Origin of the sequence: Micromonospora sp. NPDC048999, from assembly GCF_040649295.1 — a bacterium.
Lineage (GTDB): Bacteria > Actinomycetota > Actinomycetes > Mycobacteriales > Micromonosporaceae > Micromonospora.
The window spans coordinates 1-57671 of the sequence record NZ_JBEZFI010000018.1 but is presented as its reverse complement, the minus strand read 5'-3'; the positions used below and the strand labels follow the sequence as shown (position 1 = coordinate 57671).

Annotated in this window: 49 protein-coding genes and 2 pseudogenes (1 of these 51 running past the window's edge); 30 read left to right on the top strand and 21 right to left on the bottom strand. The window is 72.3% G+C overall.

Annotation, left to right across the window (positions count from 1 at the left end):
• Both AB0C02_RS19755 and AB0C02_RS19750 read left to right on the top strand, forming a co-directional pair.
• A protein-coding gene (locus tag AB0C02_RS19755; protein ID WP_357549808.1) for an adenosylcobinamide-GDP ribazoletransferase crosses the window boundary here: on the top strand, positions 1-548 show its 3' portion. 226 nt of this gene lie to the left of the window's left edge; the window shows 548 of its 774 coding nt (coding positions 227-774); its start codon lies beyond the left edge, outside the window; the stop codon is at positions 546-548.
• A gap of 64 nt (positions 549-612) precedes the next feature.
• Positions 613-1896 (top strand): DUF2314 domain-containing protein, encoded by a 1284-nt coding sequence (locus AB0C02_RS19750; RefSeq protein WP_357549866.1) that lies wholly within the window; start codon positions 613-615, stop codon positions 1894-1896.
• Between the two features lie 95 nt (positions 1897-1991).
• Here the strand turns inward: AB0C02_RS19750 and gcvT are convergent, their stop codons facing one another.
• Complete coding sequence (gene gcvT, locus AB0C02_RS19745; RefSeq protein WP_357549807.1) at positions 1992-3122, bottom strand: glycine cleavage system aminomethyltransferase GcvT; 1131 nt, start codon at positions 3120-3122, stop codon at positions 1992-1994.
• Between the two features lie 162 nt (positions 3123-3284).
• Between gcvT and AB0C02_RS19740 the strand changes: the two genes are divergently transcribed.
• Entirely contained in the window at positions 3285-4853 is a 1569-nt protein-coding gene (locus AB0C02_RS19740) for a leucyl aminopeptidase (protein ID WP_357549806.1), read from the top strand.
• Positions 4854-4932: 79 nt separating this feature from the next.
• Here the strand turns inward: AB0C02_RS19740 and AB0C02_RS19735 are convergent, their stop codons facing one another.
• Positions 4933-5262, bottom strand: coding sequence for a hypothetical protein (locus tag AB0C02_RS19735; RefSeq protein WP_357549805.1), 330 nt, complete (start codon positions 5260-5262; stop codon positions 4933-4935).
• A gap of 178 nt (positions 5263-5440) precedes the next feature.
• On the opposite strand from AB0C02_RS19735, the gene lpdA reads away from it, so the two are divergent.
• On the top strand, positions 5441-6832 hold the full coding sequence (gene lpdA / locus AB0C02_RS19730; RefSeq protein ID WP_357549804.1) for a dihydrolipoyl dehydrogenase: 1392 nt from the start codon (positions 5441-5443) through the stop codon (positions 6830-6832).
• A 67-nt stretch (positions 6833-6899) separates the two neighbouring features.
• Complete coding sequence (gene sucB / locus AB0C02_RS19725) at positions 6900-8684, top strand: 2-oxoglutarate dehydrogenase, E2 component, dihydrolipoamide succinyltransferase (protein ID WP_357549803.1); 1785 nt, start codon at positions 6900-6902, stop codon at positions 8682-8684.
• 101 nt (positions 8685-8785) lie between these two features.
• Here sucB and AB0C02_RS19720 read toward each other — a convergent pair whose 3' ends face one another.
• Positions 8786-9730 (bottom strand): SDR family NAD(P)-dependent oxidoreductase, encoded by a 945-nt coding sequence (locus AB0C02_RS19720; RefSeq protein WP_357549802.1) that lies wholly within the window; start codon positions 9728-9730, stop codon positions 8786-8788.
• 147 nt (positions 9731-9877) lie between these two features.
• Between AB0C02_RS19720 and AB0C02_RS19715 the strand changes: the two genes are divergently transcribed.
• From AB0C02_RS19715 to AB0C02_RS19690, 6 genes are all read left to right on the top strand, one after another.
• Positions 9878-10444 carry a TetR family transcriptional regulator gene (locus AB0C02_RS19715; RefSeq protein WP_357549801.1) on the top strand — a complete coding sequence of 189 codons (567 nt, stop codon included), beginning with the start codon at positions 9878-9880 and terminating at the stop codon, positions 10442-10444.
• Positions 10445-10489: 45 nt separating this feature from the next.
• Positions 10490-11818, top strand: coding sequence for a low temperature requirement protein A (locus AB0C02_RS19710; RefSeq protein WP_357549800.1), 1329 nt, complete (start codon positions 10490-10492; stop codon positions 11816-11818).
• A 43-nt stretch (positions 11819-11861) separates the two neighbouring features.
• A complete protein-coding gene (locus AB0C02_RS19705; protein ID WP_357549799.1) occupies positions 11862-12752 on the top strand; it encodes an oxidoreductase in 891 nt (296 codons plus the stop codon).
• A 177-nt stretch (positions 12753-12929) separates the two neighbouring features.
• A complete protein-coding gene (locus tag AB0C02_RS19700) occupies positions 12930-13850 on the top strand; it encodes an LLM class flavin-dependent oxidoreductase (RefSeq protein ID WP_357549798.1) in 921 nt (306 codons plus the stop codon).
• An 81-nt stretch (positions 13851-13931) separates the two neighbouring features.
• Complete coding sequence (locus tag AB0C02_RS19695) at positions 13932-14438, top strand: DinB family protein (RefSeq protein WP_357549797.1); 507 nt, start codon at positions 13932-13934, stop codon at positions 14436-14438.
• A gap of 45 nt (positions 14439-14483) precedes the next feature.
• The gene (locus tag AB0C02_RS19690; RefSeq protein WP_357549796.1) at positions 14484-15383 is read left to right on the top strand and encodes a TIGR01777 family oxidoreductase; all 900 of its coding nucleotides are present in this window, start codon (positions 14484-14486) and stop codon (positions 15381-15383) included.
• A gap of 78 nt (positions 15384-15461) precedes the next feature.
• Here AB0C02_RS19690 and AB0C02_RS19685 read toward each other — a convergent pair whose 3' ends face one another.
• Entirely contained in the window at positions 15462-16673 is a 1212-nt protein-coding gene (locus AB0C02_RS19685) for a PHB depolymerase family esterase (RefSeq protein ID WP_357549795.1), read from the bottom strand.
• Between the two features lie 188 nt (positions 16674-16861).
• On the opposite strand from AB0C02_RS19685, the gene AB0C02_RS19680 reads away from it, so the two are divergent.
• Genes AB0C02_RS19680 through AB0C02_RS19670 form a run of 3 tightly spaced genes read left to right on the top strand, consistent with a single transcriptional unit; the run spans position 16862 to position 19776 of the window.
• Positions 16862-18679 carry a DUF2079 domain-containing protein gene (locus AB0C02_RS19680; RefSeq protein ID WP_357549794.1) on the top strand — a complete coding sequence of 606 codons (1818 nt, stop codon included), beginning with the start codon at positions 16862-16864 and terminating at the stop codon, positions 18677-18679.
• Positions 18680-18731: 52 nt separating this feature from the next.
• Positions 18732-19379 carry a lipoyl(octanoyl) transferase LipB gene (lipB, locus tag AB0C02_RS19675; RefSeq protein WP_357549793.1) on the top strand — a complete coding sequence of 216 codons (648 nt, stop codon included), beginning with the start codon at positions 18732-18734 and terminating at the stop codon, positions 19377-19379.
• 4 nt (positions 19380-19383) lie between these two features.
• A complete protein-coding gene (locus AB0C02_RS19670; RefSeq protein ID WP_357549792.1) occupies positions 19384-19776 on the top strand; it encodes a VOC family protein in 393 nt (130 codons plus the stop codon).
• Between the two features lie 31 nt (positions 19777-19807).
• Here the strand turns inward: AB0C02_RS19670 and AB0C02_RS19665 are convergent, their stop codons facing one another.
• Positions 19808-20854, bottom strand: coding sequence for an FUSC family protein (locus AB0C02_RS19665; RefSeq protein WP_357549791.1), 1047 nt, complete (start codon positions 20852-20854; stop codon positions 19808-19810).
• 81 nt (positions 20855-20935) lie between these two features.
• Positions 20936-22222: an aspartate--tRNA(Asn) ligase gene (aspS, locus tag AB0C02_RS19660; protein ID WP_357549790.1), complete on the bottom strand. Its 1287-nt coding sequence runs from the start codon at positions 22220-22222 to the stop codon at positions 20936-20938.
• A 354-nt stretch (positions 22223-22576) separates the two neighbouring features.
• On the opposite strand from aspS, the gene lipA reads away from it, so the two are divergent.
• From lipA to AB0C02_RS19645, 3 genes are all read left to right on the top strand, one after another.
• Positions 22577-23623, top strand: a complete 1047-nt coding sequence (gene lipA, locus AB0C02_RS19655) for a lipoyl synthase (protein WP_357549789.1) — start codon at positions 22577-22579, stop codon at positions 23621-23623.
• Between the two features lie 127 nt (positions 23624-23750).
• A complete protein-coding gene (locus AB0C02_RS19650) occupies positions 23751-25565 on the top strand; it encodes a hypothetical protein (protein ID WP_357549865.1) in 1815 nt (604 codons plus the stop codon).
• Positions 25566-25820: 255 nt separating this feature from the next.
• Positions 25821-26510, top strand: coding sequence for a DUF4191 domain-containing protein (locus AB0C02_RS19645; protein ID WP_357549788.1), 690 nt, complete (start codon positions 25821-25823; stop codon positions 26508-26510).
• Between the two features lie 50 nt (positions 26511-26560).
• Here AB0C02_RS19645 and AB0C02_RS19640 read toward each other — a convergent pair whose 3' ends face one another.
• Positions 26561-26941 (bottom strand): RDD family protein, encoded by a 381-nt coding sequence (locus AB0C02_RS19640; protein WP_357549864.1) that lies wholly within the window; start codon positions 26939-26941, stop codon positions 26561-26563.
• A gap of 318 nt (positions 26942-27259) precedes the next feature.
• Between AB0C02_RS19640 and glnA (AB0C02_RS19635) the strand changes: the two genes are divergently transcribed.
• Entirely contained in the window at positions 27260-28684 is a 1425-nt protein-coding gene (gene glnA / locus AB0C02_RS19635; RefSeq protein WP_357549787.1) for a type I glutamate--ammonia ligase, read from the top strand.
• A gap of 63 nt (positions 28685-28747) precedes the next feature.
• On the opposite strand, the gene mptB (AB0C02_RS19630) is transcribed toward glnA (AB0C02_RS19635), so the two are convergent.
• Both mptB (AB0C02_RS19630) and mptB (AB0C02_RS19625) read right to left on the bottom strand, forming a co-directional pair.
• Positions 28748-30235 (bottom strand): polyprenol phosphomannose-dependent alpha 1,6 mannosyltransferase MptB, encoded by a 1488-nt coding sequence (gene mptB / locus AB0C02_RS19630; RefSeq protein ID WP_357549786.1) that lies wholly within the window; start codon positions 30233-30235, stop codon positions 28748-28750.
• Between the two features lie 13 nt (positions 30236-30248).
• Positions 30249-31673, bottom strand: a complete 1425-nt coding sequence (mptB, locus tag AB0C02_RS19625) for a polyprenol phosphomannose-dependent alpha 1,6 mannosyltransferase MptB (RefSeq protein ID WP_357549863.1) — start codon at positions 31671-31673, stop codon at positions 30249-30251.
• 45 nt (positions 31674-31718) lie between these two features.
• Here mptB (AB0C02_RS19625) and AB0C02_RS19620 point away from each other — a divergent pair, with 45 nt between their 5' ends.
• Complete coding sequence (locus tag AB0C02_RS19620; protein WP_357549862.1) at positions 31719-33308, top strand: hypothetical protein; 1590 nt, start codon at positions 31719-31721, stop codon at positions 33306-33308.
• Between the two features lie 226 nt (positions 33309-33534).
• On the opposite strand, the gene AB0C02_RS19615 is transcribed toward AB0C02_RS19620, so the two are convergent.
• Both AB0C02_RS19615 and AB0C02_RS19610 read right to left on the bottom strand, forming a co-directional pair.
• On the bottom strand, positions 33535-36525 hold the full coding sequence (locus AB0C02_RS19615; protein ID WP_357549785.1) for a bifunctional [glutamine synthetase] adenylyltransferase/[glutamine synthetase]-adenylyl-L-tyrosine phosphorylase: 2991 nt from the start codon (positions 36523-36525) through the stop codon (positions 33535-33537).
• A gap of 1 nt (position 36526) precedes the next feature.
• Positions 36527-37291 (bottom strand): type 1 glutamine amidotransferase, encoded by a 765-nt coding sequence (locus AB0C02_RS19610; RefSeq protein ID WP_357549784.1) that lies wholly within the window; start codon positions 37289-37291, stop codon positions 36527-36529.
• Between the two features lie 59 nt (positions 37292-37350).
• Between AB0C02_RS19610 and AB0C02_RS19605 the strand changes: the two genes are divergently transcribed.
• Complete coding sequence (locus AB0C02_RS19605) at positions 37351-38280, top strand: LD-carboxypeptidase (protein WP_357549783.1); 930 nt, start codon at positions 37351-37353, stop codon at positions 38278-38280.
• Positions 38281-38448: 168 nt separating this feature from the next.
• On the top strand, positions 38449-38946 hold the full coding sequence (locus AB0C02_RS19600) for a hypothetical protein (protein ID WP_357549782.1): 498 nt from the start codon (positions 38449-38451) through the stop codon (positions 38944-38946).
• A gap of 74 nt (positions 38947-39020) precedes the next feature.
• On the opposite strand, the gene AB0C02_RS19595 is transcribed toward AB0C02_RS19600, so the two are convergent.
• The gene (locus AB0C02_RS19595; RefSeq protein WP_357549781.1) at positions 39021-42002 is read right to left on the bottom strand and encodes a carbohydrate binding domain-containing protein; all 2982 of its coding nucleotides are present in this window, start codon (positions 42000-42002) and stop codon (positions 39021-39023) included.
• Between the two features lie 202 nt (positions 42003-42204).
• Positions 42205-43554, bottom strand: a complete 1350-nt coding sequence (gene glnA, locus AB0C02_RS19590; protein WP_357549780.1) for a type I glutamate--ammonia ligase — start codon at positions 43552-43554, stop codon at positions 42205-42207.
• 166 nt (positions 43555-43720) lie between these two features.
• On the opposite strand from glnA (AB0C02_RS19590), the gene AB0C02_RS19585 reads away from it, so the two are divergent.
• The 3 genes from AB0C02_RS19585 to AB0C02_RS19575 all read left to right on the top strand — a co-directional run bounded on the left by AB0C02_RS19585 (position 43721) and on the right by AB0C02_RS19575 (position 47070).
• The gene (locus AB0C02_RS19585) at positions 43721-45481 is read left to right on the top strand and encodes an NAD+ synthase (protein ID WP_357549779.1); all 1761 of its coding nucleotides are present in this window, start codon (positions 43721-43723) and stop codon (positions 45479-45481) included.
• 126 nt (positions 45482-45607) lie between these two features.
• The gene (gene panB / locus AB0C02_RS19580) at positions 45608-46453 is read left to right on the top strand and encodes a 3-methyl-2-oxobutanoate hydroxymethyltransferase (protein ID WP_357549778.1); all 846 of its coding nucleotides are present in this window, start codon (positions 45608-45610) and stop codon (positions 46451-46453) included.
• Between the two features lie 92 nt (positions 46454-46545).
• Entirely contained in the window at positions 46546-47070 is a 525-nt protein-coding gene (locus tag AB0C02_RS19575) for a hypothetical protein (RefSeq protein ID WP_357549777.1), read from the top strand.
• Positions 47071-47125: 55 nt separating this feature from the next.
• Here the strand turns inward: AB0C02_RS19575 and npdG are convergent, their stop codons facing one another.
• The 4 genes from npdG to AB0C02_RS19555 all read right to left on the bottom strand — a co-directional run bounded on the left by npdG (position 47126) and on the right by AB0C02_RS19555 (position 50654).
• Positions 47126-47824: an NADPH-dependent F420 reductase gene (npdG, locus tag AB0C02_RS19570; RefSeq protein ID WP_357549776.1), complete on the bottom strand. Its 699-nt coding sequence runs from the start codon at positions 47822-47824 to the stop codon at positions 47126-47128.
• Positions 47825-47938: 114 nt separating this feature from the next.
• Positions 47939-49432 carry an RNB domain-containing ribonuclease gene (locus AB0C02_RS19565; RefSeq protein ID WP_357549775.1) on the bottom strand — a complete coding sequence of 498 codons (1494 nt, stop codon included), beginning with the start codon at positions 49430-49432 and terminating at the stop codon, positions 47939-47941.
• Positions 49433-49511: 79 nt separating this feature from the next.
• Positions 49512-50375: a histone gene (locus AB0C02_RS19560; RefSeq protein WP_357549774.1), complete on the bottom strand. Its 864-nt coding sequence runs from the start codon at positions 50373-50375 to the stop codon at positions 49512-49514.
• Between the two features lie 75 nt (positions 50376-50450).
• Positions 50451-50654: a hypothetical protein gene (locus tag AB0C02_RS19555; RefSeq protein WP_357549773.1), complete on the bottom strand. Its 204-nt coding sequence runs from the start codon at positions 50652-50654 to the stop codon at positions 50451-50453.
• Positions 50655-50789: 135 nt separating this feature from the next.
• Here AB0C02_RS19555 and AB0C02_RS19550 point away from each other — a divergent pair, with 135 nt between their 5' ends.
• Positions 50790-51860 (top strand): crosslink repair DNA glycosylase YcaQ family protein, encoded by a 1071-nt coding sequence (locus AB0C02_RS19550; RefSeq protein ID WP_357549772.1) that lies wholly within the window; start codon positions 50790-50792, stop codon positions 51858-51860.
• 29 nt (positions 51861-51889) lie between these two features.
• On the opposite strand, the gene AB0C02_RS19545 is transcribed toward AB0C02_RS19550, so the two are convergent.
• On the bottom strand, positions 51890-52612 hold the full coding sequence (locus tag AB0C02_RS19545) for a hypothetical protein (protein ID WP_357549771.1): 723 nt from the start codon (positions 52610-52612) through the stop codon (positions 51890-51892).
• A 78-nt stretch (positions 52613-52690) separates the two neighbouring features.
• Here AB0C02_RS19545 and AB0C02_RS19540 point away from each other — a divergent pair, with 78 nt between their 5' ends.
• Entirely contained in the window at positions 52691-53497 is an 807-nt protein-coding gene (locus AB0C02_RS19540; RefSeq protein ID WP_357549770.1) for a hypothetical protein, read from the top strand.
• Positions 53498-53578: 81 nt separating this feature from the next.
• Here AB0C02_RS19540 and AB0C02_RS19535 read toward each other — a convergent pair whose 3' ends face one another.
• The gene (locus AB0C02_RS19535; protein WP_357549769.1) at positions 53579-53773 is read right to left on the bottom strand and encodes a DNA-binding protein; all 195 of its coding nucleotides are present in this window, start codon (positions 53771-53773) and stop codon (positions 53579-53581) included.
• Positions 53774-54232: 459 nt separating this feature from the next.
• Here AB0C02_RS19535 and AB0C02_RS19530 point away from each other — a divergent pair, with 459 nt between their 5' ends.
• Positions 54233-54502, top strand: coding sequence for a hypothetical protein (locus tag AB0C02_RS19530; protein ID WP_357549768.1), 270 nt, complete (start codon positions 54233-54235; stop codon positions 54500-54502).
• Positions 54503-54542: 40 nt separating this feature from the next.
• On the opposite strand, the gene AB0C02_RS19525 is transcribed toward AB0C02_RS19530, so the two are convergent.
• Entirely contained in the window at positions 54543-55007 is a 465-nt protein-coding gene (locus AB0C02_RS19525) for a hypothetical protein (protein ID WP_357549767.1), read from the bottom strand.
• A gap of 75 nt (positions 55008-55082) precedes the next feature.
• On the opposite strand from AB0C02_RS19525, the gene AB0C02_RS19520 reads away from it, so the two are divergent.
• Positions 55083-55508: a hypothetical protein gene (locus AB0C02_RS19520; protein ID WP_357549766.1), complete on the top strand. Its 426-nt coding sequence runs from the start codon at positions 55083-55085 to the stop codon at positions 55506-55508.
• A gap of 190 nt (positions 55509-55698) precedes the next feature.
• On the opposite strand, the gene AB0C02_RS19515 is transcribed toward AB0C02_RS19520, so the two are convergent.
• On the bottom strand, positions 55699-56151 hold the full coding sequence (locus tag AB0C02_RS19515; RefSeq protein ID WP_357549765.1) for a hypothetical protein: 453 nt from the start codon (positions 56149-56151) through the stop codon (positions 55699-55701).
• A gap of 274 nt (positions 56152-56425) precedes the next feature.
• On the opposite strand from AB0C02_RS19515, the pseudogene AB0C02_RS19510 reads away from it, so the two are divergent.
• Positions 56426-56713: pseudogene (locus tag AB0C02_RS19510) on the top strand (Scr1 family TA system antitoxin-like transcriptional regulator); the annotation flags it as partial.
• 259 nt (positions 56714-56972) lie between these two features.
• Positions 56973-57362 (top strand): annotated as a pseudogene (locus AB0C02_RS19505) (NUDIX domain-containing protein); the annotation flags it as partial.
• Between the last annotated feature and the right edge of the window lie 309 nt (positions 57363-57671).

The following is a 57671-nucleotide window of genomic DNA, read 5'->3' as shown; positions in this document are numbered from 1 at the left end:
CGCTGCTCACCCGGGGCCTGCACCTGGACGGGCTCGCCGACACCGTGGACGCGCTGGGCTCGTACCGGCGGGGCGCGGCGGCGCTGGAGATCATGAAGAAGCCGGACGTCGGCCCGTTCGGGGTGGTCGCGCTGGTGGTCGTACTCCTGCTCCAGGCCGCGGTGCTCGCCGACCTGGCCGGGCGGTCATGGCCGGCGGCGCTCGCCGGGGTGACCGCCGCCACGGCGGCCGGGCGGCTCGGCGTCGGCCTGGCCTGCCGCCGCGGGGTGCCGGCCGCCCGGCCAGAGGGGCTGGGCGCGCTGGTGGCCGGCACGGTGGGGCCGGTCGCGCTGGTCGTCGGCACGGCCGCCGTCGCGCTGCTGGCGGTGCCGGCGGCGCCGGGCCGCCCCTGGCAGGGGCCGCTCGTCGTCGTCGCCGCGCTCGCCGTCGCGGCGGGGCTGCTGCGGCACGTGGTACGCCGGCTCGGCGGCATCACCGGAGACGTGCTCGGCGCCACCGTGGAGATCGTCACCACGCTCGTATACCTGGGACTGGTGCTGTCCGGCTGAGCGTCACCCGTGCGGGCGGGTAGCGTTCGTGGTCGACGGCAGCGGCGCGGTCGAGGGGGACGGCATGCTCATCACGGATGATTTCCTGCCCGTACCGGTGCCGGAGTCGCTGGACGCGACCTATCTGGTGCCGATCACGGGGCTGCCGAGGGTCAGCCCGAAGACGGCGGTGGAGGCCCTGGCCGGCCGGCTCGCCGAGCCGGTGCACGGGCTGGCGAAGCAGATGCTGGCCAGCCCGCTGATGAGCGTGGACACCCGGCAGATCAACGAGTTTCCCCAGCTGCCGCCGGACCTGCTCACCGCGTTCGGCGCCACCGAGGCCCAGCTGGCCCGGCTGGCCGCCGCGACGCACCTGGTGGTGGTACAGGCGGAGTACCGGCCCGGGTGGCCGCCGGCGCACGAGTGGGCGGCCCGGGCGGTGGCCGCAGCGATCGCCGAGACGGTCGACGGGGACGTGGTGGACGTCTTCGGCCTCCAGTTCCTGGACCCGGCGGCCGCGCTGCGCTCCCTCCCTGACGCCGAGGGCCGGATCCGGCTGGTCGACTGGGTGCTGGTGCCGTACTCGTCGGACACCGACGGGCTCTGGTTCACCACCAAGGGGCTGCGCCGCTTCGGGCTGCTGGAACTCCAGGCCCAGGGCGTGCCGGACCACCTCACCCGGGCCTGGGGCGCGGTGATGACCGGTGCCGCGCGGCGGCTGCTGCGGGACTGGACCGAGGGGCTGGCCGGCGAGGAGGTGCCGGCGTTCGTGCAGCTGCCGGTGCTGGCCACGGTGACCGGGCACGACATCGCGGTGGCGTACGGGAATCCGGAGCAGCACGGCGCGACCGCGCCGGTGCTGCTGCGGCTGGAGCTGGACCCGGCGACCGACCCGGACGCCGACTCGTTCCTCACCCTCGGCCCGCCGCCGGGTCATCCCGGGCCGGCCGGCCGCTACTTCGCCGCGGCCTGCGCCACCCTGTTCAGCGGCATCCAGCCGGACGTCCGGTACACCCGGCCGGGCGACGCGATGAGCAGGGCGATCGCCGCGGCCCGGGCCGGGCTGGGCGACATCCGGGCCCGCTTCGTCGCCGGCCAGCTGCCCGCCGAGTCGCAGCTGGTGGTGAAGTACGGCCTGCCCGGCGACGACGGCCCCGAGTACGTCTGGGCCGGGGTGACCTCGTGGGAGACCCCGGAACGAATCGCCGGCGCCAGCGCCAGCGACGCCAACAGCGACCCCACGGTGCGGATCGGCGCCCGGGTGGTGGTGGAGGCGACGGACGTCGTCGACTGGGCCGTCCTGGACGGCACCGGCGTCATAGAAGGCGGCTGGACCCAAGCCGTCCTGGACGCCGGCACCCCCGACTAACCCCCCACCGCCCCACGCCCCTGTCGATCATGAGGTTGACGGCCGTCTCGATCTCCTTCGACGCCGCCAACCTCATGATCAACACCGAGGATCGGTCAGCGGACGGAGGGTTGGATGAAGGGGGGGCGGTGCAGGCGGAGCTGGGCGCGGCGGCCTCGGATGTCGACCTCTACGGTGTCGCCGTCGGGGTGGTTGTCGGCGGTGTCGATTAGGGCCAGGGCGATGCCCTGCTTCTTCGTCGGGCTGAACGTGCCGCTGGTGACGGTGCCGATCCGGGTGTCCCCGGCGTACACGGCCATGCCGGGGCGTGGGATGGCCCGGTCGACCGCCTCGAGGCCGCGCAGCGTACGCCGGGGGCCGGCGGCCTTCTCGGCGAGCAGCACGTCCCGCCCCCAGAAGGCCGGCTTGTCCCAGCCCACCGCCCAGCCGGAGCGGGCCTGCACCGGAGTGATCTCCGGGGACAGATCCTGCCCGTGCAGCGGGTATCCCATCTCGGTACGCAGGGTGTCCCGTGCGGCCAGCCCGCAGGCCCGCAGCTCGTACGCCGCGCCGGCGGCGAACAGCGCGTCCCACACGGCGACCGCGTGCTCGGCCGGGACGACCAGTTCGTAGCCCAGCTCGCCGGTGTAGCCGGTGCGGCACACGGTCAGCTCGACCCGGTCGAGCGTCGCGCTGGAGAAGCTCATGTAGTCGTGGTCGGTGGGCAGGCCCAGCGCGCCCAGCAGCTCCGCCGAGCGCGGCCCCTGGACCGCGAGGACCGCGTACGCCTCGTGCTCGTCGGTGACGACCAACCCGGCCGGCGCGGCGGCGCGCAACCGGCGGACCACCTCGGCGGTGTTCGCCGCGTTCGGGATGAGGAAGACGTGGTCGTCGGCGTGCAGGTAGGCGATGATGTCGTCCACCACGCCGCCGGTGGCGTCGTCACAGCAGAGCGTGTACTGCGCCTTGCCCGGGCCGATCCGGCGCAGGTCGTTGGTCAGGCAGGCGTTGACGAAGTCCGCGGCGCCCGGCCCGGTGATCCGGGCCTTGCCGAGATGCGAGACGTCGAAGACCCCCACCCCGGTACGCACCGCCGTGTGCTCCTTGAGCACGCCGCCACCGGCGTACTCCAGCGGCATCTCCCAGCCCCCGAAGGGGGCGAACTTGGCGCCGGCGGCGGTGTGTCGCTCGTGCAGCGGGGAACGGCGCAGTCGGGTCACGGCGGCGGCGGAGGTCACCTCGGTCATGGTGGCAACTTACCGCCAGCTGGCAGGCTGGTTAGCATCGGCGGGACCCCGTCGGAGCTCATCGGCGGGACAGCCACGCGTCCGGCGGGTAGGTTGCCGCCGGAGACCTTCATCGCCGGTACGCGACGACGCGGCCGGCCCGGCCCGCCCGGAGTAGCCTCAGTGACATCGCCCAGTACCACCCTCAGCCTGGTCGACACCGATCCCGCCGAGCTCGCCGTCGACGCGATCGTGATCGGCGTGCACAGCCAGACCGCAGAGCAGGAGTCCGGCGCACCCGCCGGCGCCCTGCTGCTGGCCAGCGGCGCGGAGAGCATCGCCGCCGCGTTCGATGGCAAGCTGACCGAGACCCTGGCCCTGCTCGGCGCGACCGGCGGCGCGGGCGAGGTGATCAAGCTGGCCACGCTGGGCACGGTCACCGCCCCCGTCGTCGCCGCCGTCGGGCTCGGCCCCGAGCCGACCGGTGCCGCCCCGGCCCCGGAGACCCTGCGCCGGGCCGCCGGCGCCGCGGTGCGCGCCCTGGCCGGCGCGCCGCGCGTCGCGCTCACCCTGCCGCTGCCCGACGACGCGGACGCCCCGGCCGCGCTGCGCGCGGTCGCCGAGGGCGCGCTGCTCGGCGGCTACCGGTTCGCCGGTTACAAGACCAAGCCGCAGCCGGCCCGGCGCGAGCCGGTGGCCGAGGTGCTGATCGCGGTGCCGGACGCCACCGACGCGACCGCCCAGGCGGAGATCGCCCGGGCCCAGGCGGTGGCCGGCGCGGTGCGGACCAGCCGGGACTGGGTCAACACCGCCCCGAACGAGCTGCGTCCGCCGGCGTTCGCCGAGGCCGTGGCCACCGCCGCGCGTGAGGCCGGGCTCGGCGTCGAGGTGCTCGACGAGGCGGCGCTGGCCGCCGGCGGCTACGGCGGCATCCTCGCCGTCGGGCAGGGCTCGGAGGCGCCGCCGCGGCTGGTCAAGCTGACCTACACCCCCGAGGGCGTCGGCAACGGCAAGCGGGTGGCGCTGGTCGGCAAGGGCATCACCTTCGACACCGGCGGCATCTCGATCAAGCCGGCCCAGGGCATGTGGGAGATGAAGTCCGACATGGCCGGCGCGGCGGCGGTCGGCGCGGCCATGCTGGCGGTCGCGGCGCTCAAGCCCGCCGTGGCCGTCACCGGCTACCTGCCGATGGCGGAGAACATGCCGTCGGGCACCAGCTACCGGCCGGGCGACGTGATCAGCATGTACAACGGCAAGAAGGTGGAGGTGCTGAACACCGACGCCGAGGGCCGGATGATCCTCGCCGACGGCATCGCCCGAGCCTGCGAGGACGGCGCCGACTACCTGTTCGAGACGTCCACCCTGACCGGCGGCCAGGTGGTCGCGCTGGGCAAGAAGATCGCCGGCGTGATGGGCACCCCGGAGCTGTGCGAGCGGGTGAAGGCCGCCGGCGAGGCGACCGGCGAGCCGGCCTGGCCGATGCCGCTGCCGGAGGACGTGCGCAAGGGCATGGACTCCGACGTGGCGGACATCTCGCAGGTCAACGCGGGCATGGACCGGGCCGGTCACATGCTGCAGGGCGGCGTCTTCCTGCGCGAGTTCGTCACCGAGGACGTGGCCTGGGCGCACATCGACATCGCCGGCCCCGGCTATCACTCGGGCGAGCCCACCGGCTACTGGACCAAGGGCGGCACGGGCGTCCCGGTCCGTACCCTGCTCCACCTGGTGGACGACGTCGCCGCCAACGGCTGACGCCAGCACGAGATCCACTCAGTTTCGGGGAAGTTGCTGCCTCCGCAGGCCGGGAGCCAGCAACTTCCCCGAAGTTGCTTCAGAAGAGCTCGGGGCGGCGCTTGCGGCGTTCGTTGTAGTCGCGCATGCGTTGCGGGTAACCCATGAGGCGCACGTCGTAGATCGGGATGGCGAGCTGGTGGGCGAAGCGGCGGGCCTCCTCCGGGCCGCTGACCCGGCGCCGGGTCCACTCGCCGTCGTCGGCGATCAACATGACCGTGGTCTCGGTGACCGTGGTGCGGGGTTCCAGAAACACCTCGACTCCACGTCGGGTGCGGACAAAGTTCTCAAGATGCTCCAGATCGGCGCGGTCTGCGACCCGGTCGCGGCTCACCGCGCCCGTGCGCTTGCGTCGTCGGAACAGCCCCACCGCACCCAACTCCTCCCCCTTATGTCATTGAAGACGGTGCCAAGCGTACGTGGTGGAGACGTGTCGTTGGGCACCTCGGTACGCGCTCCGTCCCCGGTGGTGACAAGATGACCGAGGTGGGGTGTGCCTGTTACGCCCCCGTAACCCCCGATGCAGTGACGCGACCAGGGAGTTGGACGTGAGCGAGCCGAACGACGCAGCCTTCGACATCGTGATCCTCGGAGGTGGTAGCGGCGGCTACGCGACCGCGCTGCGCGCCGCCCAGCTGGGCCTGTCAATCGCCCTGATCGAGAAGAGCAAGCTGGGCGGCACCTGCCTGCACAACGGCTGCATTCCGACGAAGGCCCTGCTGCACGCCGCCGAGATCGCCGACCAGACCCGCGAGTCGGAGCAGTTCGGCATCAAGGCCGAGCTGGTCGGCATCGACATCGCCGCGGTCAACTCGTACAAGGACGGCGTGATCTCCCGGCTCTACAAGGGCCTCCAGGGGATGCTCAAGGGCAACAAGGCGATCACCATCGTCGAGGGCCACGGCAAGCTGGTCGCGCCGAACACCGTCGAGGTCGACGGCAAGCGCTACACCGGCCGCAACATCGTGCTGGCCTCCGGCTCGTACGCGAAGAGCCTGCCGGGCCTGGAGATCGACGGCGAGCGGGTCATCACCAGCGACCACGCCCTGGTCCTGGACCGGGTCCCGACCTCGGCGATCGTGCTCGGCGGCGGCGTGATCGGCGTCGAGTTCGCCAGCGTCTGGAAGTCCTTCGGGGTCGACGTGACCATCGTCGAGGCGCTGCCCCGCCTGGTCGCCGCCGAGGACGAGGAGTCGTCGAAGGCGCTGGAGCGGGCCTTCCGCAAGCGGAAGATCAACTTCAAGGTCGGCAAGCCGTTCGAGAAGGTCGAGAAGACCGCGAACGGCGTCAAGCTGACCATCCAGGGCGGCGAGACCGTCGAGGCCGAGCTGCTGCTGGTCGCCGTCGGTCGCGGCCCGAACACCGCCAACCTCGGCTACGAGGAGCAGGGCGTCAAGATGGACCGCGGCTACGTGCTGACCGACGAGCGGCTGCGCACCGGCGTGCCGAACGTCTACGCCGTCGGCGACATCGTGCCGGGCCTGCAGCTCGCCCACCGCGGCTTCCAGCAGGGCATCTTCGTCGCCGAGGAGATCGCCGGCCAGAACCCGGCCGTGATCGACGAGGCCGGCATCCCGCGGGTCACCTACTGCGACCCCGAGCTGGCCTCGGTCGGCCTGACCGAGGCGAAGGCCAAGGAGAAGTACGGCGCCGACAAGGTCAAGACGTACAACTACAACCTGGGCGGCAACGGAAAGAGCCAGATCCTCAAGACCGCCGGCTTCGTGAAGCTGGTCGGGGTCGAGGACGGCCCGGTGGTCGGCGTACACATGGTCGGCGCTCGGGTCGGCGAGCTGATCGGCGAGGCGCAGCTCATCTACAACTGGGAGGCCTACCCGGCCGAGGTGGCGCAGCTCGTGCACGCCCACCCGACGCAGAACGAGGCCCTGGGCGAGGCGCACCTGGCCCTCGCCGGTAAGCCGCTGCACGCACACGCCTGACCACGACAACCGCGGCGTCCGGCGACGGGCGATGATCCCATCAGGGAAATGAAGGAGTCTGGAGAACATGCCGGTATCGGTCACCATGCCCCGGCTCGGCGAGAGCGTCACCGAGGGCACCGTCACGCGCTGGCTCAAGCAGGAGGGCGACACCGTCGAGGTCGACGAGCCGCTGCTTGAGGTGTCCACCGACAAGGTGGACACCGAGATCCCGTCGCCCGCGGCGGGCGTGCTGAGCCGGATCGTGGTCGGCGAGGACGAGACCGCCGAGGTCGGCAGCGAGCTGGCGGTCATCGCCGGTGAGGGCGAGCAGGCCGGCGGGACCGTCGCGCCGCAGGCGGCCCCGGCGGAGGAGGCCGAGGAGGCCGCCGCCGCGCCGCAGGCCGAGGCGGAGCAGCCGGCGGTGCAGGCGTCGGTCGCCCCGGCGCCGGCGGGCGCGGGCACCCCGGTCAAGATGCCGGCTCTGGGCGAGAGCGTCACCGAGGGTACGGTGACCCGCTGGCTCAAGCAGGTCGGCGACAGCGTCGAGGTGGACGAGCCGCTGCTGGAGGTCTCCACCGACAAGGTCGACACGGAGATTCCCTCGCCGGTCGCCGGCACGCTGCTGGAGATCAAGGTCGCCGAGGACGAGACCGCCCCGGTCGGCGCCGACCTGGCGGTCGTCGGGGCGGCCGGCGCCGCGCCGGCCCAGCCGACGCCCGCTCCGAAGCCCGAGGTGAAGCCGGCGCCGAAGCCCGAGGCCGCGCCGACGCCGAAGGTCGAGGAGCCGACCCCGGGCGTCTCCTACAACGAGCCGGTGGCCGAGGCGGAGACCGCCGCCCAGCCGGCGAAGGTCGAGCAGGCCGCGCAGCCGGCCGCGCCGACCCCGACACCGCAGCGGCCGAGCGCCCCGGTGCAGGGTGGCGAGGAGGCTGCCGGCTACGTGACCCCGCTGGTCCGCAAGCTGGCCGCCGAGCACGGCGTCAACCTGTCCTCGATCGCCGGCAGTGGCGTAGGCGGGCGGATCCGCAAGCAGGACGTGCTGGACGCGGCGGAGAAGGCGAAGGCCGCCAAGGCCGCGCCCGCCGCCCAGCCGGCCCCCGCGGCGGCGGCCCCGGCCAAGCCGGCCGTGAAGCCGCAGCCGAGCGTGAAGCGGGGCACCACCGAGAAGCTGCCCCGGATCCGGGCGGCCATCGCCAAGCGGATGCAGCAGTCGCTGCACGAGATGGCGCAGCTCACCACGGTGATCGAGGTGGACGTCACCAAGATCGCCAAGCTGCGGGCGCAGGCGAAGGACTCGTTCCTGCAGCGGCACGGCGTAAAGCTGTCATTCCTGCCGTTCTTCGCCCTGGCCGCCGTCGAGGCGCTGCAGGCGTACCCGATCGTCAACGCCCAGATGGACCTGGACGCCGGGACGATCACCTACCCGGACGCGGAGCACCTCGGCATCGCCGTGGACACCGAGCGCGGGCTCCTGGTGCCGGTGATCCACAACGCCGGCGACCTCAACCTGGGCGGGATCGCCAAGCGGGTCGCCGATCTGGCCGAGCGCACCCGGACCAACAAGATCAGCCCGGACGAGATCGCCGGCGCGACCTTCACGCTGACCAACACCGGCAGCCGGGGCGCGCTCTTCGACACCCCGATCGTGCCGTCGCCGCAGTCGGCGATGCTCGGCACGGGTGCCGTGGTGAAGCGGCCGGTCGTGGTCAACGACCCGGAGCTGGGTGAGGTCATCGCGGTCCGCTCGATGGTCTACCTGGCCATGTCGTACGACCACCGGCTGATCGACGGCGCGGACGCGGCCCGCTTCCTCGTCGCGGTCAAGGAGCGGCTGGAGGCCGGCAACTTCGAGGCCGAGCTGGGGCTCTGACACCCTGACGACAGAGGGGGCGCGCGGTTCACGCCGCGCGCCCCCTTTGTTGTGTCCGGCCCCGTCGTCGTTGCCGGCCCCGTTGTCGGTGCCGGCCGGCCTCAGCCCCGCAGCTGCGCCTCGGAGACCGCCCAGAGCCGCTCGGCGGCCTCCGGTTCGCGGGCGTACACGGCGTAGCCGGTGCGGGTGCGCGGCTGGTTGGGCCCGGCCTCCTGGCAGTCCTCGAAGTACCGGCCGCCGACGCCGTCGAGCAGCGGCGAGGCGGCGACCAGCACCGAGGTGGCCGCGCCCTGCTCGGGGGTCTTCCACGCGGGCGCGCCGCCGCCGCTCAGCGCCCGCATCCGGTCCAGTTCCTCGTCGCTGACGTAGCGCTGGAGGTTGGTGCGGATCCCGCCCGGCATCAGCGCGTTGGTGAGGATGCCGTCGTCGGCCCAGCGCCGGGTGGCGTCCACCGCGAAGAGCACGTTGGCTGTCTTGGACTGGCCGTACGCCAGCCAGGGGTCGTACGGCCGCTGGCGGAAGTGGATGTCCTCGAAGACCACCGGCGAACGCAGGTGCGCCGACGAACTCACCGAGACGATCCGGGCGCCCCCGGCGGCGGCGAGGGCCGGGCGCAGCCCGGTGGCCAGGGCGAAGTGCCCAAGGTGGTTGGTGGCGAACTGCATCTCCCAGCCCGGCCCGGTACGCAGCTCGGGCGAGGCCATGATGCCGGCGTTGTTGATCAGAATGTGCAACGGCCCGTCCCAGGTACGCACGAACGCGGCCACCGAGCCCAGGTCGGCGAGGTCCAGCGGGGCGACCAGGACGCGGTCGTTGCCGGTGCTGGCAGTGATTTCGGCGGCGGCCCGGTGGCCGGCGTCGAGATTGCGGACGGCGAGCGTGATATCCGCCCCGGCGGCGGCCAGGGCGCGGGCGGTCTCCACGCCGATCCCGGAGGCGCCGCCGGTGACGACGGCCCGCCGGCCGGTCAGGTCGAGGTCGCGGACCACCTCCAGGGCGGTGGTCTCACGGGAGAAGGGGGTGCGGACGGGTGTGCTGCTGGTCATGATCCATCCTTGTCGGCGTCGGTGCGGACCGATCGTCCGGCCGATACGATGAGAAGCGGAGGATCCTCCGTTACGGCCAGCCTAACCGGAGGAGCCTCCGGTTGCCAACCGACCGCGCCCACCAGCCGGTCGCCCCGAGGAGGAGACGTGCCCGACCGACCGCTGCGCGCCGACGCGCTGCGCAACCGGCAGCGGCTGCTGGACGCCGCGGTGCACGCGTTCTCCACCGCTGGCGCGGACGTGACGCTCGACCGGATCGCCAAGGAGGCCGGGGTCGGCATCGGCACCCTCTACCGCCACTTCCCCACCCGGGAGGCGCTGATCGAGGCGGCATACCGCAACGAGCTGGCCAAACTCTGCGAGGCGGTGCCCGACCTGCTCACGGCGCTGCCAGCCGACCAGGCGCTCCGTGCCTGGATGGACCGGTTCGTCGACTACCTCTCCACCAAGCGCGGCATGGCCGACGCGCTGCGGCTGGCGATCGCCTCCGGTGCCAACCCGTACGCGCACAGCCGGGACCGGCTGCTGGCCGCGCTGGGCGAGCTGCTGGCGGCCGGCGCGGCCGCCGGCACCGTACGCTCCGACGTGGCACCCGCCGACGTGCTGGCCGGGCTGAGCGGCGTGTGTCTGGTTGCCGGCGAACCGGACCAGCGGGAGCAGGCCGGCCGTCTGCTCGACCTGTTGATGGACGGCCTGCGCCACCGTCCGGGCTGACCAGAATCCGGCCCACCGCCGACCGCCTGTTGAAAGACTCGTCCGGTGAGCGGCTTCGGGTGGCGGGGGCGCCTCGGGCCGGTGGTGCCGATGGCCCCTGCGGCCCGGGTGGACCGGTTCGAGATCTTCTTCGACCTGGTCTTCGTCTTCTCGTTCTTCATCATCACCCGGGCCACCGCGCGGGACATCAGCATCGGGGCGCTGCTGCACGCCATGCTGGTCCTCGCCGTGCTCTGGTGGTCGTGGGTGGTGCACAGCGTGGTCGCCGCCCGGATCCGGCTCGGCGAGGGCTTCGTGCCGGTACTGATGACGATCGGCATGGCGGCGCTGTTCACCTTCGCCCTGTCGCTGCCGCAGGCGTTCCAGGACGTGCGGGGCGCCGCCGGGCCAATCGTGGCGGCGGCCAGCTACATCGTGGTCCGCCTGGTGCACGTGCTGCTCTACCTGCACGCGGTGCGGGACAGCCCGAACGAGCGTCGGCAGTTGATGCGGTTCGTCCCGGAGATGGCGGGCAGCACGCTGCTGCTGCTCGCCGCCGCGCTGGTCCCCCTGGCCATACACAGCTCCGCCGCGGCGCCACTCGTCCGGGACGGGCTGTGGGCCCTGGTCGTGCTGCTCCAATACGGCACCGGCCAACTCACCGGCACCTGGACCGGGGGCCTCGCCTCGGCCGAGCACTGGACCGAGCGGTACGACCTCATCCTGATCATCGCCCTGGGCGAGTCGGTCATCTCGGTCGGTGTCGGGAGCAACCTCATCGGGCAGCCGCCCACCGCAGCGGCTGTGACAGCGGCGGTGCTCGGCATCTTCTTCACCGCCGCGCTCTGGTGGGCGCACTACGACATGATCGGACCGGCCGCCCGGATCGCCCTGCACGCGGCGGAGGACGGCCCCCGGGTCACCATGGCCCGGGACGCGTACGCGTACTGCTACCTGCCGATGATCGCCGGCATCATCCTCTTCGCGCTCGGCGCCGAGCAGATCGTGGGCCAGATCACCAACCCGCAGGTCTCCAACTGGGAGCCGGCGCGCGGCCCCGCCGAGCCGCTGCTCTTCGGCGGGGTGCTCCTCTACCTCTGCGGCAGCATGCTGTTCCAGCTGCGGACCCTGCACACCCTGAGCTGGACCCGGGTGGTCACGCTGGGGCTGCTTGCCATGTGCCCCCCGCTGGTCGACCGGCTGCCGGCACTGGGAACCCTGGCACTGCTGACCGCGATCTGCGTGGGCATGGTGGCCGCCGAGGTGGTGATCTTCGAGGAGGGCCGGACGGCGCTGCGCAGGCTGATCCTCGAGGAACGGGCCAGCCACGAGGCGCACGAGGCCGCCTACCGGGCCCACTGGCACGAGCCGAACGAGCCGGACGAGGGAGAGTGACACGGGCCGGCGGACGAAGGCCGGGTCCCATAGGGTCGGTGGCATGACCACGGGGACGATCAACGCGGCGGCGGCGGGGACCTGGCGGCTCGGCGACCGCACGGTCAACCGGATCGGTTTCGGCGCGATGCGGCTGACCGCCAACGCCGACGGCAGTCCCAGCGACCGGGACCGGGCGATCGGCGTGCTGCGCCGGGCGGTCGAGCTGGGCGTCAATCACATCGACACCGCCGCGTTCTACTTCTCGCCGCTCCGCTCAGCCAACGAGCTGATCAACCGGGCGCTGTCGCCGTACCCGGAGGACCTGGTCATCGTCACCAAGGTCGGGCCGGGCAAGGACCCGTCCGGCGCGTGGCTGCCGATGGCCCGCCCCGACCAGCTGCGCGGCCAGGTCGAGGAGAACCTGCGCCAGCTCGGCCGGGACCACCTCGACGTGGTCAACCTCCGGGTGTACGGCCCGGAGCCCCTCGCGGAGCACTTCGGCGCGCTCGCCGAGCTGCGCGACGCCGGGCTGATCCGGCACCTGGGCGTCTCCGCCGTGACGGCGGAGCAGGTCGCCGAGGCGCGCACCATCGCCCCGGTGGTCTGCGTGCAGAACTCGTACGGCCTCGGCTACCGGCAGCGCAACGACGCGCTGATCCGGGACTGCGCCGCGCACGGCACCGCGTTCGTGCCGTTCTTCTCGCTGGCCGCCAGCGGACGGGAGGCCGGCGCGACCGCAGTCGAGCACGACGAGGTACGCGCGATCGCCCGCGAGCACGGCGTGACCCCGGTCCAGGTCCGGCTGGCCTGGACGCTGCACCAGGGCCCGAACGTGCTCGCCATTCCCGGCACCGGCAACCCCGACCACCTCACCCAGAACATCGCCGCCGGCGCCCTGCGCCTCACCAGCCCCGACCTGACCCGCCTCGACCCGGTGCACCAGGGCACCTGACACGCCCCGCGCCAAGGTCCGCACAACTTCGGGGAGGCTGCTGCCTCCGGGCGCCGGCAGGCAGCAACCTCCCCGAAGTTGTCTCCAGCACGAGGGCTGGCGCGGGGGGATTCGCCCGTCGGCAGAATCGGCGGGCGCGGGGTGGCCGGGGCGAGGGCGGGCGCACATGCTGGGGCGATGCCGATCTTCTCCGTACAGGCCCGGGCCACCGACGCGGCGAGCTGGCTCGACCTGGCCCGCCGGGTCGAGGCCGCCGGCTTCGACGCGCTGACAGCCGCCGACCACCCGGGCCACGGTGCGTCGCCGTTCGTGGCCCTGGCCGCTGCGGCGGCGGTGACCTCGACGCTCGGCCTCGGCTCGTACGTCTCCAACGCCGGCGTCCGGGATCCGATCCTGCTCGCCACCGACGTGGCCACCCTCGACGTGGTCTCCGGCGGCCGGGCCCGGCTCGGCCTCGGCGCCGGCCACACCCCCGCCGAGTGGCAGGCCGTCGGCCGCGAGCGCCCCGACGTCGCCGGTCGGGTACGCCGCTGCGTCGCCGTCGCCGAGGCCGTCCGCGACCTGCTGGCCGGCGAGGAGGTCACCGTGGACACCCCGGACCTGGTCGCCCACGCCGCGCGCCTCACCGAGCTGCGGCCGGTCCAGGCCCACGTCCCGCTCACCATCGGTACAGGCAACTCGGCGCTGCTGCGCTGGGCCGGCGCGCACGCCGACGTGGTGGGGCTGATCGGCGCCGGCCGTACCCTCCCCGACGGGTACACGCACGAGGTGCGGTGGCGGGCCGACCAGATCGAGGCCCAGATCGCCCACGTGGCGGCCGGTGCCACCGGCCGCGCCACGCCGCCCGCCCTGGAGGCCCTGGTCCAGCAGGTCACCGTGACCGACGACGCCGAAGCCGCCGCCGCGACGTTCGCCGAGCACGCCGGCCTCACCACCGCCGAACTGCTCGCCACGCCGTTCGTCTTGATCGGCACGGCCGACGAGATCGTCACGGCGGCCGCCCAGCATCAGCGCCGGTGGGGCATCACCCGCTTCGTGGTACGCGCCGACGCCGTCGACGCGCTCGCCCCGCTCCTCCCCCGCCTGGCTGCGGCCTGACCAACTCCGGTTCGCCGGGTAGCGCTCCTGGTCTACCACCACAGGCACACCAGACGGGGCAACGCCGCCTAGCATCTCATGGTGATCGATGAACGGTTTGAACTACCGGCCACAGTGGATGAACGGACCCTGCTGGACACCTTCCTCGACTACCAGCGAGACGCGCTGGTCCGCAAGTGCGCCGGGCTCACCGACGAGCAGTTGCGCCTACGCCCGGTGCCTTCGTCCAGTCTCTCGCTGATCGGCCTGGTGCGGCACCTGGCCACGGTCGAGCGGTGGTACTTCCAGGCGGTGATCGCCGACGCGTTCCCCGGCGACCTGTTCGACCGCGGCGACGACTGGGACGTCGACTTCAACGACATCGAGGATGCCACCGGCGCGGAGATGTTCACGATCTGGCACGCGGAGGTGGCGGAGTCCCGCCGGATCACCGGCGAGCGCCCGCTGACGGCGGTCGGCCGTTCCCCCGACAGAGGGCAGGAATACTCACTGCGCTGGGTGCTCACGCACATGATCGACGAGTACGCGCGGCACCTCGGCCACGCGGACCTCATCCGCGAGGCGATCGACGGCCAGACCGGCGAGTGACTCATCCCGCTCAACGGCGGCGGGTCCGTACCCGAAGATATGAGCATGCGCATCCTCATGGCCGGCGTGTCCGGCTTCCTCGGCACCCGGCTGGTCGACCGGCTCACCGCGGACGGGCACCAGGTCACCCGCCTCGTCCGCCGCGCGCCGCGTACCCCTGACGAGCGGCAGTGGAACCCGTCGGCCGCGCAGCTCGACCCGGCGGTGGTCGCGGACGCCGACGCCGTGGTCAACCTGGCCGGCGCCGGGGTGGGCGACCGGCGCTGGAACGACGAGTACAAGCGTCTGATCCGGTCCAGCCGGGCAGACAGCACCACGACCCTGGCCATCACCATCGCCGGGCTGCCCGCCGCCGACCGACCCGCGGCGATGCTCAACGCCTCCGCGGTCGGCTGGTACGGCAACACCGGCGACCGGGTGGTCGAGGAGGACTCTCCCGCGGGCGAGGGTTTCCTTGCCGACGTCTGCCGGGTCTGGGAGGCCGCGACCCGGCCGGCCGAGGACGCCGGCGTACGCGTGGTGCGGCTGCGCACCGGGCTGCCGCTGCACCGTGACGGCGGGATGCTCAAGCCGATGCTGCTCCCGTTCCGGCTGGGCATCGCCGGGCGGCTGGGCGGCGGCCGGCAGTGGCTGCCGTGGATCTCGATGCGCGACTGGCTCGACGCGGTGGCCCTCCTGCTGGCCCGCGACGACCTCGCCGGCCCGGTCAACGTGGTCGGCCCGAACCCGGTCACCAACGCCGAGTTCACCAGGGAACTGGCCCGCCAACTGCACCGGCCGGCGATCATCCCGATCCCCGCGCCGGCCCTGAAGATCGCCCTCGGCGGCTTCGCCCACGAGGCCCTGACCAGCACCCGGGTCCTCCCCGGCGTGCTCACCAAGGCCGCCTTCCCCTGGACCCACCCCGACCTCCCCTCCGCCCTGCACGCCGCCCTCACCGACTGACATGCGTCGATCATGAAGTTGTTGCGCCGACACGCCGGGCAACAACTTCATGATCAACGGGGTCAGGCGAAGGCGGGGTCAGCAGCCGATGACCCAGTAGTTGGGGGCGGTCTGCTGGAGGGTGCTGGTGTAGAAGGTGTTGTAGAGGCCCATCTTCTGGTTGCTGCCCATCGCGTACGCGTAGCCGAGGGACTGGTACGCCCGGCCGGCGGCCACGTGCGCGTAGTTGCTGGCGGTGACGCAGACCGGCGGGGCCGTCGGCGACGAGGAGGGCGACGGGGACGCGGTCGGGGTCGGGCTGGGCGAGGAGCCGCCGCCGTCGAGGCCGAAGAAGAGCGCGTCCCGGTACGTCGAGCAGATGGTGTCCAGGAAGTACGCGGTCGCGGTGCCGCACTGGTCGATGCCCGAGCCCGGGTGGACCGGGGTGCCGTGGCCCATCCCGGAGACCCGGTAGACCCGGACCTGGTCGTTGCCGTACACCTCCAGGCTGGTGCCGCCGGGAAGCGAGGCGGTGCTGCTCGGGGTCTGCGAGCCACCGAGCACGTTGGTCCACTGGTCGCGGGACTCGGTGGCGTTGGCCACCGCCACCGTGTAGTCGCTGGTGCCGTGCCAGATCGCGACCCGGGGCCGGGGGCCGGCGTACCCGGGGTAGGCGTTGCGGACCAGGTCGCCCCACTGCGCCGGGGTCTTGTCCACCCCCGGGGTCATACAGCTGTAGGCGGTGGTGGTGCTGGTGGCGCAGCGGTAGGCGATGCCGGCGATGACCGAGCCGGCGGCGAAGACGTCCGGGTAGGTGGCGAGCATGACCGCGCTCATCGCACCACCCGCGGAGAGGCCGCTGACGTACACCCGGCTGGCGTCGGTGCCGTAGTTGGTCTTCGCGTAGTCGACCATCTGCTTGATCGACAGCGCCTCGCCCTGGCCGCGTGTGGTGTCCCCGGTCTCGAACCAGTTGAAGCAGGTGCTGGAGTTGTTGGCCGAGGACTGCTGGGGCACGATCAGCGCGAACTTCCACAGGTCGGCGTACTTCTGCCAGCCGGAGTTGGTGAAGTAGCCGGAGGCATTCTGGGCGCAGCCGTGCAGCAGCACCACGGCCGGCGCGTTGGCCGGCAGGCCGTCCGGGCGGTACGCGTACATGGCGAGGTTGCCCGGGTTGGAGCCGAAGCCGGTGACCTGGGTGAGCGTGGCGGCCTGGGCGGGCAGGGCGGCGATGAGCACGGCGGCGGCGGCCAGCACGACCCCGGCCGCCGCCCCGGCGAGGCGGGTGAGGATGGATGAGGAGCGGCGCACGGCGACCTCCTGAGAGACGAATTATGAACTCTGTCACCCGAAATTTGCCGCGACGTTACGTCCGCGCCTCGTCGCCCGACATGGTCGCCGTGCACACATTCACGGGTGCCGAAGTGTGCTGCCGGCTGGGCGGGCGAAGGTTTCGTGTCTGACCGGCGTGTCCCAGTAAGGTTGGTAACGTCCGCTGCGTGCCGTTCTCCCCGTCCGTGTCCACCGGCCCGTCGCCCGCGCCCGATTCCCGGAACTGGCGCGCCGACCTGGTCGTGGTGCTCGCCGCGACGGCGCTCGCGGTCTGGGTGACCAGCGGGATGTGGTGGAGCCCGAACACCCGCGCGATCACCGTCAACTCCAGCGACCAGGCGCTCTTCGAGTGGCTGCTGGCCTTCGGCGGCCACGCGGTCACCCACGGCGAGAACCCGTTCTTCACCCACCTGATCAACGTCCCCGACGGGGTGAACCTCGCGGTCAACACCTCGATCACCGTGTACGCGGTGGTCTTCGCGCCGCTGACGTACCTGATCGGGCCACCCGCGACGTTCCTGGTGATCCTCACCCTCAACCTCGTCGCCACCGCGGTGGCCTGGTACTGGCTGCTCAGCCGATACCTGGTGCGCGGCCGGCTGGCCGCCGGGGTGGGGGCGCTGTTCATCGGCTACTGCCCGGCGATGGTCTCGCACGCCAACGCCCACCTGAACTGGACCGCCGGCTGGCTGGTGCCGCTACTGATCTGGGGCGTGTTCCGGCTGCGCCGCCCCGGCCGCGCGGTACGCGGCGGGATCGTGCTCGGCCTGCTGGTGGCGCTCGCCTTCTCGATCGCCGCCGAGGGGCTCTTCTTCACCACCCTGGCCGTCGCCCTCTTCCTGGTGCTGTGGGCGGTGCACCCGAGCCGGTGGGCCGAGGCACGCGCCGCGCTGCCCAGCTTCGCCGGCGGGGTGGGGGTGGCCGCCGTGGTGGGCGGGGCGCTGCTGGCGTACCCGCTGTGGCTGCACTTCGCCGGGCCGCAGCGCTTCCACGGCACCGGCTTCGACCCGCTCATCCACTCCGAGGACATCGCCGCGTACGGGTCGTACCCGAGCCGCTCCCTGGCGGGCTGGGCCGGGCTGGACACCAAGCTGGCGCCCAACCCGACCGAGGAGAACTCGTTCTTCGGCATCCCCCTGCTGCTGCTCGCCGTGGCCTGCTTCGGGCTGCTCTGGTGGCGCGCCGAGCGGGCGTTCCGGGCCACCCTCACCGCGCTCGGCGTGACCGCGGTGGTCTTCGCGGTGCTGTCCTGGGGGCCACGGGCCCGGTGGAACGGCCGGCGGACCGGCCAACTCCTCCCGTTCGGGATGCTGGACAACCTGCCGGTGATCAACGCGGCGCTGCCCTCCCGGCTGGCGCTGGTGGTCGCACCGGTGATCGGGCTGCTGCTGGCGTACACCGTCGACCGGCTGCGCGCCCGGCCGCCCCGGCACCGCGCCACCACCGCGGCCTGGGCGCTCGGCTTCACCGCCGCGCTGCTGCCGCTGCTGCCCATCCCGCTGCTGACCATCGCGCGGGAACCGATTCCACTGTTCATCACCAGCGGCCACTGGCGGCAGTACGTCTCCCCCGGCGGGGTGCTCACCCCGCTGCCGCTGACCGTCGACGTCACCCCCGACGGGCAGCGCTGGCAGGCGTACGCCCTGGCCCACCGGCAGGGCGAGTTCCCGATCCCGGCCGGGTTCTTCCTCGGCCCGGGCGGGCCGGGGGGCCGGGGCCGGATCGGGCCGGTGCCGCGGACCTTCGACTCGCTGATGGACCAGGCCGGGCGGACCGGGCTGCCTGCGATCGTCACCGACGGCAGCATCCGCGAGTCCCTGGCGGACCTGCACCACTGGCGGGTCGAGATCGTGGTCCTGGCCGACCGGGTGCACGGCGCCAAGTACGCCATCCATGAGGATGCCGTACGCCGCACCGCCACCGCCCTGCTCGGCGAACCCGAGCGGGTGGACGACGTCTGGCTGTGGCGGGTCCCGCCGGCCTGACGCGACGAGGCTCACGGCGCGCGCCGGCAGGTGGCGGGACTAGGCTGGACGGGTGAGCGTGACGACTTCCGGGCTGACCGCCGTCCGTGCCGGTGTGCTCGACTACCAGGCCGCGTGGGACGAGCAGCGCCGGCTGCACGAGGCCGTGGTGGCCGGCGAGCAGGGCGACACCGTGCTGTTGCTGGAGCACCCCAGCGTGTACACCGCTGGCAAGCGGACCGAGCCGTGGGACCGCCCGATGGACGGCACCCCGGTGATCGACGTGGACCGCGGCGGCAAGATCACCTGGCACGGGCCGGGGCAACTCGTCGGCTACCCGATCCTCAAGCTGCCCGACCCGGTGGACGTGGTCGCGTACGTCCGGCGCACCGAGCAGCTGCTGATCGACGTCTGCGCCGAGTTCGGGCTGACCGCCGGCCGGGTCGAGGGGCGCAGCGGCGTCTGGGTGCCGGAGGACGACCGAGGGCCGGCCCGCAAGGTCGCGGCGATCGGCATCCGGGTGGCCCGGGGTGTCACCCTGCACGGCTTCTCGATCAACTGTGACTGCGACCTGACCTACTTCGACCGGATCGTGCCGTGCGGCATCCGGGACGCCGGCACCACCTCACTCACCGCTGAGCTGGGCCGCCCGGTCACCGTCGCCGACGTGCTCGCGGTGGTCGAGCGCCACCTGCCGACCCTGGTCCGGGTCGAGGACTGACCGGGTGCGGATCGACCTCGTCACCCTCGTCGTCGCCGAGTACGACCCGGCGATCATGTTCTTCACCGAGGTGCTCGGCTTCGAGCTGGTCGAGGACAAGCCGTCCCTGACCAACGACGGCCGGCCGAAGCGCTGGGTGGTGGTCCGGCCGCCCGGCGGCGGGACCGGGCTGCTGCTGGCCCGCGCCGACGGAGAGCGGCAGGAGGCGGTGGTGGGTGACCAGGCCGCCGGCCGGGTCGGCTTCTTCCTCCAGGTCGACGACTTCGACGCCACCTACCGTCGGATGGTCGAGGCGAAGGTCGAGTTCGTGAAGCCGCCGCGCACCGAGCCGTACGGCCGGGTCGCCGTCTTCCGCGACCTCGCCGGCAACCTGTGGGACCTCCTCGGCTCCGCCTGAGGCACCGGCGGCCCGCCACCGGGCCGCCGGGTCACCGCTCCGGCTCCTGCCCACCACCGGCGATCCTGCTCCGCAGCCACGGTTCGCAGAGCACGATCGCGCCGCCGATGATGGCGCCGATCACCGTTTCCACTCCCCGGTCGAAGAGGAGCTGTCCGGCTGGGCGGGGAGCCGCGAGCTGGCCCATCAGCAGCGCCATCGGGGTGATGAACAGCAGCGCCAGTCCGTAGTTGCGCCCCACCAGGAGTTCGGTGACGATCTGCAGCCCCGCCACGACGAGCACGGTGGCGTACGGCGACAGGTGGGGCGCCAGCAGCAGCGCGCTGGTGAGCAGCCCGAGCAGCGTGCCGAGGATCCGCTGCGCGGCGCGGGTGAGCTGGGCGGTGACGCCCTCGGCGCTCAGCGGGGCGACCGCCGCCACCATCGCCCAGTACGGGTGGCCGATACCGACCGCGGTCGCCGTGCCGCCCGCCAGCACCACGGCGAGGGCGTAGCGCACCGGCTGCCACGTCCACACGTGCGCCAGCCGGGCCGGCCGGCTCCGCTGCCCCTGCTGCCTCTCCTGCCGCCGTAGGACGCTGCCCGCGTTGCCGACCAGCAGCGCGAACAGGCTGCTGAGCCCGGCTACGGTGGCGGCGACCGGCACGTCCGAGAGCAGGTGCGGGGCCGAGGCGACCGCACCGAACGCGAAGATGAGGAACAGGGGCCCCGGCGGGTGCCAGTCCTGCGCGGCGGCGAGCACCGTTCCCAGCGCCGTGACGGCCGCGGTGACCGGCACCGCGACCCACGCCCGCGCCTGGAGTGAACCGACCAGCACCCCGAGGACGATCGACGCGGTGAGCGTCGCCCCGGCGCTCGCCTGCATCGCCGCCCGGGACAGGTGCACATGGTTGCGCCCGTAGAGCGAGGTGAACGCCCCGAAGACCGCGTACACGGACCAGCCGGGGTGGCCGACCGCCAACACCGTGAGCAACGGGACCAGCACGCTGATCCCGGCCCGCGCCGCGATCCGGTGGGCGCCCCGCCCCGGACGGACGTGCAACACGCCCCGCAGCGCCGCCCGCACCTGCTCGCCCATCCCGTCCTTCATACCGCGCCCGGCCTGCAAGGAGGGGCCCCTTGTCGACACCCGTCTGTTGACAAGTGGCCCCTCCTACCCTCAAGGCGTGAGGCGGTGCAGGTCGCGGGGGAAGGCGGTCACCTCCCGGACGTTGGCCGCGCCGGTGAGCCGAGCGACGAAACGTTCCAGCCCAATGGCGAAGCCCCCGTGCGGCGGCATGCCGTGCCGGAACGCGTCGACGTAGCCGGCGTACGGCTCGACCGGCTCGCCGCGGGCGGCCAGGGCGGCAAGGTAGTCCTCGTGCCGGTGGAGCCGTTGCCCGCCGGTGACCAGCTCCAGGCCGCGAAACAGCAGGTCGAAACCGTTGGAGTACGCCGACCGGGCCGGGTCCGGATGGGTGTAGAACGGCCGCTTGGCCATCGGGTAGCCGGTGACGAAGAGGAAGTCGCTGCCGTGCTCGACGCGGGCCCACTCGCCCAGCGCCCGCTCGTGCGCGGGCGCGAGGTCGGGCTCGTCGGCGGGTGCCCCGGCGATCGCCAGCGCCTCGGTAAAGTGCACGGCCGGGATCTCGGCGGGCACCTCGGGCGCCGCGACGTCGAGCGTGGCGAGCGCACCGGCGGCCCGGTCGCGGACCGCGTCGAGCATTCCGGCGAGGACGTCACGCAGCACCCGCATCACGTCGCGGTGGTCGGCGATGAAGCCCAGCTCAACGTCGAGCGAGGTGTACTGGGCCAGGTGCCGGACGGTGTCGTGCGGCTCGGCCCGGAACACCGGCCCCACCTCGTACACCCGCTCGAAGACGCCAACCATGAGCTGCTTGTAGAACTGCGGCGACTGGGCCAGGTAGGCGGGCCGGCCGAACCAGTCCAGCGCGAAGACGTTCGCCCCGCTCTCGGTGGACGAGGCGACCACCTTCGGGGTGTGGATCTCCATGAAGCCGCGGGCGTCCAGGGCGGCCCGGAAGCCGGCCACCGACGCCGCCGAAATCCGCAGCGCGGCCGAGCGGGTCGGGTGGCGCAGCGCGGTCGGGGCGTGGTCGAGCTGGGTGGGCAGGGTGGCGGTGAGCTCCGGCCGGTACAGGTCGAACGGCGGCGGTACGGCAGGCGAACCGAGCGGTCGTACGGTCGGCTCGGTGAGCTCGACCCCGGCGGGGGCCGTGTCGTTCGCGACCACTCCGGCCGTGACCTCGACGACGGTCTCCTCGGTGAGCTTCTCCACGGCGGCGCGCACGGCCGGGTCGGTGACCACCACCTGGGCCAGCCCGGCGGCGTCCCGGACGATCAGGAAGGCCACCGACTTGAGCAGCCGGCGGCGGTGCACCCAGCCGGCGATCCGGACGGTCGTGCCGACATGGGGGCTGAGCTGAGAGGACAGGATGCGTTGCATGGTGGGTTACCTCCTCGATCGAATCGCAACGCGATCCCCGGGAGGTGTGGGCGAGCGGGATCCTCGCGGTGCCACCACGCCTTCGCCCCCGCCGGAGCGGGAAGCCTCATTCGTCGCCCGTGACGGGGGCCAGCCGGCGGGCTCTACTGGGCGCGGACGCTGTTCTTCCCGCAGCTCGGGAGGGTCTTCACGCGCCGGTGCCAGACCGCCTTCCAGCAACCGGCGGCTCTCTGCACTGGCGGATCGGCGCGCTACTCGGCTCCGTCGCAGCTTTGCCGGGGAGCCTAACAACCCGTTCCGGGCCGTGTGACGCCTTTTTTCGCCGCTGGTGTCCGTTGTCACAGTGTCTGGGGCGTGACGGCGGTCGCCCGACGTTCATCGCCCCCCACCGTCCGGCGTAGGCTCGGATTCGTGACGATCGAGCACTCCACGTCGACGACCCCGCAGGCCAGCCGCACCACCGCCGTGGCACCCGAGGGGCGGCGGCTGCTGCGGATCGAGGCGCGCAACGCCGAGACGCCGATCGAGCGCAAGCCGCCGTGGATCAAGGTCAAGGCCAAGATGGGGCCGGAGTACACCCAGCTGCGCGGGCTGGTCTCGCGCGAGGGGCTGCACACGGTCTGCCAGGAGGCCGGCTGCCCCAACATCTACGAGTGCTGGGAAGACCGGGAGGCCACCTTCCTCATCGGCGGCGACCAGTGCACCCGGCGCTGCGACTTCTGCCAGATCGACACCGGCAAGCCGGCCGAGTTCGATGCCGACGAGCCCCGTCGGGTCGCCGAGTCGGTCGCCGCGATGGGGCTGCGCTACGCCACCATCACCGGCGTCGCCCGTGACGACCTGCCCGACGGCGGCGCCTGGCTCTACGCCGAGACGGTCCGGCAGATCCACGCCCTCCAGTCCGGCTGCGGCGTCGAGTTGCTGATCCCCGACTTCAACGCGGTGCCGGAGCAGCTCGCCGAGGTGTTCGGCGCCCGTCCCGAGGTGCTGGCGCACAACGTGGAGACCGTGCCGCGGATCTTCAAGCGGATCCGCCCGGCGTTCCGCTACGAGCGCTCCCTCGATGTCATCCGCCAGGCCCGTGCCGTCGGCCTGGTCACCAAGAGCAACCTGATCCTCGGCATGGGCGAGGAGCGCGCCGAGGTCTCCCAGGCGCTGCGCGACCTGCACGAGGCCGGCTGCGAGCTGATCACCATCACGCAGTACCTGCGCCCCTCCCCCCGGCACCACCCGGTGACCCGCTGGGTCAAGCCGGAGGAGTTCGTCGAGCTGCGGGAGGAGGCCGAGGAGATCGGCTTCGCCGGCGTGATGAGCGGCCCGCTGGTCCGCTCGTCGTACCGCGCGGGGCGGCTCTATCAGCAGGCGCTGGAGGCCCGGGGCGGCGTTCCCGCCACCGCCTGAGCTGAACGCCGCCCGGGGGCCGTGACCGGCACCTGATCACGGGCACACCCGACCAGCATCGTTACACCCTCCGCCAGGGCCCGTTACACCCTCGGTGAGAACCTGTGCCGGTTGGGGTGCGTTCGCGATATACCGGGCGCGGCGGCGAGTGCCGCTGCCCACGGCGCTGACCGCGCTGGCCCTGCTGGCCGGGGTCGGGTATCGGCTGTGGCTGCTGCGGTACGACGTGCCGCCGACCAACAGCGACGAGGCCACCATGGGGCTGGCCGCGCTGCACATCGCGCAGGGGCGGCACCTGCCGGTCTGGTTCTACGGCCAGTCGTACATGGGGACGCTGGAGGCTTACCTGGCCGCCCCGTTGATCTCCGTGGCCGGGCCGTCGCTGCTCGCGCTGCGGCTGCCCACCCTCGCGCTGTACGCGCTGTTCCTCGCCCTGTCCTGGCGGCTCACCCGCCGGCTCGGCGGAGATCCCTGGTACGCCCTGGCGGTCGTCGGCCTCCTCGCGCTCGGCTCGGACCGGGTCGTGAAGAACCAGCTCATCGCCGGGGGCGGCTACCCCGAGCTGGCCCCGGCCGGGGTGGCGCTCGCCCTGCTCACGGTGCGGCTGTGCACCAGCGGGTCGGGAGCCCGGCTGCCCCGCTGGGCGGCCTGGGGGCTGGTCGCCGGGCTGATGCTCTGGGTCGACCCGCTGCTGCTGCCGTACCTGTTGGGGACCGGCGCGGTGCTGGTGGCCCGGCGGCGGCGGGAGCTGGCCGGGCGGGCGGGCGTGATCGTCATGGTCGCCCTGCTGCTCGGCGCGGCACCGATGCTGTTGGACAGCCTCGGACACGGCCGCAACCCGCTCGCCGCGGTCCTGACCGCCAGCGGCGCGGACGCGGCGGCGAGCTGGGGCGACCGGGTGTACGGCGGCCTGGTGCTCGGGCCGCCACTCGGCATGGGCTTCTGCTCACCGAGCCACTGCGCCGGCTGGCAGCTCTGGTGGTCCCTCGCATTCCCGGTCCTGCTGCTCCTCGCCGCGCTGTCCGCCTGGCGCACCCTCCGCACCCCGACTCCCCCCGCCCCCGCCCGGCCCCCCACACCCGCCCGGCCCCCCACACCACCGCTACCCAAGCCCTCCCCGCCCCCCACACCACCGCTACCCCCACCCGCCCCCGCGCTACCGCACCCGGCACCGCGGTCGTCGGTGATGGCCCCCGCAGATCTTGGAGAGTTGCCGTTCGTACCGCGCGGCAACTCTCCAAGATCTGCCCAGCTCGCGGACGGGGACGAGCGGCGGGTGTCGGCGACGGTGCGGTTGGCGCTGCTGGCCGGGGCGGCGGCGGTGCTGGCGGCGTACACGGCGAGCAACGCGGCCGGGCAGACGCCGGTGGAGAGCGCCCGTTACCTGTCCTGCCTGGCGGTGGCCACGCCCGCCCTGCTCTGGCCGCTGTGGCGCGCCGCGGCTCGGGCCTTCCCACGCGGGGACCGGCGGGCGGTGACGGCGGCGCGCAGCGTCGCGGCGGCCGTCGGCGGCGCTCGGCCGGTCGGCGTGGTGGCGGTCGCCGTACTCGCCGCCACATTCGGCACGGCGGCGGTGGCCACCGGCGCCGCGATCCGCACCGTGCCGGCCGTGCACGCCGAGGCCGAGCGGCACCGGGCGCTCGTCCACACCCTCGACGAGCTGGGCGTACGGCACGTGCGCGGCGGCTACTGGACCTGCAACCGGCTCACCTTCGCCACCCGAGAGCAGGTGGTCTGCGCGGTGGTGGACGACGCGCTGCGCCCCGGCTTCGACCGCCTGCCGGCCTACCGGCACGCCGTGGCGGCCGACCCGGACGCGGCCTGGATCGCGCGGGACGGGTCGCGGTTGGCCACCCGGCTCGACCGGCGGCTCGGCCCCGGCCCGGGCAACCTCGACGTGGTCACCGTCCCGGGCTGGCGGATCTACCTACCCCGCCCCTGACCATGTCAGCGGGGAGTGGGGTCGAGCAGGCCGAGTCGGTGGGCCAGCGCGGCGGCCTCCACCCGGTTGCGTACGGCGTGGTGCCGCCGGCTCAGCCAGCCGCGCGAGTCGCGGCGGGGCAGCGACCGGACGAGCCGGTCGCGGCCCCTTACTTGGGCACCTCAGGGCCTGATGACGACGTAAGGTACTCAGCCGCGCGGCGGAGGGACCGGCCACGGATCAACGCGGCGCGGAGCGACCACTACACTTTGCGGCATGGCAAAGCCCCAGGAGAAGATCTCGTTCGGCCAGCGGCTGAAGCAAATCGGGATGGTGTTCCAATTCACCGCCAAGCAGGACCGGTGGTTCGCGCCGCTGGCTGCGGCTGCGGTGCTGATCCCGCTCGCGCTCACCGTGGTCGCGGTCATTCTCTGGGGTTGGATCTGGCTGCCGATCGGCATCCTGTTCACCCTGCTCGCCGTGCTGGTCGTGCTCAACCTGCGGTCCAACAAGGCGATGATGAACGCCGCCGAGGGGCAGCCCGGCGCGGCGGCGCAGATCATCGAGAGCATGCGCGGCGACTGGCGGGTCACCCCGGCCGTCAGCTCCACCACCCAGATGGACATGGTGCACCTGGTGCTCGGCCGCCCCGGCGTGATCCTGCTGGCCGAGGGGAACCCGCAGCGCGTACGCGGCCTGCTCGGTCAGGAGAAGCGCCGGCTGGCCAAGGTGATCGGTTCCGCCCCGCTGCACGACTACGTGATCGGCCAGGGCGAGGGCGAGCTGTCCGTCCGCAAGCTGCGGATGACCCTGATGCGGCTGCCCCGCACCCTCTCCCCCAAGGACGTCAACGCGCTCGACAAGCGGCTGAAGGCGCTCACCGCCCGCCCGCAGCTGCCGAAGGGCGCGATCCCGAAGAACATGCGCCCGCCGCGGGGCGCGTTCCGCCAGGCCCGCGGCCGCTGACCTTTGGCTGTAAGGAGGGGCCCCTGTTAACAGGGGCCCCTCCTTACACCTCAGCGGGGGGCGGCGGCGATGACCGCACCGGTGAGGCGGTCGTGCAGGCCGCGACGGTGCTCGTCCATGATCAGGGCGGGTACGACCAGGACGAGCAGCACGCCGCGCAGCAGCGCGCGGACCAGCCCGATCCGGCCGCCGTCCGACCAGGCCAGGCAGCGGATCCGCGTGATGTACATGCCTGGGGTCTGGGCGAAGAGGCCGAGGAAGAAGGCGTACTCGACGACCAGCACCACCACCGGGGGCCAACCGTCCCGGGCCGGGTTGGCGAAGAGGTTGGCAGCCAGCAGGCAGAGCACCCAGTCGATGACCAGCGCGCCGAACCGGCGGCCGAGGCTGGGGGGCGTGAAGGTGGGGTCCGTCGCGGGCGGCACCGGCACGGTGGCGGTAGTGGTCACAGCGGTCAAGGGTAGTCACGTCCGCGCCGGGGCCGTTGGCACCGCGGCGGGCAGGGGTGTCGGTCACTGCTCGGGTACGCCGGTTCGGCACCGATCGAGGAATCGGACAAAAGAATCAACCAGGGCCACCCGGCCGCAGGACGCACCGCCCGAAGGCGGGTTGACGGTGCCCGAGCGGGGTAGATGACGCTCCGCGAGGGACGTAACACAGCGGAAACAGCGGAGACACGGCCGGGCAACCCCACCGCCATACCGTCGCCAGGAGCCAGCCACCACCAGTGAGCCCGCCAGGGAGGACACGTGTTCGCCAATCCCGAGGAACTCCTGCGATACCTCAAGAACGAGGACGTGAAGTTCGTCGACGTACGTTTCTGTGACCTGCCCGGCGTGATGCAGCACTTCAACCTGCCGGTCGAGTCGTTCGACGACAGCGTCTTCACCGACGGCCTCGCGTTCGACGGTTCGTCGATCCGCGGCTTCCAGGCGATCCACGAGTCGGACATGCTCCTGCTCCCGGACGTCACCACCGCCTTCATCGACCCGTTCCGCGTGCACAAGACCCTCGCGCTCAACTTCTTCATCCACGACCCGTTCACCCGGGAGGCCTACTCCCGTGACCCGCGCAACGTGGCGAAGAAGGCCGAGGCGTACCTGGCCGCGAGCGGCATCGCCGACACCGCGTACTTCGGCGCCGAGGCGGAGTTCTACATCTTCGACTCCATCCGCCACGAGACGTCCGCGAACCGGTCGTTCTACTACATCGACTCGGTCGAGGGCGCCTGGAACACCGGCCGCGAGGAGGAGGGCGGCAACCGCGGCTACAAGACCCCGTACAAGGGTGGTTACTTCCCGGTGGCGCCGGTCGACCACTTCGCCGACCTGCGCGACAAGATCGTCCGCCGGCTGGTGGATCAGGGCTTCGTCGTGGAGCGCTCGCACCACGAGGTCGGCACCGCCGGCCAGTCGGAGATCAACTACCGGTTCTCCACCCTGCTGCACGCCGCCGACCAGATGCAGCTGTTCAAGTACGTCGTGAAGAACGAGGTCTGGGCCGACGGCAGGACCGCGACCTTCATGCCGAAACCGCTCTTCGGCGACAACGGCTCGGGCATGCACACCCACCAGAGCCTCTGGCTGGGCGGCGAGCCGCTGTTCTACGACGAGACCGGGTACGCCGGCCTGTCCGACCTGGCCCGCTGGTACATCGGCGGCCTGCTGCACCACGCGCCGTCGCTGCTGGCCTTCACCAACCCCACGGTCAACTCGTTCCGCCGCCTGGTGCCGGGCTTCGAGGCGCCGGTCAACCTGGTCTACTCGCAGCGCAACCGCTCCGCCTGCACCCGTATCCCGGTCACCGGCAGCAACGCCAAGGCCAAGCGGGTCGAGTTCCGGGTACCGGACCCGTCCAGCAACCCGTACCTCGCCTTCTCCGCGATGCTGATGGCCGGCCTGGACGGCATCAAGAACAAGATCGAGCCGCCGGCGCCGATCGACAAGGACCTGTACGACCTGCCGCCGGAGGAGTGGGGCGACGTCAAGCAGGTCCCGGGCTCGCTGCCGGAGGTGCTCGACGCGCTCGAGGCCGACCACGACTACCTGCTCGACGGCGGTGTGTTCACGCCCGACCTGATCTCCACCTGGGTGGAGTGGAAGCGGACCAACGAGGTCGACCCGGTGCGCCTGCGCCCGACCCCGCACGAGTTCGCGATGTACTTCGACTGCTGAGTCTCGACAGACGGCCGGGCCGGCTCCGCGACAGCGGGCCGGCCCGGCCGTTCGCGTACGCCCTCAGCGGGCGCGTCGGGCCAGAGCCACCCGCAGTGCCCGGATCAGCACCGCCACGACCAGCGCGGTCATCAGGATCGCCCCCGGCGCCTTGGTGAACCGGGCCAGATTGGCGCCGTCCGGCAGGGCGAGGCAGGAGGCCACCGCGCAGGGCGCCACGAACCAGACGGTCCGGGCCACCGACACCGTCACCACCGCGAGCACCGCCAGCGGCCAGGTCGCGTACCAGGGGTGGAAGACCGGGGCGAGCAGCACCGTGGCGGCCAGTGCCAGGCCCGCCCCGGTCAGCGTCACCCGGGGCCGGGCCGCGCCCAGCCGGGCGAGCCGCTGCCGGACGTCGCCCAGCCGGCGCAGCGCCGTCCAGGCTCGCCACCAGAGCGCCACCACCAGCATCGCGAGCAGCGCCAGCGCGACCACCCGGACCACCGGTACGGCCTGCGGCTCCCGGCCGAACAGGATGCCGACGTAGTTGATCACGAAGCCGACGGCGGTCGGCGGCGAGGTCCACTGCTGCGACTCGCCGCTGTGCGACAGGGCACCCACCCAGCCCAGGCCCAGCCCGGTGGCCAGCGAGGTGACCACCAGCGCCGCCACCACTCCCCCGGCCAGCCAGCCGGCGTCCCTCAACAGGGCCCGCACGGTGTAGCGGCCCAGCACCGCGGCGAGCGCGGCGAACGGGAGCACCACCACCGCGAACGCCTTCACCGCCACCGCCAGCCCCAGCAGCACCCCGGCCACCAGCAGCGCCCGCGGTCTGCCGGGCCGGCGCACCAGCACCAGCAGGCCGAGCAGGAGCAGGCCGAGCCCGACCGCGTCGTTGTGCGCGCCGGCCACCAGGTGCACCCCGATGAGCGGGCAGGCAAGCGCCAGCCAGGCCGCCCGCCGGGTCGGCACCCCGACCGCGCGGGCCAGCCCGGGCAGGCAGAGCGCGGCCAGCAGCACCCCGGCCAGCGAGATCACCCGCAGCAGCACGATCGTCCCGGTCAGGCCGCCCCCGAACACCACCGCCGCGCCCGCCAGCAGGACGAAGAACGGCCCGTACGGCGCCGGAGTGTCCCGCCAGATCGGCGACACCGCGTCGGTCCACGGGCAGCCGGCGGCGGCCACCCCGACCCGGTACGGGTCGATGCCGTGCGTCCACGTCCAGCCCTGGCAGGCGTACGAGTAGACGTCCCGGCTGCCCATCGGCGGCGCGGCCAGCAGCGGCAGCAGCCAGAGCCCGGCGGTCAGGTACGCCCACCGGGTCGACGGCGCGCCCCAGCGCAGCGACCACCAGGCGCCCACCAGCAGGACCGTGCCGGCCAGCCAGCAGCCGAGGGCCGCCGGCCCGTGCGGGGCCCGCCAGATGTCGAGGAGGCTGCTGTTGGCGGACGCGCCGGGCAGCGCCCCGCCCAGCCAGCCGGCGACGGCCAGCAGCACGGCCCCGGTGAGGCCGGCGTAGCGGACGAGAGCGGGGGCGACGGGCCGGACCGGCCCGTCGCGCTCACTCACCGACGATTTTTCCTCAGTCGACGGGGACCGGTTGACGGGCGGGCCGATCCGACCGTGGACGGGCGGCACGAGCCGACCGTACCAACCAAACCGCCACCACCATCACCAACAGGGTCATCAACGGCGCGCCGGGCATCTTGCTGTATCGGGGCAAACCGGTGCCATCTGGCAGGACCATGAACAAAGAGACCAGCGCGACCAGCGAGAACCAGCCGGTCCGCCGGGAGGTCGCGGCGAGCACGACCAGCGGCCAGGTCCAGTACCAGGGGTGAAACAGTGGGGAGAGCGCCACCGTCGCGGCCAGCGCCAGGCCGGCGTGCCAGAGCGGCTCCCGGTGGCGGGCTCGCCACCAGAGCCAGAGCAGCAGCACCGCCAGCACCAGCATCCCGAGCGCCCGGGTAGCCGGCAGTGCGTCCACGTGCGCGCCGAAGATCCGTGCGAGGTAGCCGACGGTCTGCCCGACCGCGGTCGGCGGCGAACTCCACGCGACCACCAGCCCGCCCTGCTCCAACCCGCTGATGAAACCGAGGCCGAGGCCTGCGGCCAGGGCTGCCCCGACCAGCGCGGTCAACGCCCCGCCGACCACCCACCCGCCGTCGCGGACCAGCGCCCGGATCCGGTACGGCCCGACGATCGCGGCCAGCGCCGCGAAGGGCACCACGACCAGCGCGGTGACCTTGATCGCGGCGGCCAGCCCGAGCAGCAGCCCGCCGCCGAGCAGCAGCAGCCGGCGGCCCGGCCGGGCGGCCACCACCGCCAGCCCGGCGGCGAGCAGGCCCACCATGATCGCGTCGTTGTGGGCACCGCCGATCAGGTGCACGGGCACCAGCGGGCAGGCGAGCGCCAGCCAGAGCGCCCGCTGCGGTGGCACCCCGCAGCGACGGGCCAGCACCGGCACGGCGACGGCCGTCAGCGCCACCCCGGCCACCGCCAGCGCCCGGAACAGCACGATGCTGGCGAAGAGCGACCCGGCGGTGGTCACGATCGCCCCGCTGATCATCACGAACAGCGGACCGTACGGTGCCGGGGTGTCCCGCCAGATGTAGGAGATGGTGTCCAGCCACGGGCAGGGCAGGGCGGAGACGCCCTGTTCGTAGGGGTTGATTCCGGCGGAGTAGCTGATGCCCTGGCAGGAGTAGGCGTAGGCGTCACGGCTGCCCAGTGGCGGGCTGATGAGCATCGGCAGCAGCCAGAGGCCGATCGTGACCAGTACCCAGCGCGTCGACGGCACCCGGTCGCGCAGCGACCACCAGGCCCAGCCCAGCAAGGCGGTGCCGACCAGCCAGACACCGATGATCAATGGCCCGTTCGGGCCCTGCCAGATGGTGACCGGAGTGGGGCGCAGGTTCCCGTGCGGCAGCGCGCCGCCGAGGAAGGCGGCCATGGCGAGCAGCACCGAGCCCGCCAGGCCGATCCAACGCGAGAGGTGGTGAGGCACGTCAGACATGCTGCCAGTACCGTGAGTCGCGTTCAGGAGGTGGGCATGCGGGGCGGTCGGGTGGTGGCGGTGTGCGCCGCGTCCGCATTCGCCCTCAGTGTGCTTCAACTCACGCTGCCCGCGACCGGTTCGGACCTGTCCGCCCAGGTGGCCCGCGCCGGCTTCTTCGCCGCCCACGGGCCGGCGCCGGTCGACCTGAGCTGGTACGGCGGCGTCCATCCGTGGGGCTACAGCCTCCTCTCGCCGCCGCTGATGGCCCTGCTCGGGGTGCGCCTCACCGGCGCGCTCACGCTGCTCGCCGCGGCAACCGCGTTCGCGGCGCTGCTGGTCCGTGCCCGGGTGCCCCGGCCCCTGCTCGGCGGCCTGGTCGGCGTGCTCACCATCGCCGGCAACCTGGTCTCCGGCCGGGTGACGTACGCCCTCGGGGTCGCCTTCGGGCTGGCCGCGCTGCTCGCGCTCACCCTGCCGGCCGGGCCGGGCCGGCGCGCCGGGTGGCGACGCGGGGCGCTGGCCGGCCTGGCGGCCCTGCTCGCCTCGGCGGCCAGCCCGGTGGCCGGGCTCTTCGTCGGCCTGGCCGGCGTCGCGCTGCTGCTCACCCGCCGGTACGCCGACGGCCTGCTGCTCGCCGCGCCCGCCGCCGCGCCGCTGGCGGTGACCGGGCTGCTCTTCGGCGAGGGCGGCTGGATGAACATCAGCCGCACCGACACCGTGCACGCGGTGGTGACCAGCCTGCTGGTGGCCGCGCTGGTGGCGTACCGGCCGGTACGGGTGGGTGCGCTGCTGTCGGCGGCCGGGGTGCTGGCCGCGGCGCTGCTGCACACCCCGGTCGGGCTGAACGCCACCCGCCTGGTGGTGATGTTCGCCCTGCCCGTGCTGGCGGCCACCGCCCAACCTCCCCGGTGGCTGACCGACCGCCTGCCGAGGCGGGCGGCCCGGCGACGGACCGTCGGCGCGCTCACGCTGTCCGTGCTGCTGGCGGCGGTGTGCTGGTGGCAGCCGCCCGTGGTCGCCGCCGACCTGCGGAGCGCGAGCGACCCCACCGCCGACCCGGCATTCTTCGCGCCGCTCCGCGCCGAGCTGGCCCGGCGCGGGCTGACCGGCCGGGTGGAGGTGCCACCGACCCGCAACTACTGGGAGGCGGCCCACCTCGGCGAGGCGCCGCTGGCCCGGGGCTGGCTACGGCAGGCCGACATCGCCCGCAACCCGCTCTTCTTCACCACCGTCCCGGGCGCCACCGGCACCGGCGTGCCGCTCACCACGGCGAGCTACCGCGCCTGGCTGGCCGACAACGCGGTGCAGTACGTCGCCGTCCCCGACGCCGAACTGTCCTGGGTCGGTCGGCCCGAGGCCGAGCTGGTCGCGGCCGGCCTGCCGTACCTCACCGAGGTCTGGTCGGACCCGCACTGGCGGCTGTACGCGGTGACCGACCCGACTCCGCTGGTGGGCGCCCCCGGCGAACTGGTCCGGCAGGACGCCGCCTCGGTGACCTTCCGCGTCCCCGGCCCCGCCACGGTGCGGGTCCGGGTCCGCCACGACCGCTGGCTGACCGTCACCGGCGGCGCCACGCTCGCCCCCGACGGCGAGTGGACGGCGGTGACCGTGCCGCGTGCCGGCACGTACACCCTGGGCAGCTGACGCCGGAACATCGGGCCGTAGCCGGGTGAGTGAAGCAGCCTCGCGCCAGGAGAGGCATGCCTTGACGCCGCCTTTGGAGCTGACGTCGCAAACGACTCAGCCTGCGGCAGCCGGGGTGAATCGTTTACGCCATCAGCTCGAAAGGACCTCACTGAACATCACCCGCCCAACGCCGTCCGGCGCACCGAATCCGCTCGGCCCACCGCTGGCCGACGGGTCAGAGCCGTCAGGCCGGGGCGTCCAGCACCCGCTCCATGGCGGCACGGGAGCGCCGGCCGGTGCGTAGGTAGTCGTCGAGGAACTCGCCCGGGTCGTCGCGGCCGAGCAGGCGCACCACCCCGGCCAGCTCCACCCCGTGCCGGGGCAGCTGATCCCCGGCCCGGCCGCGGATCAGCATCAGCGCGTTGCGGACCTGCGCCGCGAGGGTCCAGCCGACGGCCATCGCCGCCGCATCGTCGGGCTCGACCAGGTCGGCGTCGCGGGCGGCGGCGAGGGCGTCGAGGGTACGCGTGCCGCGCAGCTCGGGCAGCCGGTCGGCGTGCTGGAGCTGGAGCAACTGCACCGCCCACTCGACGTCGGCGAGGCCACCCCGGCCGAGCTTGGTGTGGGTGGCCGGGTCGGCGCCCCGAGGCAGCCGCTCGGTCTCCACCCGGGCCTTGATCCGACGGATCTCCACCACCTGTTCGCGGGTCAGCCCGCCGGCCGGGTACCGGACCGGATCGATCACCGCCTCGAATTCGGCGCCCAGGTCGGCGTCCCCGCACACGAAGCGCGCCCGCAGCAGCGCCTGCGCCTCCCACACCTTCGACCAGCGGAGGTAGTACTGGGCGTACGCGGCGAGGCTGCGGACCAGCGGGCCCTGCCGGCCCTCGGGGCGCAGGTCGGCGTCGACTCCGAGCGGCGGGTCGGGGGCCGGTGCGGAGAGCAGCCGGCGCAGCTCCTCGGCGATCGCGTGGGCCGCCGCGCCGGCCGCTCTCTCGTCTCCGCCGGGCGGCGGGTCGTAGACGAAGAGCACGTCGGCGTCGGAGAGGTAGTTGGACTCGTAGCCGCCGAGCCGGCCCATACCGATCACCGCGAACCGCAGCCCGGGCGGCGCCGGCCGGACGGCCCGAGCGGTCCGCAGCGCGGCGGCCAGCGTGGCGTCGGCGACGTCGGAAAGGGCGGTGCCGACGACGGTCACGTCGGCGAGGCCCGGGGCGGGGGCGAGCGACCCGGCCCGGCTCAGCACGTCGGCGCAGGCGAGACGGACCAGCTCCCGCCGGCGCAGCGCGCGGACCGCCCGGATGGCCTCGACCGGGTCGGCGTGCCGGGCCGCCGCGGCGGTGAAGCCCTCGCAGAGCACGCTACGGCCCCGCGGGGTCAGCTCGACGTCCTCGGCCAGCAGCCGCAGCGCCTCCGGCTCGCGGGCCAGCAGGTCGGCGGCGTACCGGGAGGAGGAGAGCACCCGGGCCAGCCGGCGGGCGACCGGACCGGTGTCCCGGAGCAGCCGCAGGTACCAGGGGGTGCTGCCCAGCTTCTCGGAGACCTGCCGGTAGTTGAGCAGCCCCCGGTCGGGTTCTGGGGCGTCGGCGAACTCGCTGAGCAGCACCGGCAGCAGGGTGCGCTGGATCGCGGCGGTCCGGCTCACCCCGCCGGTGAGGGCCTGGAGGTGGCGCAGCGCGCCGGCCGGGTCGGCGAAGCCGAGGATCTCCAGCCGGTGCCGGGCCGCCTCCGGGGTGAGCCGCAGCCCCTCGGCGGGCACCCGGGCCACCGACTCCAGCAGCGGCCGGTAGAGCAGCTTCGCGTGCAGTCGGCGTACCTCGGTGGCGTGCGCGACCCACTCGGCGCGGAACTCCTCGACGGCGTTGCGGCCCGGCGTGGCCTGGTAGCTGAGCGCGGCGGCCAGCCAGCGCAGCGCGGCCGGTTCGGTCGGCACGGTGTGGGTACGGCGCAGGCCCTGGAGCTGGAGCCGGTGCTCGACGCCGCGCAGGAAGCGGTAGCCGCTCAGCAGCGCCTCCCCGTCGGCCCGGCCGACGTAGCCGCCGGCGACCAGGGCACGCAACGCGGGAATGGTGCCCGGCGCCCGCAGCGACTCGTCGCCCCGGCCGTGCACGAGCTGGAGCAACTGGACCGCGAACTCGATGTCACGCAGCCCGCCCGGACCGCGCTTGATCTCGCGTTCCAGCTCCTTCGGCGGGATGTTGTCGATGATCTTCCGACGCATCGCCCGGACGTCCTCGACCGCCTCCGGCCGTTCCGCGGCGGTCCACACCAGCGGCGCGAGCGCCCCCATCCACTCCCGGGCGAGGTCCAGGTCACCGGCCGCCGGCCGGGCCTTCAGCAGCGCCTGAAACTCCCAGGTGCGGGCCCAGCGGCGGTAGTAGGCCAGGTGACTGGCGAGGGTACGCACCAGCGGCCCGCGGTTGCCCTCCGGCCGCAGCGCGGCGTCGACCGGCCAGGCGACCAGCCCGCAGATGTGGATCAGCCGGGTGGCGACCAGCGTCGCGGCGGGCAGGTCGTCGTCGGAGGCGGCGACGAAGATGACGTCCACGTCGGAGACGTAGTTCAGCTCCTCCCCGCCGCACTTGCCCATCGCCACCACGGCCAGCCGGGGCCGGGGGGTGCCCTTCGGCAGCTCGTCCACGGCGAGCTCGTACGCGGCGGCGAGGGTGACGTCGGCGAGCCCGGAGAGCGCCGTCATGGTCTGCTCCAGCCCGCACCCGCCGGTCAGGTCCGCCGCCGCGATCCGCAGCAGCGCCAGCCGGTACGCCTGCCGCAGCACCGGGACCGCGTCGGTGGCGGGGGTCAGCCGGGCGGCGACGACCAGGTCCAGCCGGCCGTCGGCGGCCGGCGCGAGCCCGTCCGGATCGGTGGCCAGCACCGTCCACTGGGCCGGGTTGGCGACCAGGTGGTCGCCGAGCGCGGCGGAGGCGCCGAGCACCGCGACCAGACGCCGGCGCAGCCCGGGGTCGGCGGCCAGGGCGTCGAGCACCGGCGGCTGGTCCGCGGTGCGGCGTTCCGCCTCGACGAGGCGGTGCAGCTGGCGCAGCGCCAGGTCCGGGTCGGCGGCCCGGGAGAGGGCGGACAGCAGCTCGGCGGCCCGTTCGTCGGCGGGCTCCTGGGTGTCCGGCCGCCACAGGCCGAGCCCGTCCGGGCCGAGCAGGTCGGCGGCCCGCGCCCGGCCGTCGCCTTCGGCGAAGCCGTACCGGGCGAGCCGTCCCCTGCTCGGTCGGGTCATCTCAGTGGCCGAGCAACGGCAGGCTGCGGCGGGAGGTGTCGTCCAGCTCGCCGAGGGCGAGGGCGGCGAACCGGACCGCGAACGGCTGCCACACCTCCTCGACGTCGACCATCACCCGGTCGCAGGCGGCCACCACCAGCTCCGGGTCGTAGCCCAGCTCGGCCAGGAGCGTCGAGTCGCGGGCCCAGTCGGCGATCATCGCGGTGTCGCACTCGATGTGGAACTGCAGCCCCCAGGCCCGGTCACCGAGGCGGAACGCCTGATGCGGGTGGCGGGTGGAGGCGGCGAGCAGGGTGGCCCCGTGCGGCAGCTCGGTGATCTCGTCGGCGTGCCACTGGAACACGTCCGGCATCAGCGGCACGTACCGGAAGAGCGGGTCGGTGTCGGCGGCGTCCCGCTTGCCCACGACGGTGGGCCCGACCTCCGGCCCGGACGGGCTCCGCTCGACCTCCCCGGCGTGGGCGGTGGCCAGCAGTTGCGCCCCGAGGCAGACCCCGAGGGTGGGGATCCGCTGCCGGACCGCCTTGCGCAGCAGCCCCTCCAGGGCGGGGAACCAGGGCGCGCCGGGGCTGCCGTCGGGCAGCGGGTACGCCTGCTGCTCGCCGCCGAGCACCACCAGCGCGGCGTACCCGTCGAGGTCGGCGGGGAGCTCGTCGCCGGCGTGCGGGCGCAGCACCCGCAGCTCGACACCCCCCTCGGTGAGCCACTCCCCCAGTCGGCGGAGGTCGTCGGTCGGGTCGTTCTCGATCACCAGCGCGGTCGCCACGACGTCGAGGCTATCGGGTGTGCCGGTGGACGCCAGGACGGGCTCACTAGGCTCCCTTCGTGGCCACCGACGACTGCCTGCGCCCACCGGTCCTGCGTCCCGGCGACACGGTGATGCTGGTGTCACCCTCCGGTCCGACGCGGCCGGAACGGGTGGCCCGCGGCATCGAGCTGCTGACCGGCTGGGGGTTGCGCCCGGTGCTGGCACCGAACGCGTACGCCCGGCGGGGCTACCTGGCCGGCGAGGACGAGCTGCGGGCGGCCGACCTGAACACCGCCCTCGCCGACCCGGCGGTACGCGGGGTGATCTGCACCCGGGGCGGCTACGGCGCGCAGCGGGTGGTCGACCTGATCGACATGGCGGTGGTCCGCCGGGACCCGAAGGTGGTGGCCGGGTTCTCCGACATCACCGCCCTGCAGTTCGCGCTCTGGCGGGGCGCCCGGCTGGCCAGCGTGCACGGCCCGGGGGCGGCGTGGCTGGACGATCGCACCCCGCTTCGCTCGGCGGAGTCGCTGCACGCCGCGCTGATGACCACCGAACCGGTCACGGTCGCCGCCGTCGAGGCGGAGGAGACGTATCCGGTCCGGGTGCCCGGCCGGGCCGAGGGCCGGCTGCTCGGCGGCAACCTCTGCCTGATCACCGCCTCGATCGGCACCCCGGACCTGCCGGACCTGGCCGGGGCGGTGCTGCTGATCGAGGAGGTGCAGGAGCCGCCGTACAAGGTCGACCGGATGCTCACCCAGCTGCGCCGGTGCGGCGCCCTGGCCGGGGTCGCCGGGGTGGCGGTGGGCCAGTTCACCGAGTGCGCGGACGGCTGGGACACCACGGTCGCGGACGTGCTGACCGAGCGCCTGGGCGACCTCGGTGTGCCGGTCCTCGGCGGGCTGCCGATCGGCCACGGCGTCGGCCAGCTCACCGTCCCGGTCGGCACCTCCGCGGTCCTGGATGCCACCGCCGGCACGCTGACGGTCTCCCCCGCCGTCAGCTGAAGGTGGCCTGCGTCACCGAAAAACCTCATTCCCGGGCAAAAACCCTCCGAGATTTCCCGGGTTGGTCAGGTTTTTCAGCGGATTTCCAGGGTCGGGAGGGGTTTTCTTCAGGAACCACAGTCACTGTCGGTCACGTCATCGCACCACCACCGATCAGACGGAGGACTGATGTCCCGCATCTCGAAGAAGCACATGCTGGCCGGCCTCGCCGCCGCCGGAGTGCTCAGCGTGGGGATCGCCGCACCCGCGGTGGCGTTCGCGGACGACAAGCCCGCCCCGACGCCGAGCGCGACCAGCACCCAGGCCGATAACCACCAGCGGCCCGACCGGCAGGCGAAGTTCGCCGAGGAGCTCGCCAAGGAACTGGGCGTCTCGACCGACCAGGTGACCGCCGCACTGAAGAAGATCGGCGCCGAGCACAAGGCCGACCGGCCGGAGCGCCCGGCGGGCGCGAACCGGCACGAGAAGCCGCAGGACCGGCAGGAGCTGCGGGCGAAGATGCAGGAGAAGCTGCAGCAGAGACTGGACCAGGCCGTGAAGGACGGCAAGCTCACCCAGGACGAGGCCGACGCCATCGTGAAGGCGGTCAAGTCCGGCGTCTTCCAGGGCCTGGGTGGCGAACACTTCCGCGGCCACTGGGGCCCGGGGGCCAAGTCCGGCAAGTGACCGGGTAGCCCCGCCCGTAGCGCTGCGGACCGCGTCCGCCCTGGCAAGGCCGCCGGGGCGGACGCGGTTCCGTTTCAACGCAGATACGGCCCGTCCGCGCCAATCTTCCCGGGTGCCGGGTTGCCGGGCAGGTCGAGCACGTAGACCCGCAGGTTGCCCCGGCCGCTGACGGCGGCGGTGAGGGTGCCGTTGGTGACCGTCCGCACGTCCCCGGTGACGGCGTCGACGTAGCGGCCGTTGGGTATCCCGCTGAAGGTGGCGCCGCCGGAGACGGTGACCAGCGCGAAGCTGTCCACCGCGCCCTGGGTGAACCGCCGCTTGTACGCCAGGGTGTTCCCGCTGATCCCGTCGGTCGAATACTGCCCCTTCTGCAGGGCGGGAATGGCCCGACGGATCCGGTTGAGCCGCTGCACGTGCTTCGCCAGCGGCTGGCTCAGCGTCGTCGCCACCGCCCCGCTGGCCGAGCCGACCACCCCGAAGTCGGTGGCGGTGACGCTGCCGGCGAGGTGGTCGCCGTAGTAGGCCCGGCCGGTGGTGGCGAGCGGGCAGGTCGGCCCGCAGTCGATCCGGGCCCCCTTCTGAAACTCGATCTCCGAGCCGTAGTAGAGCGTCGGTACGCCCCGGAACGTCCACATCAGGCTCATGTTCTCCGCCCAGGCGTCCGTGCCGCCCGCGTAGCGGGTCGAGGACTTGTTCGGCCCGTAGTCGTGGCTGTCGACGTAGACCACGTTGTACGTGGCGTCGTTGTAGCTGTCGTCGGAGTCCTTGCCGTTGAGGAACGCGTTCGTCGCGTCGCCGAAGTTCATGTGCATCCGCATGTCGATGACGTTCATGCCGGAGAACTTCGCGTGGTCCGGGGCGTGGTAGGCGTTGCCGCGCAGGAAGGCGTTGTCAGTGGTGGGCTGACCGGCCGGGCCGAGGAGTTGCTCGTAGTCGTACTGCTCGATCGCGGCCCGGACGTCGTCCGGGCTGTACTCCTTGCGCTCCTGCCAGGTGAAGAACTGCGCCGAGTGGTTGACCGAGCCGCGGTTCCACTTGTCGTTGACGAACGCGGCGACCTCGCCGAAGACGTAGAAGTCGCGGCCCTTCTCGCCGAACCGGGCGACCGCGTGCTGCTGGATGGCCGGCAGGAAACGCCGGTTCCAGGTGACCCGGGGAATGTGCACCGCGGTGTCGATCCGGAAGCCGTCCACCCCCATGTCGATGTACCGGTTGTACGCGTTGATCAGGTACTGCTGCACGGTGGCGTTCTCGGTGTTGAAGTCGGCCAGGTCCTCGTGCAGCCAGCAACTGCGGGCGTCCTCGCCCTCCCAGTTGCCGATCCAGCACTGGTGGTAGAGATCGGCGGGGAAGAGCTTGCTGGTCGGAATAGGCCACTGACAGTTGTAGATGGTGTAGCCCTCCTGGCTGCGCGCGCCGGTCGGGGTGCCCCAGTTGAGGCACTGGTTGCCGGTCGGCGCGGTCGAGGACCACAGGTCACCGTTGTACGGCCGCCCCTTGGCCTTGGCGTTCTGCGCCGGCGTAAGCGCCGGGTCGTTCCCGGTGGCCTCGACCATCGGGTCGTACTGCCGGCCGGCCTGCGGCTGGTCGTAATACCACTTCCACTGGTCGTCCCGCACGCCGTAGACGGTGGGCACGAAGAGGCCCTTGGCACCCCAGCGGGAGCTGTGGTTGTAGACCACGTCCTGGTAGATCTTGATGCCCTTGGCGTGGGCCTTGTTGATCAGGTCCTGGTAGGACGCGCCGGAGCTCTCCAGGCGCGGGTCGACCCGATAGAAATCCCAGCCGTGGTAGCCGTGGTAGTCGTAGTCGGAACGGTTGAGCACCACCGGGGTGATCCAGATGGCCGAGAAGCCCAGCCCCTTGATGTAGTCCAGCTTGTCGATCAGCCCCTTGAAGTCGCCCCGGAACATCGGGTCGTTGTTGGCCGCGTTGCCCGACGCCACGTGCTGACTGCCGCCCCGGTTGTTGGCGCTGTCGCCGTCGGCGAACCGGGCGGTCATCACGAAGTAGATGCTGTCCTCGCGCGGGTCGCCGCCCAGCGGCGCGCCGCCGGCCGGGGCGTTGCCGGTGGTCGCGGAGGCCGGCGCGCTCGCCGCCGACCGGTTGCCGGCCGCGTCGACCGCCCGCACCGTCCAGGTGTACGTCGTGTTCGGCGCGAGGTCGTAAGCCACGTACCGGGTGGTGGTACTGGTGACCGTGGTGCTGCCGCCGGTGCCCCCGGTGCGGGTCAGCTCGTACCCGGTGACGCCCCGGTCGTCGGTGGCGGCCGTCCAGGTGAGGATGACCGACAGCCCGTCGGCGACCGCGGTGAGCCCGCCCGGTGTCGTGGGCGGCGTGGTGTCCGGGTCGGCCGGGGTGCACGGGTCGACGGCGTTGGCGGTGACCTTCCCGGCGTCGACGGTGCTGCGCCCGGTGCCGATGGTGTAGTCGGCGGTGTTGTTGTTGTCCCAGGTGCCAGCGTTGTTGTTGAACGCGGCGGTCAACCCGGTCGCGGTGCCGAGGTCGACGACCCGGCGCGCCCAACCGGCGCAGACCGTCTCCATGGGCAACCCCGGCACGGCGGTCCACACGCCGCCGTCGGGCCGGTAGTGGATGTTCGCGGTGGTCCAGCCGCGCGGGGTGAGGTGGTACCAGACCTCGGCGGTGTTGCCGGTGCCACCGGCCGCGCAGGGGTCGCCGGCGCCGACCCGCCCGGCGGCGACGGTGACCGTGCCGGTGCCGAGCCTGTAGTTCGCCCCGTTGTTGTTGTCCCAGACGCCGCTGCCGTTGGTGAAGACCACCTGGAGGCCGGTGGCGGCGCCGAGGTCGATGGTCTTGCGCCGCCAGCCGGTGCAGGCGCTGTCCATCGCCACCCCGGGCACCGGGGTCCAGGCCTGGCCGTCGATGCCGTAGTGGATGTTGACCGACGTGCCCCAGGCGGTCGGCGGCTGGTAGTAGACGGTCACGGTGTTGGCCGCGGCGGCAGCGGTGAACGGCAGCAGCGCGGCGACCAGGCCGGCGGCGAGCGCGAGCGCGCCCCACCGGCGTCGGATGGTGGTGGTTGTCCGCCTCATGTGGCTCTCCTGACACCCGCGCCCGCCCGACGGGCGCAAGAGGATGAAGGCGCTGCAAAAACTTACAGCCTTCGATGCCAGGAAGTTACCAGCTTCAATCGCCGGAAACCAGCGATTCACAATCGATGAACACTGATCTTATTGGCGGTGACCATGGAAGGGCTTTCGCCTGTGGAAACCTCTTTCGAGGCTGGTGCGGGGCTCACAGTGACAGGTAGCGCTGCCGCTCGTACGGGGTGACCTCGCGGCGGTACTGCTCCCACTCGGAGCGCTTGTTCCGCAGGAAGAAGTCGAAGACGTGCTCGCCGAGCACCTCGGCGACCAGTTCCGAGCCGGCCATCACGTCGATCGCCTCGGCCAGGTTCTCCGGCAGCGCCTGGTAGCCCATGGCCCGGCGCTCGGCGCTGCTCAGCGACCAGACGTCGTCCTCGGCGCCCGGGGGCAGCTCGTACCCCTCCTCGATGCCCTTCAGGCCGGCGCCGAGCATGACCGCGAAGGCCAGGTAGGGGTTGGTCGCCGAGTCCAGCGAGCGCACCTCCACCCGGGCCGAGTTCGGCTTGCCGTAGGCGGGCACCCGGACCAGCGCGGACCGGTTGAGGTGGCCCCAGCAGACGTACGCCGGGCTCTCGGTTATCCGGTCGGGCAGCGCCAACGGGAAGAGCCGCTTGTACGAGTTCACCCACTGGTTGGTGACCGCGGTGTACTCCCGGGCGTGGGTGAGCAGCCCGGCGATGAACGACTTCGCCACCTTGGACAGCTTCATCGGGTCGCCGGCGTCGTGGAACGCGTTGCGCTCCCCCTCGAACAGCGACAGGTGGGTGTGCATGCCGCTGCCCGGCTGGTCGGTGAAGGGCTTCGGCATGAAGCTGGCCTGCACGCCGGTGGAGAGCGCCACCTCCTTGACCACGTGCCGGAAGGTCATGATGTTGTCGGCGGTGGTCAGCGCGTCGGCGTAGCGCAGGTCGATCTCCTGCTGGCCGGGGGCGACCTCGTGGTGGCTGTATTCCACCGAGATGCCGATCCGCTCCAGCGCCAGCACGGCCTGCCGGCGGAAGTCCCGGGCCACCGCGTGGGTGGTGTGCTCGAAGTAGCCGCCGGTGTCCACCGGCGTCGGCACCGAGCCGTCCGGCGCGCCGTCTTCCAGCAGGAAGAACTCGATCTCCGGGTGGGTGTAGAAGGTGAAACCCTTCTCGGCGGCCCGGGACAGGGCCCGGCGCAGCACGTGCCGCGGGTCGGCCCAGGACGGGCTGCCGTCGGGGAGCAGGATGTCGCAGAACATCCGGGCGCTCTCGCCGCTGGCCCCGCCCTCGAAGGGAAAGACCTGGAAGGTGGTGGGGTCGGGCATGGCCACCATGTCGGACTCGAAGACCCGGGCGAAGCCCTCGATCGCCGAGCCGTCGAAGCCGATGCCCTCGTCGAAGGCCGCCTCCAGCTCTGCGGGGGCCACCGACACGCTCTTGAGCGTGCCGAGCACGTCGGTGAACCACAGCCGGACGAACCGGATGTCCCGCTCTTCCAGCGTACGGAGGACGAACTCCTGCTGACGGTTCACTTCCACCGTTACCTTTCGTGCGGCGCCGACCAGCGCATGACGGCAGTCTCCACCGACCTCGTTACGCCGACGTTACGCGACCGTCCCGCGGACGTGCTGCCCTGACCGCGCGGCTCTCCCCCGTCCCCTCCGGTTCGACCCGCCCCACTGGGGCAAGATGAGGGACATGCCCACCCTGCGTCTCGCCCTGTGCCAGGTCGACCCGACCGTCGGCGACCTCGCCGGCAACGCCGACCTGGTCCGCGCCTGGTCCCACCGGGCCGCCGACGCCGGCGCCCAGCTCGCGCTCTTCCCGGAGCTGGTGCTGACCGGCTACCCGGTCGAGGACCTGGTCTTCCGGCGCTCCTTCGTCGCCGCGTCGAGGGCCGCGCTGGAGCGGCTCGCCGCCGACCTGGCCGCCGACGGGCTCGGCGAGCTGCCCGTCCTCGTCGGCTACCTGGACGCGGACGGCCCGCCGCAGGTCAGCTCCGACGCCGAGCCGGGCCGGGGCGCCCGCAACGCCGCCGCGCTGCTGCACCACGGCCAGGTGGTCGCCCGGTACTTCAAGCACCACCTGCCCAACTACGGCGTCTTCGACGAGGACCGCTACTTCGTCTCCGGCGACACGCTGAACGTGGTGCGGATCGGCGGGGTGGACGTCGCGCTGACCATCTGCGAGGACCTCTGGCAGGCCGGGGGCCCGTTCGCGGCGGCCCGGCAGGCCGGCGTCGGGCTGGTGCTCAACATCAACGGCTCGCCGTACGAGCTGAACAAGGACGACATCCGGCTGCCGCTGGTCCGCCGCCGGGCCGCCGAGGCCGGCGCCACCATCGCGTACGTGAACATGATCGGCGGCCAGGACGAGCTGGTCTACGACGGCGACTCGATGATCGTCGGCGCGGACGGCACGCTGCTGGCCCGGGCCCCGCGGTTCGTCGAGCACCTGCTGCTGCACGACGTCGAGCTGCCCCCGGCGCGCCAGCCCGTCGGCGGCGACGAGAAGCTGGCCGACGGCATGCGGGTGGTCCGGGCCGAGATCGACGACATCCCGCCGGCCCCCGCCGGGGAGCCCACGGTCGGCGGGATCAGCGCGCCGGTCGCCGACGAGGCGGAGGTGTGGCAGGCCCTGGTGCTGGGCCTGCGCGACTACGTCAACAAGAACCGTTTCCCGTCGGTGGTGCTCGGCCTCTCCGGCGGCATCGACTCGGCGGTGGCGGCGGCCATCGCGGTGGACGCGCTCGGCCCCGACCGGGTCGTCGGGGTGTCGATGCCCAGCCAGCACTCCTCCGAGCACTCCCGCGCCGACGCCGGGGACCTGGCCAAGCGGACCGCCCTTGACTATCGGATCCAGCCGATCCAGCCGATGGTGGACACGTTCCTGGCCAACATGTCGCTCTCCGGCGTGGCCGTGGAGAACCTCCAGGCCCGGGTACGCGGCGTGCTCCTGATGGCGCTGTCGAACCAGGAGGGCCACCTGGTCCTCACCACCGGCAACAAGAGCGAGCTGGCCGTCGGGTACTCCACCCTCTACGGCGACTCGGTCGGCGGCTACAACCCGGTCAAGGATGTCTGGAAGACGCGGATCTGGCGGCTGGCCACGTGGCGCAACGCCGACGCCGAGCGCCGTGGCGAGACCCCGCCGATTCCGGAGAACTCGATCAGCAAGCCGCCCTCGGCCGAGCTGAGCCCCGGCCAGCTCGACAGCGACACCCTGCCCGACTACGACGTCCTCGACCCGATCCTGATCGGCTACGTCGACGGCGACCGGGGCCGGGAGGGCCTCATCGAGTCCGGCCACGACCCGGCCGTCGTGGACAAGGTGCTGCGGATGGTGGATACCGCCGAGTACAAGCGGCGGCAGTCCGCCCCCGGCACGAAGATCTCCATGAAGGCGTTCGGGCGGGACCGTCGCCTGCCGATCACCAACCGCTGGCGCGAGCACGGCTGACCGGGACATTGCTCCCGGGCGGGACGTGACATCTTCCACTCCGCTCTGCCGCCGACCGGTCGTCCGGTGCGACGATCGCGGCAGAACCCGGGGACCGCGAACGCGGCCTCGAGGAAGGAGACAGTCATGGTGGAGTCCACCCCGACCGAGGTGACCGCCCTCTACGGCGGGCCGGCCACCCGACGGGTCCGTACCCGCGACCTGATCGCCGCCAAGGAGCGCGGCGAGCGCTGGGCGATGCTCACCTCGTACGACCAGTACACCGCCTCGATCTTCGATCAGGCGGGGATTCCGGTGCTGCTGGTCGGCGACTCGGCGGCGAACAACGTGTTCGGCTACGAGACCACCCTGCCGGTGACCGCCGAGGAGCTGCTGCCCCTGGTCCGGGCCGTGGTGCGGGCGACGAAGCACTCGCTGATCGTCGGCGACCTGCCCTTCGGCTCGTACGAGGAGGGGCCGACGCAGGCGCTGCGCACCGCGGTGCGGTTCATGAAGGAGGGCGGCTGCCACGCGGTGAAGCTGGAGGGCGGCCGGCGCTGCGCCGCGCAGATCGAGGCGATCGTCGGGGCCGGCATCCCGGTGATGGCGCACATCGGCTTCACCCCGCAGAGCGAGCACACCCTGGGCGGCTACCGGGTGCAGGGCCGGGGCGACACCGCCGAGGAGGTGCTCGCCGACGCCCGGGCGGTCGCCGAGGCGGGCGCGTTCGCGGTGGTGCTGGAGATGGTGCCCGGTGAGGTGGCCAAGCGGATCACCGCCGAGCTGCGGATCCCCACCGTCGGCATCGGCGCCGGTCCGGACACCGACGCCCAGGTGCTGGTCTGGCAGGACATGGCCGGCCTGCGCACCGGCAGAGCACCCCGCTTCGTCAAGCGCTACGCCGACCTGGCCGGCGCGCTGACCGACGCCACCCGCCGGTACGCCGACGAGGTACGCGACGGCCAGTTCCCCGCCACCGAACACACCTTCTAGCACGGTTCGCGGCGGTGGGGTCGCCCTCACACGGGTAGGACAGGACCGGGTCTGGGCCCCCACCGCCACGTTCCGCCGGCCACAATCGGCTGATGTTCGACTTCGGCATCGCCGGCTACCGACCGGCATGGCTTCAGGGCCGGCCGGCCATCGAGGCGGCGCACGGCCAACGGCTGGCGGCCCTGGCCGGTCGGCGGCTGACCGGCGTCTGGCTGGTCTGGGATCTCGACGACGACTCCTGGTTCGCCGACTGTCCGGTGGTGCTGGACTTCGCGGGAGAGCGGGTCGAGGTCAACCACCAGAAGTGCGACGACCTCTCCATCACCTGGAACTCCGTCGATCCGGCTACGCCGGTCAGCTGGCCCACCTCGGACGACTTTCGGCTGGCCTGGCGCAGCGAGCCGCTGCCCGAACTGGCCGCCCTGCCCGGCCGGCGGCTCCGGGCGGCGGGGCTGGCGGAGTGGCGGGGATCGCCGGGCGACCTGGCGAACGGCAGCGTCGGGGTCGTCTTCGCCTTCGACGACGGCGAACTGGTCGTCTACAACGCCCTCGACGAAAACGCCCTCACCTTCGGCCCGCCCGACCGCATCCGGTGGGTTCGCCGCGGATCTTGGTAGGAAGTGGCCCCCGGAGGGCCGTTTCCTACCAAGATCTCAATCGTGAGGATCGGCGTCAGAGGTCGGTGACGCGGATGCCGGCGTGGGCCTTGTAGCGCTTGTTGATCGCGATCAGGTTCGCGGTGAACGCCTCGATCTGGTGGGCGTTACGCAGCCGGCCGGCGTAGATGCCCCGCATGCCGGGGATCCGGGCGGCGAGCGCGGCGACCACCCCGACCAGATCCCGGTCCTCGGTGCAGATCAGCACGTCCAAGTCGATCCGGTCGACCTCCGGGTCGGCCAGCAGCGGGGCGCTGACGTGGTTGAACGCGGCGCAGACCCGGGAACCGGGCAGCAGCCCGGCGGCCTGCTGCACGGCGCTGCCCTCCTCGACGGTGAGCGCGTACGGGCCCTGCTTGTCGAAGCCCAGCGGGTTGACGCAGTCGACCACGATCTTGCCGGCGAGCGGCTCGGCCAGCGCGGCGACGGTGGCGGCGTGCCCGTCCCACGGCACCGCGATGATCACCACGTCGCTGCGGCGGGCCACCTCGTCGTTGTCCGCCCCGGCGACTGTCGCGTCCGCGGGTACGCCGGGCAGCGCGGCGATCTCGGCGGCGGCCTGCGCCGCCCGGTCGGCGGAGCGGGACCCGATCAGCACGGTCTGCCCGGCCCGAGCGAACCGGTAGGCAAGCCCCCGCCCCTGATCCCCGGTCCCCCCGATGATGCCGACGGTCAACCCGGTGACGTCCGGCAGTGTGGTCGCGTCGTAAGCCATGCGATCATCCTCGCAAAGCGCGCAACTTCCCGGAAGTTGTGGCCTCGGCGCACCCCGAGGGGACAACTTCCCGGAAGTTGCGCGGATCTTGACACCCCGGAGATGCGCGCGGGGTCAGGCGCGTTCGAAGAGGACCTTGCGGTGGATGGGGTCGGCCGAGACCAGGCGGACCGGGACGCGTTCGCCGAGCGGCAGCTCACCGTGGCACCGGGCGCGCACCGGCGGCTCGTCCAGGGCAATCGTGCCGCCGGGCCGCCGCGCCGGCTTCGCGGGGCCGTTGCCCGGCGGCCGGCCCGGCTCGGCGCCGGCCCCCGGCTGTCGGGGCACCTCGGCGGTCGGGCGGGGGGCGTCCACCTCCAGCACGGCCGCCTCGAACGTCTCCCCCACCCGGTGCTCCAACAGCACCGCCTCGGCCAGGTCGACCGCGCCCCGGGTCGCCGCCGACGCGGTCCGGTCGGTGCTCGCCATCACCTCCGGCAGCTTCGGCAGCGCGGCGCGCGCCCAGTCAGGCACCTCCCGCCCATCGTGCAGGGCCAGGCAGACCTCGGTCGCGTACCGGTCGGCCAGCCGACGCAACGGCGCCGTGACATGGGCGTACGCGGCTGCCACCCCGCCGTGCTCCGGCCGCTCGGGCAACTGCCCGTCAAAGGCGGTGTACGCGGCCCCGCGCATCAGCTCGGCCGCCTGGTCGATGAAGGCCGCCGCCCGGGGTTGGGAGGCGTCCAGCCCGGCGAGCACCTCGCCCACCGACATCCCCGCCGGCCAGTGCACGCCGAGCGGGCCGGCGGCCAGCCGTAGCCGGTCGACTGCCTCCCGCTTCGGCGCGGGCATCGTACGCAGCAGCCCGATCCGGCCGGCGAGCATGATGTCGGCAGCGGCCATCCCGGTCAGCAGGGAAATCTGCGCGTTGTGGTCCTCCATCGGGCCGGGCCCGCGCAGCACCAACCGCCAGCCGTCGCCGTCCGGCTCGACGTCCTGCTCGGGCAGGGGCAGGTTGATCGCGCCCCGACGCAGCCCGCGCACGGTGAGCAGAGCGCCGATCTCGGGCAGCAGGGCGATCGGCTCGGGCAGCCGGCCGGCGTCGGCAGCGCGCTGCACGCCGACGTAGTCGAGCTTGGCCCGGCTGCGCACCCGGGCACGTTCCAGCGCGACGGCCACGGTGCCGCCGTCGGCGTCCAGGTCGATGGTCCAGACCACCGCCGCCCGGTCGACGTCCGGAAGCAGGCTGGCCGCCCCCTCGCTGAGCGTGTGCGGGTGCAGCGGCACGTTGCCGTCGGGCAGGTAGACGGTCTGCCCCCGGCGCCAGGTCTCCTCCTCCAGCGCCCCGCCGGGACGTACACAGGTGGCGACGTCGGCAATCGCGTACCGGACCCGGAAACCGCCACCGGGACGGCGGCTGAGATGCATCGCCTGGTCGAGGTCGCGCGACGCCGCCGGGTCGAGGGTGACGAACGGGATGTCGGTCCGGTCGGCGACGGCCGGCAGCGGCGCGGTCGCCGCCTCCTCGGCCTCGCGCTGCGCCGCGGCCGGGAAGCCCTCGGGCAGTCCCAGCTCGCGACGCAGCGCGCCGAAGTCGATACGGGGCGCCAGTACGCGTCGGATCACCACGGCGTCAATCCTGACAGTGCGGCGCGTGATCCGCCCACCCTCCGGGCGGCGCATCGAGGTCGACGGCGTACCTCGCCGGTCAGCCGGTCGGCCTGCGGGTGCTCGCCGGCTTGGCCGTCGAACGGCCCGCGACCACCCTCGTGCCGGCCGGCTTGCGGGCGGCGGTGAGCCGCTTGTGGGTGCCGGTCGAGGTACTCGTCCTGGCCTCGAGGCCGCTCACGGAGGACGCCGTGGAGGTCGCCTTCCGGGCCGCAGCCTTGCGGGCGGTGGTCGACGAGGTGCCGGTGGTCTTCTTCGCCGGAGCCTTCTTCGCCGCCGCCGTGGTCTTCTTCGCGGGGGCCTTCTTCGCCGCCGTGGTCGTCCGGGCGGTGGTCTTCTTCGCAGTGGTCTTCTTCGCCGGAGCCTTCTTCGTGGGGGCCTTCTTCGCCGTCGGGCCGGCCTTCTTCACCGCGGCGGTGGCCTTCTTTTCGGTGGAGGTGACCTTCCGGGCGGTGGCCGTGGTTCGGGCTGGAGCCTTCTTCGCCGCGGCCGTGGTCTTCTTCGCCGTGGCTTTCTTCGCCGGAGCCTTCGCCGCCACCGTGGTTTTCCGGGTGGTGGCCTTCTTGGCCGGCGCCTTCTTCGCGGTGGTCTTCGTGGCCGGGGCCTTCTTCGCGATCGCCTTCTTGGCTGGCGCCTTCTTCGCGGTGGCCTTTACCGCCTTCTTTGCGGGGGCCTCCGCGGCCGGTGCCTCCTTCCCGAGCGCTTTCCGCGCCGCCGATACGACCTTCCGGGCGGCCGCCTTCTGCGCGACCGCTTTCTTCGCCGGCACCCGGCCGGCGCCAGCACCGGAGGCGTTCGGGGACGCCTTGGTGACCGTGGCCGTGCGGGCCGTGGCCGCGCTGGTCTGCTTCGTGCTCCTACGGGTGGTGGCCGGGCGGGTGGTGGCCTGCTGTGCTTCGGCCATCTCGGTTCCCTCCTTGGGGACGTGCTGCCGCCGTCGCGGAGCACGAGTACCTCGACGCGGGCCGTCCCGCGCCGTCTACCTGTCCTCCCCGGCCCAACGGGCGTCCTCGGCGTCCCACACTTCGTTGCGCTCCCGCACCTGCTGCAGGGCGTTCTCCGCGTCGGCGGCTGAGGCGTACGGTCCGAGAACGTGCTTCGCGGGGCACACGTCAGCATCGGTCTCGACCCGGTCGTGTCGTGTGCACCAGTAGTAGTGCCCACCACTTCCGTTGTCGCTCATACGATCACTGTGCAACGCGAAGCGCCCGGCCGCCACCGGAACGCCGCAAATAGTCGCCGATGCTTTCCACAGTAGACCTCTTCCCAGCTGGCCGGGGCCGAACGAGAAACCCCGTACTAGTACTAGCGTCTCCGCATGACCCCGCACCGGCTCGACCGCGCCACCGCCCGCCGCATCGCTGTCCGCGCCCAGCTGCTCGACGCGCACCGACCCACCGATCTCCTGGCGGTGGTGGACCGGTTGACGTTCCTTCAGCTCGACCCGACCGCCGCGGTTGCGCCCAACGCCGACCTGGTCGCGTGGACCCGGCTGGGCGCCGCGTACCGGCCGAGCGACCTGACCCGGGCGCTGGAGACCGAGCGCGCCCTGTTCGAGCACCGGGCGATGGTGCGGCCGATGGCCGACCTGGGACTACACCTCGCCGAGATGACGGCCTGGCCGGAGGACGCCCGACGCCGCGACTGGCTCGCCGCCAACGACGCGTTCCGCCGGTACGTGCTGGACCTGCTGCGCGACTCCGGCCCGCTGCTGAGCCGCGACGTACCGGATCGCAGCGTCGTGCCGTGGCCGTCGACCGGCTGGACCAACAACCGCAACGTCACGCAGATGCTGGAGTTCCTCGCCGCACGCGGCGAGATCGCCATCTCCGGCCGCGTCGGACGGCAGCGGACTTGGGATCTGGCCGAGCGGGTCTACCCGCCCGGCACGCCGGTCGTACCCGCCGAGGAGGCCCGCCGGTCGCGCGACGAGCGGTTGCTGCGCTCGCTCGGCGTCGCCCGCGCCACCGTCGTCGGCGAAGCCGGCGAGCCGGCGGAGATCGAGGGTACGTCCGGCCTCTGGCGGGTCGACCCGGCCGCGCTGGACGGCGTCCCGTTCGCCGGGCGTACCGCGCTGCTGTCCCCGTTCGACCGGCTGGTACACGACCGCCGGCGCGCCCTGGAGCTCTTCGCCTTCGAGTACCGCCTGGAGATGTACGTGCCCAAGGCGCAGCGGCGCTGGGGCTACTTCGCGCTGCCGGTGCTGCACCACGATCGGCTCGTCGGCAAGGTCGACGCGACGGCCGACCGGAAGGCCGGAGTCCTGCGGGTGGACGCGATCCACGAGGACGTCCCGTTCCCGCCGGACGTCACGGTGGCCGTGCACGAGGAGCTGAGGGCGCTGGCGTCCTGGCTGGGTCTGCCGGAGGTCCGACGCATGTCGTCCTGACCGGCGGAGGCCCGGCGGATCGAGCAGAGCTACCGGTCGGTCAGGGCAGCTTGCAGACGGCGGTGCTCGGCCTCGGTGCCGATCGCGACTCGGTGTTCGGGGTGCAGGACGTAGTGCCGGATGGCGTCGGCGAGGAACTGTGCGTCAATGTTGTCCGCGGGCAGTGTCTCCTTCGCCACCCGGCCGCGGCGTCGCACCAGCTCGGGTCGGGCGCACGCAAGGCGCAAGATCCTCGGCTGGTCGGCGGGGCGGTAAGCCTGCCCCATCGGCGACGCGTCCCACGGCACCGTCAGGGTGCCCCAGACTTCTCGAACGCGTACGCCCTCGGGCCGAAGTTGAACGCCGAGTCCACGCCATGTCGCGACGACGGACAGGGCCGCGACGACCACCATGAGTACGGCAGCTGGCAGGGAGCCGAGCGAGGTTCCGAGCCTGACGGAACGGAGCAGGTCGCCCACCGACTCTGCGGCGAGGAGCAGCACGAAGATGGCCAGACAGATCGGCCCCGCTCGGACCGGGCTGGCGAAGGCGGGCGCATCCGGCTGCGCCATGAACCTCGCCGGACGCGGTTGGAGCCAGCTCGCCAGCCCCAGGATCAGCAGCGCCCCGGCCACGGCAAGCACGGATACGAGCCGCCGGCCACCCGACGGCATCAGCGATGCCGCAGCGGCGTCCATGATGGCCAACACGACACCGACGGTCAGGACGATGCGACGGTGTCGAGCCGTGGCGCCGAGGATCGCGGTGATCATGCGGCGACCGTACGGCAGCAGGGCAAGAAACGCCGGGACCTCTCCGCATCGCCGCACGTTCTCCCTGCTGGTGGCCTGATGCGTGTCGCGACCGCCTCCGAGGCCGGCAACCCGACCTCGCCCAACGAAGATTGGGCCATGGCCAGCGAGAACCTGATCGTCGTTCTCGACGGTGCCACCGCCCGCACCGGCACCGGCTGCGTCCACGGCATCGCCTGGTACGCCGCCAAGCTCGGCTCAGCCCTCGCCGGCCTGGCCGCCGACCGCGACTCCGGGCTGGCCAACGCCCTCATGTACGGCATCCGGTGCACCGCCGACCAGCACTACGACACCTGCGACCTCAGCCACCCCGGCACACCCTCGGCGGCGACCGCCATGCTTCGTTTGAAGGACACCGCGCTGGAATACCTGGTGCTCGGTGATGTCACGGTGCTCATCGACACGGCCGACGGCATACAGGTCATCACCGATGACCGGGTGGACAAGACCGCCCGCGCCGAACGCGACGAAGCCGACCGGCACCCGTTCGGGTCGGCCGAGAAGCAAGCCGCTCTGCTACGGATGAAGCACGCCGAGTTGGCCGCCCGTAACCGGCCCGGCGGGTACTGGGTGGCCGCCGCCGACCCGTCCGCCGCCCAGCACGCCATCACCGGAGAAGTCCCGCTCGACAACGTCCGACGAGTCGCCGTACTCACCGACGGAGCCGCCCGCCTGGTGGCCCTGTTCGGCCTGCTCGGCTGGCCCGACGTGCTCGACGTCCTGGCGCAGGACGGCCCCAGCGAGCTGATCCGCCGAGTCCGCGCGATCGAGGCCGCCGATCCGTGCTGCATGAAGTGGGCACGCAACAAGCGCAGCGACGACGCCACCGCTGTCTACGCGTCCTGAGCAGCCAATTCGCGAACGGGCCGGCCGACTGCCGCCGATGTGGTTCAAGGTGTTGTCCGTAGCCCAGGCACCCGGCTGGAATTAGTCCAGGTCACCGCGCTTGGCGGCGATCCACGCCTCGACATCCTCGGCGAGCCAGACGTTGCCCATCTGAAGCGTGGCTACTGGCTCAGGGAAGTCACGCCGGCTGGTGATCTGGTAGACGCGCTGTCGCGAGACGCCGCCGAGCATGGTTCGGATCTCGCCCGAACCCACCAACCGCAGCTTCTTGCCCATGACGCCGACGCTAGGCACGCGTCGACTAGGCGTGTATCAACTTGATAGAGACCTAGCTTGCGCCAACTCTAGTCGTCTACCCTTGGCGTGTGACTAGGTTCAAGTGGTTCCAGCGCCCTGCCCAACCGGTGGACTACGTAGCTGGCGAACCAACCCCATCCAAGCGCGGCCCGGAGGCGCAGACGCGGATCGGCCGATCTGCCGTCCCGGCAACAGAGCAGTCACTGATGACCAGGGCCGGCGCCTGGCGTTCGGCGAAGGCGACCAAGCGCCTCGACCAGAGGTGAGTCGTGTCGATCCCGCAGAAGCAGCCAGAACTCCCGTTCCCCGTTCTGATGGCCGGTTACGTGGTCGACTTCCACCACCGCTCCGTCTGCTCGAAGTGCTCCGACGACGGATGCCCGCGCCTGGCGGCGGCCGGCGAGACCCTACGCGCCTGGCGAGACAGGAAGAACCGACGTGAAGACCGGTGACGTGCTGCACCTGACCCGTGCGGCCAGCCCGCAGTTCACACAGTCGATCTTCCTCCGTGTTATCAGGACCCGCACGGACTTCCATACCTATGACGGCTGGACGTGGCTCGACGGTTACCAGCTGAACCAGAAAGGCGAAGCAGTAGCTCGTAGAGAGCTGTACGTCTTGAAAGAAGGCGTGCAGCTGGTGTGCCCGTTTGCCACTCCGCAGCCACCCAACGCCAAAACAACAAGCGGGTCAGACTCTAGCGCCTGAGCGCCGACATTTTGGTTTCGCCAGTTCCCTGGTCAGGGAATCAGGGAAGGTCATCAAGTGTCACGTCGAAGCCCGAGCCCTCATCGTGCAGAACGGCGTCCCATATCTCTGTCGCCACCTCGCAGATCGCTCGAACGAGCTTCCAGTCGGTCAAGTGGCCGGAGAGGTTGAGTTCCACGAAGGCGTCAGAGCTCGTCAGGGCCTGAGGACCGCCTTGCGTCAAGCCCCACTCGATCTGCGCCTTGACCGCTTTGGGTCCGGTGTTGGCTTGTAGCAGTACCGGCCAGCTTTTCGGGTCGGGCGGAAGGTCCCGTTCGAGGTCGCTCACCTGTTCGCGTAGGTCGCGATCTGCCGACAGCTCGTATGCAGCCCATCCCACACCGTCGCCGGCAGCAGTGGTGGTCACGGCCGGATCGCGACGCGTGACCTCTTGTACGAGCCGGTGGATGGCTCGTTGGGCAACTGGTTCCCCAGATCGAACGAACAGGCTGATGGTGTAGGCCAACGACTGTCCTCTCGGAGTGTGGCGGCCCAGGCGGAACCTGGGGAGCCGGGACGAGCCTACGGCCTGCTCGAGCTCATGCTGATTCGGCGGCTCCACCGACGCCCAGCCGCCGGCCGTCGCAGTGCTCAAGAAGGAGTAGGCGCCCTCTGGGACGCCTACCAGGACTCCCGATTCGGATACGTCACCGGCCGCCTGCCCGACGTGCTCCACCGCGCCCAGGCCGCCGCCGACCAGTACGACGGCGAGGACCAGGACCAGGCCCGCCGGCTGCTAGGCCTGGCGTACCAACTGGCCGCGACCCAGCTCACCAAGCTCGGGCAAGCCGACCTCGCCTGGATCGCCGCCGCCGCGGCCTCACCGCCGTCCGACAAACCGGCGACCCCGTCGTCACCGGCTCCCTGTTCCGCTCGGTCGGCCACGCCCTGCACGCCGCCACCGGCCCCTACGCCGAAGCCGTACGCCTCACCGAGGACGCCGCCGGCTACCTTGAGCCCCACCTGAAGCACGCCACGCCACCGCTGCTCTCCGTTTACGGAACCCTGTTCCTGTCCGGCTCCATGGCCGCCGCCCGTTCCAACGACGCCGGCACCACCCGCGCCTTCCTCGCCGCCGCCGACCACGCCGCCAGCCAGCTCGGAGCTGCCTGGTCTCGCATGATGGTTGCCGGAACGGCATCGCAGGATGCTTGACGCTAGAGCTGCAATCGGGCTCCGGGCTGTGAGCCACGCACCGAATGCCACCAGGCGGTGTTGATGACGATCTGTTCCGTTTCGAGGACATCACGCTCGAACGCTCCCACGTCGACGGGCGCGGGCGGCTGATCCATCAGCTCGGTGATCTCATCGGGTAGTCGGACCTTGTGCGCGTCGATGTAGTGCGCGAGCCCCTCTGGCCACACGAAGTACTTACCGTCGGTTAGTTCAGTGGATCCGTTGCGGGTGCCACACAGCCGACACAGTGAGTGGCCCGCTGTAGCGACGAAAGACGTGCCACCACGCAGGTAGTCACTTACCCGTCGCTGGGTCGCCGCATCAGCCTCACAGTCCACGAACAGCGTGGGGTCGGGCCAGTGCTCTTCGCCTGGCCCACACCAATAGCCGATCAGTCGCAAGGTCCGGGTGTTGTCTGCCTCGCTGCTCGACACGGGCATCATCGTCGCAGAATCGGAGACGGGCCGAGCGTCAAAGATCAACCGATGCCGCCGTGTCAACGCGACCGGGCCGAGAAGCAGGAAGGCAGCGCGATCCTCGATGCAGATCGCCTCTGGGTGTGAGCCGCGCTCGTCTCACTCGTCGTCTCATTCACGGACGTTCGCGGGCGTCTGCCGCCATTCGGCCGTCGGCTATCTCAGCAGCTCGCGCACGGTGCCGGTCGCGGCTGTACGGTGATGGGCAGACCTCTACGACACCAGCAAGCGGTTCGAGTTCCTGCTCGCCGAGCCCGTGCTGCGGTGGCTGCTCACCTCGCCCGAGGTCATGCGCGGCCAGCTCGATCGGCTGCAAACCGTCGTCGGCGTACCGAACATCAGGTTCGGCATCCTGCCGCTCGGCGTCCCGCTCGCCACCACCCCGCAGAACTCCTTCCAGATGTACGACGATGTCGCCATCGTGGAGACCTTCGTCGGCGAGACCACCTACCGCGACGACGAAGCAGCCACCTACGCCAAGGCCACCGAGCGACTCTGGACCGAAAGCCGTCACCGGTGAAGACGCCCGCCAACTCATCGTCCGCGCCGTGCAGGATCTCCCGAGCTAATACGACAGCCCCGGGGGTCCGTTTACCGCACCGCACGGCTCGCCGATTGGATGGCGGCATGAGGATTCCGCCGTTCGCGTTCGAACTGCTCTACCGCATGCGTCGGCTGTACTGGCGGATCGCCAAGCCGACCACCTACGGCGTGAAAGCGCTGATCATGCACCCGGTCGACGCTGACCGAGTGCTCCTCGTCACAGCTACGGCGACCGATCCCTGTGGAGCCTGCCGGGAGGCGGATACAAACCGGCCCGGGAGACCTCAGAGCAGGCGGCCAGGCGTGAGTGCTTCGAGGAACTGGGCATTGAGTTGGACTCGTTCGCCGTCGTGCTGGAGGAACACCTGACCACCAGCGGGGGCAAACGGGGGCACTTGAAGATTGTCCGCCTGCACGCGACCTCGGACGAGATCAGCCCAAATGGAGATCTCCGAAGCTCGGTGGGCAGGCGTCGACCTTACGGACCTACCTGGCAACCCGGCGGTCTCCAAGTGGGTGTACTCGGCTTTAGAAGCGCATGGACGCCGAGCCGCTGGAAACCGAGACGCGTCTTGAGGATCAAGAACCGATCAAGAACGAAAGACGTTGCCGAATTGCCCTCTTAAGGATCAAGGCGGCCCGCAAAGCGGGCCGCGCCGGCCCGGCCCCGGCCTGCTGGCGACCTCCGGCCGGCATCGGCCGGACCGGCCGGCCACGCTTGGGGACGACAAGACCAGGAGGACCTCGGGGTTCCACCCCGAACCCCGACCCTCCTCAGAGATGCCGCCGCAGATCACCTCGCCGGGCACCACAAGGGCTACCAGCCTCTCCGGACGGGGCCAAGGTCGTTCCTTAGGGTTTCTGTGTCTGGATGGTGTTCCGGGCCGCCGGGCTGGCTGGGTGTGGCTCAAGGTCGTTTGCCGTTAGGTGGCTAT

Coding starts and splice junctions, on each gene's coding strand:
- AB0C02_RS19750 (WP_357549866.1), top strand. CDS start 613: ATGCTCATCACGGATGATTTCCTGCCCGTACCGGTGCCGGAGTCGCTG.
- gcvT (WP_357549807.1), bottom strand. CDS start 3,122: ATGACCGAGGTGACCTCCGCCGCCGCCGTGACCCGACTGCGCCGTTCC.
- sucB (WP_357549803.1), top strand. CDS start 6,900: ATGCCGGTATCGGTCACCATGCCCCGGCTCGGCGAGAGCGTCACCGAG.
- AB0C02_RS19720 (WP_357549802.1), bottom strand. CDS start 9,730: ATGACCAGCAGCACACCCGTCCGCACCCCCTTCTCCCGTGAGACCACC.
- AB0C02_RS19705 (WP_357549799.1), top strand. CDS start 11,862: ATGACCACGGGGACGATCAACGCGGCGGCGGCGGGGACCTGGCGGCTC.
- AB0C02_RS19700 (WP_357549798.1), top strand. CDS start 12,930: ATGCCGATCTTCTCCGTACAGGCCCGGGCCACCGACGCGGCGAGCTGG.
- AB0C02_RS19690 (WP_357549796.1), top strand. CDS start 14,484: ATGCGCATCCTCATGGCCGGCGTGTCCGGCTTCCTCGGCACCCGGCTG.
- AB0C02_RS19665 (WP_357549791.1), bottom strand. CDS start 20,854: ATGGGCGAGCAGGTGCGGGCGGCGCTGCGGGGCGTGTTGCACGTCCGT.
- aspS (WP_357549790.1), bottom strand. CDS start 22,222: ATGCAACGCATCCTGTCCTCTCAGCTCAGCCCCCATGTCGGCACGACC.
- AB0C02_RS19645 (WP_357549788.1), top strand. CDS start 25,821: ATGGCAAAGCCCCAGGAGAAGATCTCGTTCGGCCAGCGGCTGAAGCAA.
- AB0C02_RS19620 (WP_357549862.1), top strand. CDS start 31,719: ATGCGGGGCGGTCGGGTGGTGGCGGTGTGCGCCGCGTCCGCATTCGCC.
- AB0C02_RS19615 (WP_357549785.1), bottom strand. CDS start 36,525: ATGACCCGACCGAGCAGGGGACGGCTCGCCCGGTACGGCTTCGCCGAA.
- AB0C02_RS19600 (WP_357549782.1), top strand. CDS start 38,449: ATGTCCCGCATCTCGAAGAAGCACATGCTGGCCGGCCTCGCCGCCGCC.
- AB0C02_RS19595 (WP_357549781.1), bottom strand. CDS start 42,002: ATGAGGCGGACAACCACCACCATCCGACGCCGGTGGGGCGCGCTCGCG.
- AB0C02_RS19585 (WP_357549779.1), top strand. CDS start 43,721: ATGCCCACCCTGCGTCTCGCCCTGTGCCAGGTCGACCCGACCGTCGGC.
- panB (WP_357549778.1), top strand. CDS start 45,608: ATGGTGGAGTCCACCCCGACCGAGGTGACCGCCCTCTACGGCGGGCCG.
- AB0C02_RS19575 (WP_357549777.1), top strand. CDS start 46,546: ATGTTCGACTTCGGCATCGCCGGCTACCGACCGGCATGGCTTCAGGGC.
- npdG (WP_357549776.1), bottom strand. CDS start 47,824: ATGGCTTACGACGCGACCACACTGCCGGACGTCACCGGGTTGACCGTC.
- AB0C02_RS19560 (WP_357549774.1), bottom strand. CDS start 50,375: ATGGCCGAAGCACAGCAGGCCACCACCCGCCCGGCCACCACCCGTAGG.
- AB0C02_RS19555 (WP_357549773.1), bottom strand. CDS start 50,654: ATGAGCGACAACGGAAGTGGTGGGCACTACTACTGGTGCACACGACAC.
- AB0C02_RS19550 (WP_357549772.1), top strand. CDS start 50,790: ATGACCCCGCACCGGCTCGACCGCGCCACCGCCCGCCGCATCGCTGTC.
- AB0C02_RS19545 (WP_357549771.1), bottom strand. CDS start 52,612: ATGATCACCGCGATCCTCGGCGCCACGGCTCGACACCGTCGCATCGTC.
- AB0C02_RS19540 (WP_357549770.1), top strand. CDS start 52,691: ATGCGTGTCGCGACCGCCTCCGAGGCCGGCAACCCGACCTCGCCCAAC.
- AB0C02_RS19535 (WP_357549769.1), bottom strand. CDS start 53,773: ATGGGCAAGAAGCTGCGGTTGGTGGGTTCGGGCGAGATCCGAACCATG.
- AB0C02_RS19520 (WP_357549766.1), top strand. CDS start 55,083: ATGCTGATTCGGCGGCTCCACCGACGCCCAGCCGCCGGCCGTCGCAGT.